The organism is Paenirhodobacter populi, from assembly GCF_004022215.1.
GTDB lineage: Bacteria > Pseudomonadota > Alphaproteobacteria > Rhodobacterales > Rhodobacteraceae > Rhodobacter > Rhodobacter populi.
The window spans coordinates 113961-166660 of sequence record NZ_SAUZ01000012.1 but is presented as its reverse complement, the minus strand read 5'-3'; the positions used below and the strand labels follow the sequence as shown (position 1 = coordinate 166660).

Here is a 52700-nt window from a genome sequence, read left to right as displayed (position 1 = left end):
ATCTGCCTCGGCGCCGCCGTCCTCAACGCCGCACAAAAACCCCTCGCCGGCATCGCCATCTCCCTCACCAGCGCGGAAGCCAGACCAGAGGTCCAAGAAACCCTCGGACAACTCATCGCAAACATCGCAAACCGCCTCGGACGCGCGGCGCCCGAAGCCTGAAACCTCAAGGCGCGACTCCTCGGGGGGTGCTCGCCATCATGGCAACCGCGAGAGGATCCCGCCCGGCCGGGATACGGCCGGACGGCCCCCGCCTCAGCCGTGCTCGGCGCTGTAGGTCTCGATCAGGCGGATGTAGTTCGCCCGCTCATAGGCGCCGGGTTCGCGCAGGCGGGCCTTGCTCATCACCCCGCGGATCCGCGATACGGAGGCCAGACCGCGCGCCGAGAGCCAGTCCGACAGCCCGTCGCGCAGCACCGTCACATGTTCGGGTCCGTGGCGCAGCAAGGCCGAGGTCGTCATGACCACATCGGCGCCGCCCAGCAGGAACTTCACCACCTCGTCCGGCCCCTCGACCCCCGACGATGCGGCGAGCGAACACTTCACCCGCCCCGCCAGAACCGCCGTCCACAGAAGCGGCAGGCGTATCTCGGCCGGGCCGGACAGTTCGAGCCGGCGCGACAGGCGCAGCCGGCCAAGCTCGATATCCGGCTGGATGTAGCGGTTGAAGATCACCAGCCCGTTCGCCCCCGCCGCGACCAGCCGCGCCGCCATATGCCCGACCGAGCTGAAGAACGGCGGGATCTTGACGATGACCGGCAGCTTGACCTGTTTCCGCACGGCCTCGAGAACGCGCAGGTAGCGCGCCTCGATTTCCTCTCCGGATTGGGTGATGTCGACCGGAACGTAATAGATGTTCAGCTCCAGCGCATCGGCCCCCGCCCGTTCCATCTCGGCCGCATATTCGACCCAGCCCGCCACGGAGGAGCCGTTGAGGCTGGCGATCACCGGGACGGACAGCGCCTCTTTCGCATTGCGGATGAGGGTCAGGTATTCCTCGGGCCCGACGCCATAGGGGCCGGTGACCGAGGGGGGCAGATAGCTTTGCGCCTCGGGGTTGTTGTCCTGCGCCTGCGCGAGGATGGCCGAGACGGCATGTTCCTGCGCCTCGACCTGTTCCTGAAACAGCGAGGGCAGGACCACCGCCCCGATGCCCGCCGCGTCCAGCCGCCTGAGCCATGACAGATGGGCGTTCTCGGGCGAGGGCGAGGCGACGATCGGGTTGCGCAGCGTCAGGCCCGCGTAATGGGTGGTCAGGTCCGGCTGGCGGGATGTTGCAAGGCGTTCCATCAGATATCCTTCCCGGCGGCCACCGTATCCTCGGGGCGCAGTTCATAGTTGAACCGCGCGCCGTCGCGGGCGGCAAGATCCTCGTATTGCATGTATTTCTCCTGGATCCAGCGCTCCGCCGCGATGGCCAGGGCCTCGGCCTCGGTCGGCCGCTCGCGGGCGAGCGACTGATAGCGGACCTCGTTGTAGGCATAGGCCTTGAACGGGATCGACGGCCGCGGACTGTCGAGCGAGAACGGGTTTTCCCCCACCTGCCGCAGCGCCGGGTTGAAGCGGAACAGCGGCCAGTAGCCCGAGGCGGTGGCCAGATCCTGCTGATGCAGCCCTTTGCGCATGTCGATCCCATGGGCGATGCAATGGCTGTAGGCAAGGATGAGCGACGGCCCCTCATAGGCCTCGGCCTCGCGGAAGGCCTGCAGGGTGTGCTGCGGATTGGCACCCATGGCGACCTGCGCCACATAGATGTTGCCGTAGGATATGGCCAGCATCGCCAGATCCTTTCTGGGCGTCCGCTTGCCGGCGGCGGCGAATTTCGCCACCGCGCCCAAAGGCGTCGCCTTCGAGGACTGGCCGCCGGTGTTGGAATAGACCTCGGTATCCAGCACGAGCACGTTGACATCGCGCCCCTGCGCCAGAACGTGGTCAAGCCCGCCATAGCCGATGTCATAGGCCCAGCCGTCGCCGCCCACGATCCAGATCGAGCGCCGCACGAGGTGATCGACCACCGACAGCAGGTGCTTGGCGTCCTCGTTGTCGCCCATCTCCAGCAGCCTGACCTTCAGCGCGCCGACCCGTTCGCGCTGCGCGCGGATCTGGCTTTCGGTCTTTTGCGGCGCATCGAGGATGGCCTTCGCCAGATCCTCGCCCACCTGCGGGGCAAGACGGCCAAGGTATTTCACCGCCAGCGCAAGCTGCTGGTCGGCGGCAAGCCGGTAGCCAAGACCGAATTCCGCATTGTCCTCGAACAGCGAATTGGACCACGCGGGCCCGCGCCCCTCGCCGTTCTTGGCCCACGGCGTCACCGGCAGGTTGCCACCGTAGATCGAGGAACAGCCCGTCGCATTCGCCACCTGCAGCCGGTCACCGAAAAGCTGCGACAGCAGGCGCAGATAGGGCGTCTCGCCGCAGCCCGCGCAGGCACCGGGGAATTCGAACAGCGGTTCAAGGAACTGCACGCCGCGGACATTGCCGAAATCGACCCGCGCCCGATCGTTGACCGGCAGCTTTTCGAAGAAGGCGATGTTCTCGCGTTCCTGCTTCAGGATCGGCAGCTTCTCGACGATGTTCAGCGCCTTGGTATCCGGCTCGATCGGCGACCATGCCGGGCAGGTCTCGACGCACAGGCCGCAGCCGGTGCAATCCTCGACATAGATCTGCAGGGTGAATTCGGTGTCCGGATAGCCGCGGGTATTGATCGGCGCATGGGCAAAGCCCTCGGGCGCGCCGGCCAGCCGGTCGGCGTTGTAGTATTTGGACCGGATCACCGCATGGGGGCAGACGAAGGAACACTGGCCGCACTGGATGCACAGATCCGAACGCCATTCCGGCACGGTGTCGGACACGTTGCGCTTTTCAAAGGCGGTGGTGCCCGAGGGGAAGGTGCCGTCGGCCGGGATGCGGGATACCGGGATCGTGTCGCCCTCGGCCGCGAACATCACCGCCGTGACCTCCTTGACGAAGGTCGGCGCATCGGCGGGCACCAGCGGCGCAAGCCCCGGGGCGGCGGCATCGACCGTGGCGGGGACCGTCACTTCGTGCAGCCGTTCCAGCGCCCCGTCCACGGCGGCGAAGTTCATCTTGACGATGCGCTCGCCCTTTTCGCCGTAGCTCTTGCGGATCGAGGCCTTGATATGGGTGATCGCCTCGTCCCGCGGCAGCACGCCCGACAGCGCGAAGAAGCAGGTCTGCAGGATCGTGTTGACCCGGAAGCCCAGCCCCAGCTCGCGCGCCGCCGAAGAGGCGTCGATCGTGTAGAACTTCAGCCCCTTGTCGATGATCGCCTGCTGCACCGGCTTCGGCAGATGGTGCCAGACCTCCTCCGCCCCGTAGGGCGCGTTCAGCAGGAAAGTGGCTCCCGGTGCCGCATATTTCAGGATGTCCTGCCGGGCGAGGAATTCGAACTTGTGGCAGGCGACGAACTGCGCCTCGCGGATCAGATAGGGGGCGCGGATCGGTTCCGGCCCGAAGCGCAGGTGGGAAATCGTCTGCGCGCCCGACTTGTGGCTGTCGTAGACGAAATAGCCCTGCGCGAAAAGCTCGGTATCCTCGCCGATGATCTTGACCGAGTTCTTGTTGGCCCCCACCGTGCCGTCGGCGCCGAGGCCGAAGAACACCGCCCGCGTCGTGCGCGGCGATTCGATCGAGAAGGCCGGATCGTAGCCGAGGCTGAGCCCCGTCAGGTCGTCCTCCACCCCGAGGGTGAAGGAATTCCGCGGCCGGTTGGCGATCAGGTTGTCGAACGCCGCCTTGACCATCGAGGGCGGGAAGTCCTTGGACGACAGCCCGTAGCGCCCGCCGACGATCAGCGGCAGCGCCGGCCAGTCGCCCCGGCTGACCGCCCCGGCAAGCGAGGCGATCACGTCCTGATACAGCGGCTCGCCCGTCGCGCCGGATTCCTTGCATTGTTCCAGAACGGCGATCTTCTGCACCGTCTTCGGCAGCACGGCAAGGAAATGCCCGGCCGAGAACGGCCGGTAGAGCCGCACCTGCACGATGCCCACCTTTTCGCCCGCGGCCGTCAGCGCCCGGACCGTTTCCTTGGCCGTCTCGGCGCCCGAACCCATGGCGATCAGCACCCGTTCGGCCTGCGGATCGCCGGTATATTCAAACAGCCCATAGCGCCGCCCGGTCAGGTCCGCGAACCGGTCGAGCAGCTTTTCCACGATCTCGGGCAGGGCGTCGTAATAGGGATTGGTCGCCTCGCGCGCCTGAAAGAAGGTGTCGGGATTATGCGCCGTGCCCCGGATCCGCGGATTTTCGGGGCTGAGCGCCCGCGCCCGGTGGGCCCGCACCAGATCGTCGTCGATCATCGTGCGCATCACCTCTTCGGGCAGCAGGTCGAGGGTGTTCAGCTCATGCGAGGTGCGGAACCCGTCGAAGAAATGCAGGAACGGCACCCGCCCCTGCAGCGTCGCGGCCTGCGCGATCAGCGCCATGTCCTGCGCCTCCTGCACGGAGGCCGAGTTCAGCAGCGCGAAGCCCGTGCCGCGCGCCGCCATCACGTCGGAATGGTCGCCAAAGATCGACAGCGCCGAGGTGGCCAGCGACCGCGCCGCCACATGGAACACCGTCGAGGTCAGCTCGCCCGCGATCTTGTACATGTTGGGCAGCATGAGCATCAGCCCCTGCGAGGCGGTGAAGGTCGTGGTCAGCGCCCCCGATTGCAGCGCGCCATGCACGGCGCCGGCGGCACCGCCCTCGGCCTGCATCTCCTGCACATGGACGATATCGCCCCACAGGTTCTGCTCCCCCGCGGCGGCCCATTCGTCGGCAAGCTCCGCCATGGTCGAGGACGGCGTGATCGGATAGATCGCGGCCACCTCGTTCACCTTGTAGGCCACCCGCGCGACGGCGGTATTGGCATCCATCGTCCGTCGGTTCATCTTGGCGCTGGTCATTGTACTGCCTCCGAAAGCGAGGGACCGGCCACCGCGACGGGCGCGCTTTCGGGCACCATGTCGATCGCGTGGCAGGGACATTGTTCGAAACAGGCCCGGCATCCGGTGCAGAGCGAGAGGTTGACCGAATAGCCCAGCCCGGGGCCGAGCTTGGTGATCGCATCCTCCGGACAGGCGGCGTAGCAATTGTCGCATTCGTAGCAATTGCCGCAGGACAGGCAGCGGCCCGCCTCGTGCAGGGCCTCGGCCTCGGTCAGGCCGCCCATGACCTCCTGAAAGCCGGTGCGCTGTTCGATCGGCGTTTCCGCCTGCTTCGCCTTCAGCGCATCGTCGAAGATCGGCAGGTGCAGGTCGTCGAAGGACACCAGCGGATGGCGCGGCGGATGTTCCCAGCGGGTGCCGTTCAGCCAGGCGTCGATATGGCGCGCGGCATGCTTGCCAAGCCCGACGGCATTGGTGACGGACCGCGTGGCGGGGGTCACGTCGCCGCCCGCGAACAGGCCGGGATGGCCGGTCTGCATGTCCTCGCCCACGATCAGCGTGCCGTCGGGGGCGAATTCCAGCCCCGGCACGCCGCGCAGGAAATCCACATCCGTCGTCTGTCCGAGCGCGAGCACGAGGCTGTCGGCCTTGAGCGTTTCATATTCGCCGGTGGGGGTGACCTTGCCCTTGTCGTCGATCGCCATCTTTTCGACGGTGATGTTCTCGCCGGTCATGTCCTTGATCGAGGACAGCCATTTGAAGGTGATGCCCTCCTCCTCTGCCTCCTGCGCCTCGAAGGCATGGGCGGGCATGTGGGCCGCGTCGCGGCGGTAGATGATCATCGCGTCGCTGGCGCCCAGCCGGCGCGCGGTGCGCGCGGCGTCCATCGCGGTGTTGCCGCCGCCGTAGATCGCCACCCGGCGGCCGAGCAGCGGTTTCTCCCCCTGACTGGCCGCCCGCAGCAGGTCGAGCGCATCCATCACCCGGGCCGCGTCGCGGGCGGGAATGTCGACATGCCGCCCGACCTGCGCCCCGATCGCCAGATAGACCGCGTCGTAGCCGCCGGCCCGCTGTTCGGCCAGAATGTCCGCCACCGGGTGGTTCAGCACGATCCGCACGCCCAGTTCCTCGACCCGCGCCACCTCGCGCGCAAGGATGTCGCGCGGCAGCCGGTAGGCGGGGATCGCGAAGCGCATCATCCCGCCCGCGATCGGCCCGGCCTCGAGGATCGTCACCCCATGCCCCCGGACCGCAAGATGCCACGCGGCGGACAGACCCGAAGGCCCGGCCCCCACGACAAGCACCTTCTTCCCCGTCGCGGGCGCCCGGGCGACTTTCCAGCCCTGCGCATTGCCGAGATCGCCGATATACCGTTCGATCGCATGGATGCTGACCGACCCGTCGAGCGACCCGCGATTGCACGCCCCTTCGCAGGGGTGATAGCAGACCCGCCCGTGGATTGCCGGAAATGGGTTGTCCGCCGTCATCACCTGCCACGCGCCGTGCCAGTCTCCGGCGCGCGCATGGTCGAGCCAGGCCTGAATGTTCTCGCCCGCGGGGCAGGCGTCGTTGCACGGCGGCATCAGGTCGACATAGACCGGATGGCTGCTTCGGACGACGCCGACCGCGTGTCTTTCGTCAAGGTTTACGGCGTGTCCGATATCTCTGATGGCTTCCGACATGGCTGAGTTCCTTTCAGGACCTTGCTGTGTTGGTGTTGCAGACGGGTGGTGTCGGCGATTCTCCTATTGGGCAGGTTCGGCATGGGCGGGAATGGCCTTGAGCGTGCCCGATTCCCGCAACGGAATTGTAAGAAGGATGGCCAGAACGATCCCCCCCAGAATCCACGCCCCCGCCGCCTGAAACGTGGCCAGCGTCATTTCCCCGCCTTCCGAGCGGCTGGCGAGGATCCGCCCGAACCCCGGATTGAGCACCGCCGTCATGGTGAAGACGATGAAGTTGATCGCCCCCGTGGCCGAGCCCTTCACCCGGTCCGGATTGAGTTCCTTGATCGACGTGTAGGGGATCATCGCCGCGCCCGACCCGATGCCAAGCGCCAGCCCCCCGACATAGGGCGGCAGCACCTCCGGCAGATACAGGATCAGCACCCCGGCCAGCAGCATCAGCACCGCGCCGCCGACGATCACCGGCTTGCGCCGCCCCATGCGGTCGGCGACATAGCCCAGAAGCGGGCAGCCGATGACCCAGCCGAGCGGCACCATCGAGGCCCGCGCCACCGCCTCGCCATAGCCCGCGCCCAGCCCCTCGCGCAGGAAGGGCACGCCCCAGATCATGGCGAAGATCGTCGTGGGCAGGAACAGAAGCCCGCCGATCAGGCCGCACAGCCAGCTTTGCGGATTGCCCAGAACCACCCGATAGGGCCGCCACCAGGCCTCGCGCGTGCGTTCCTCGACCGTCGCGGGCGGCGTCACCAGCGCCATGCCCACCGCCATGACCAGCAGGAAGAAGCCCGAGATGGCCCAGAAGGCCTGCCAGCTCATCATCCCGTGGATGACCGGCGCCACGGCGAACTGCCCGACCGCCCCGCCGAGCATGCCGAAGCACTGCGTCACGCCCACGGCCGTGGCAAGCCACGCCTTGGGGAACCCATGGGTGGCAAGGTAGACCGCACCGGTGAAGGCCATCGCCGATCCCGCGCCCTGCAACAGGCGCCCGGCCTCGGCCCCGAGGACCGAGCTGCTGCCGAACAGCAGCGCCCCCACCGCCACCGCGACGATCCCGGCGGGCACGGTGTATTTCGCCCCCGCCCGGTCCAGCGCCGCCCCGGAGACCAGCGCGAAGACCGAATAGGTGTAGTAATAAAGCCCGATCAGGGTGCCCAGTTCGACATTGCTCATCGCAAGCGCGCCGCCGAGTTCGGGCAGCATCACCCCCGGCGCCGAGCGGAGCGCGTATTGGACGAAATAGAACAGGCTGCACAGAAGCCATGCCGCGATGAAGGCGATTCTGGTCTCTTCCGCAGCGTTGAGGTCCCGTGAGGCCGGATTTGTCTCAGACATCGTCTGAACCTTCCAGATATGGGCGGGCGCGGTCGGCCCGTCACGTTCCGCCATGCCATTCGCATCACCTGCGGATAACGCCGCCATTGTCGGCGCGGTGGAACGGTCCCGCCTTGATCTGGCACAAATACCGGGCGGGGGATCCGGCTATGCGCTGCCCTCATGCCGCGCCTTTCGGATCATTCTCCGGAAGGCCCTCCCACCGCGACGGGCATCCGCTCCGCCGTCCCGGCGCCGAAGTCGTGCCCGAGGTGGAACAGCAGCCCGTCGGCAATGGCCGGCCCCAGCATCGAGGGATGGGTTTCATCGGGGAAGACGCGGTAGAAAACCTCGATCCTTCCGGTTCCGGCCAGACGTTCGGCCGCCAGCCTGCCGGAAAAGGCCGCATCGCTTCGCGGGTCCGATGCCGCGCGCCGCTCGCCGCCGGAATTTTCCATGAGCAGGCGGATCGGCGGCACCGGCGCGGCGGTCAGGTTCGCGCGGAAGCGCGCCTCCTCGGCGAGGATCGATCCCTTGTTCCACCAGATCGACGGGTCGGCAGCGATATAGCCGCTGAAAAGATGCGGCCGTTCGTAAAGCGCATGGAGCGTGAAGAGCCCGCCCAGAGAATGGCCGAACAGGCTGCGCCGCGCGGGATCGACGGGAAGGCGGCGCACGATTTCAGCCGACAATTCCCCCTCGATGAAATCAAGAAACACCTTCCGCCCGCCGGTGGCGCGGTCGCTGCGGCGGCCGCCGAAATTCCCGGGCGGGGTCAGGGGCGTCAGGTCCAGATAGCGCCGGTCCGCATCGAAACGGTAGGGCGTCGGGTAGCCGATGCCGACGATGACCACCGGGGCCTCGGGCGCCAGAGCCTCGCGCGCATGCCAGAACAGCGGGAAGGAGGCATTGCCGTCGAGCGCGAAGATCACCGAATATCCCCCGGCGGGCGCCCTCCCCCGGGGACGCCCGACGAAAATCCGCCAAGGCGCCCCGGCCGGACCAAGATCGAAGGTCTCGACCCGTGGATCCCCGATCACCTCGGCCGGGATGGTGTCGCCGCGCTGCCCCGCATCCGGTTGCGCAACCGATCTGTCCGCCCAGAGAAGCGCCGCCGAGGCGCACAGAACGGATCTGCGGGAAAACCGCTTCATATGGAAATCTCCGGTATCATGGCGTTTCACCGCGCGCCCGTTCCGGTCATGGGCAGGAACGGGCCGCCGGATCAGAACCTATGCGTCATCGCCAGCATCAGCGTGCGCGGCTCACCGCGGAAGTTGAAGACCGCGGTGGAGCCGACCCGGGTGTAATAGTCCTTGTCCAGCACGTTCGCGACACCGATCCGCAGGTCGGTGTCCTCGTTCAGATGGCGGATCGCCGTCAGGTCGAAGACCGCATAGCCCGGCGCCTTGATCGTCGTCGCCCCCGACACGCTGGAAAAGTTGGTCATCGCGCGCATCTGGCCACCGAAACTCCAGCCGGCGGCGGGGCCTTCGGTCACGTCGTACAGCAGGCCGACCTTCAGCATGTTGCGCGGGGTATAGGTCGAATAGGCCTCACCCGCATCCGCGCCCTTGGTGTATTCGGTCTCGTTGTAGGTGTAGCCCGCCGACAGGTGCAGGTTGTCATAAAGCTCGCCCGCGGCGGTCAGCTCGATGCCGCGCGAACGCACCTCGGCCGCGGTCTCGTAGACCCCTGTCGTCACCAGCTGCGCGACGTTCCGCTGACGCAGGTCGAAGATCGCGGCCGTCAGGTTCACCCCGTCATATTCCGACTTCACGCCGATCTCATATTGCCCGGAGGTCATCGGCTTCAGCGTATTGCCATCCGCATCCTGATAGGACTGCGGCTGGAAGATTTCCGAATAGCTGGCATAGAGCGTCGTCGAGGCCGTCAGATCGTAGGTCACGCCGGCGAAGGGGGTCAGCTTGCCGCTTTCCTTCAGCCGGCTGGCACTGCCGGTCAAAAGGTTGGTCGTCGTGTCGTCATACCACGACGCCCGCGCGCCGCCGATCAGCGCCAGTTCCGCCGTGGGCTTGATGCGGACCTGACCGTATATCCCCTTGGTCGTCGTCTGGGCGCGGGTGATGCTGGCCCAGTTGACCGTGGGTTTCGCCACGCCGCTGACATCCCAGTCGTCCAGATCCCAGCTGCCGGTGATCGCGCCGGTCGCGGATTTGGTGGTCGACTTGCTTCGTTCGTAGTCGGCGCCGACGATCGCGCTGCCATCCCAGCCGCCCAGCATGAAGGGAATCTCGGCATGGGCGTCCAGCGCGGTCGAGTCGTGTTTCCAGTCCCGCGCGAGCCAGCTCAGCCGGTTGACCGTATTGTCGGCATTCGCCGCGGCGCCCGCCCAGGCGTAATGGTAATCCGCCGTATGATGCGACTGCCGCAGCGCGAACTTGACCCGCGCGCCATTGCCGAAGCGGTGCTCCAGCGCGGCGACGGCATTGGTGATGCTGTTGTCGAAATGGTTCCAGTCCGCCGCCGTGGTCGCCCCGGCATCGGTCCAGATCAGGCTGCCGTCGGCATAGGTCGGCAGGCCGTTGAACGGCTTGATGTCCTTTTCCATGTGGCTGAGCGAGAAGGTGGCAAGCGTATCGGGCGTGATGTCCCAGGCGATCGTGCCATAGGCCGAGGTGACGCCGTTTTCCACCTTGTCGACGAAACCGTCGCCGTGGGTATAGGCCAGCACCGCACGGCCACGCACCGTGCCCTCGCGGTTCAGCGCGCCGCCATAGTCCAGCTCGCCCCGATAGCGGCCGTTGCCGTCCACCTGCGCCGAGACATAGCCGCCCGGATCGGTGCGGGTCGCCTGCTTCAGCCGCATGTTCATCGCGCCCGCCGGCGACCCCGCGGTGTTGAACAGCCCCGCCGGGCCCTTCAGCACCTCGATATGGTCGATCGTCGAAAGGTCGGGCTGCGTGGCGTTGATGGAGGTTTCCTCCATCGGCAGGCCGTCGTAATAGAGCCGGTCCAGCTCGAACCCGCGCAGATAGATCGAAGACCGCCCCTCGTCATTGGCCCAGACCAGAACGCCCGGCACATCGTTCAGCGCCGAATCCAGCGAGGTGTAGCTGTTGTTGCGGATCTGCGTATTGGTGACGACCGAGGTCGACTGCGGCACCTCGCGTTGCGACATCACCGACTTTTCCCCGACCGAGATCAGGTCCGACGTGTAGCTGTTGGTGCCCTCGGTTTCATAGCTGGAGCCGACGACGATCGTGTCCAGCGTGAGCGAGGGTTCGGCCGCGGCATCCGCCACCGCCGGATCGACAAGCGCCGCGGATTCAGGCGCCCCCAGACGCACCGCGACGCCGGTGCCCGCCACCAGCCCCTGCAACGCCGCCTCGGGCGCAAGGGTACCGCTGACGCCGGGCGAGGTCTTGCCGCGCAGAAGCTCCGACGAATAGCTGATCTGCCAGCCGCTCTGGCGGATGAAGGCGTCGATGGCCGAGGACAGCGGCTGCGCGGGGATCTGGAACGCCATCGTGCCGGGCGCGGCCTGCTGCGCCTGCGCCCGCGCGACGCCAAGGGGCGGGACGCCGCCCAGAACCGTCGAGGCCAGAAGAAGCGCAAGCACCCTGCCCCTTTTCGACCTCATGCCCCACGCGCGATAGGGGTCCGCCACGGTTTTCCTGACCATATTCCACTGTCCTCTCTTGTGCCTGAGGGCAGCCCGCGCGGCGCGCCTGCGTCACCCTCTGCTACCTAGACGCGGCAGGGGGACGGAGTCGGAAAAAATAGTTGAGTTCTTACCTCAGAATTATCACGCCACCCGGAAGGCGCGTCATCCTTACCCCGGCGGCATCGGCGAGCGTGCGGATCGCCCCCTCGATCCGGTCGAGGCGGTAGTTTCCCGTCACCACGATGCGGCTGATCCGGTCACCGGCGACGATGATCGTGCCGTCGTAATAGCGCGACAGTTCGGAAACCACCTCGCCCAGCCGGCTATCCCTGAACATCACCCGTCCCTCGCGCCAGGCGAGCCGCTCCGGCGAGGCCGGCACCGGCGCCTGCGGCCCGGCCGGGGGGACGGTCACGGCCTCGCCGGGGTGCAGCGCGACCGGACCGGCCCCGTCGCACAGGCAGCTGACATCGACGCGGCCTCGTTCCAGCACGACCTCGTCCCGGCCATCCTCACGGCGCAGCGAAAAGGCGGTGCCCTTCACCTCCGCCCGGCCAAAGCCCCCGGTGACGCGGAACGGATGATCGGGATCGTGGCGGACGTCGAACCACGCCTCGCCCCGCAGAAGGGAAACCTCCCGCCGGCCGTTGTCGAAATCGAGGGCGACGGCGGAATCGGTGTTCAGCACCATGGTGGACCCGTCGGGCAGCCAGACGGTGGCGCGATCGCCGGTGGCGGTCAGGTAATCGGCCCGCCAGTCCGCCATCATCCGCGGATAGTGCCAGATCCCCGCGGCCAGCGCCGCGACGGCCGCCACGGCGACGGCCCGCATCAGCCAGTCCTGCCTGCGCGGGACAGGCGCCCTGACGGTCTCGGGCGGCAGGCTTTCGACCGCCTTCAGAAAGGCGCTCGATCCCCACATCTCTTCCAGGGCGCGAAATTCGGCCGCGTGCCGGGGATCCTGCGCGAGCCACTGGCCGAACTGGTCCAGCACCGCGGGATCGGCCCCGCCGTCGCGCAGCCGGCCGAACCAGTCCAGCGCGGCATCGACGGCCGGGTCGTCATGGGTGTAACCCGCTGCGGCATCCACTGTTCGATCATGGCTTGGCGGCACGTTATGGTCCATTCCTTGGCTCGGGCTTCTTTACCTTGACGTTCGGCGGAACGGAAACCGGCAAGATCCCTTCCGCCGGGGATCCGCGCTTTCGGGGCCGGGTCACGTCTTTTCGTATCGGATCAGGGCGTCGCGGCAATGCCCCAGCGCCATACGGAGGTCGTTGAACACCGTGCGTTCGGAAATCCCCAGATGCCCGGCGATCCGCCGGTTCGGCCAGTTGTGCACGCGGGCGAGGATCATCACCGCCTGCACCCGCTCCGGCAGACCGGAAAGTGCCTGGACGAAATGGCCGAGCCGCTGTCTTTCGATGATCCCCTCCTCGATCGACACGACATCGCCGGGCACCTGTTCGACGGCGGCCGGGGCCAGCCCCTCGGCCTCGACGCGGCTCCGGGTGCCCTTGCGGCGCAGATGATCCAGCGCGAGGTTGCGCGCGATCTGGTGCAGGAACGCCTCGACATGTTCGACCGGCTCCTGCTGCATGGCGTTGCTGGCGCGGATCCAGGTTTCCTGGGTCAGATCCTCGGCGACCTGCGGATCATGGACGATGCGCATGACGGTCCAGACAAGCGAGGGGCGCGTGTTCATGAAAATGTCGGTCAGCACATGACTCATCGTGACGATCCATACCCGCACAGATGCCCGGCCGGAGTGGTCAGGCGGTTCACCATCGGTTGCAGTTGGCTACGGGGTGGGCCGGACCGGCCCGGATCTTGCTGACAGCGTCGCCGCCCCGCGAATGGGGATCGGGGCTTCCGCCCGTGGGGCCGGCAGGCGCTGCACTGCGAACCGGCTTCCCATAGCAGCCCTTGGAAAGGCGCAACAGCCCGCGGAGAGGATCACCGGCATGAAAAGGCCGGTCTGCCGGGACGGCGGGTTCCCGCCCCCCTCGTCACGGCAGGGCCGATCTGCCAGAGTGGCGCCGTGCAGACCGCAGGAGCCCCCATGCCGATCTATCTGAACGCCGCCAGCCACGGATTGCCGGACCGCGCGACACTCGAGGCCGCGAAGACGCGGATCGAGGCCGAGCTGGACCACGGGACGGTCCTGTCCGAAGATGCGGCGCAAGCGGACCTTGCCCGGGCGCGCACCGCGGCCGCGCGCCTTCTGGATGCGCCCGGGGCGCGGACCATCTTCGGCACGACGACGACGCAGTTGTGGCAGGCGGTCATCGGGCGGCTGCCCCTGACCGGCAGGCGCATTCTGCTTTCGCCGCATGAATGGGGCGCCAATATCCGGCACCTGCGGCACCTTGCCTCGATCCTCGATCTTGGCGTCGATGTCGTGCCCGAGGGCGAGGCCTTCGACCCCGCCGCCTGGCACGGCCGGATCGACGACAGGACCGCCGCGATCCTGCTGCCCGCCGTGACCAGCATCGAGGGATTGCTCTATCCGGTCGCGGCGATCGGCGCCCTGCCCCGGCCCGAGACCGCCCTTGTCATCGTCGACGCCGCGCAGGCGCTTGGCCGTGCGCCGGTTTCGATGGAGACGGGCTGCGACGTCCTTCTGGGGACGGCGCGGAAATGGCTGCGCGGGCCAAGGGGTACCGCCGTCGCCGCGCTTTCGCCCCGGGCGGAGCGGACGCTCGGGACCGATGCAATGGCGCTGGAGGCGCGGGATTTCAATGTCGCCGGCCGATGCGCCCTTGGCGTCGCCCTGAATGCCTGTCTGGACGCCGGGGTGGTGACGATCGCCGGGCGGATCGCCGAGCTGGAACGGGACCTGCGCGGGGCGCTGGAGGATTGCGACATCGCCGGAGCGCAGGTCCTCGCGGCGGCGGATGCGCACGCGCCGGGGACCGTCGTGCTGAGCGTCGCCGTGGCGGCGCGGGACCGGATCGACAACGCCCTGCGCGAACGGGACATCCTCGCCAAATGGTCGCTTCCGGCGACCGAGGAGCCGTTGTCCCGCCTCGCACAGGCCGGCGACCGGGCGTTTTTGCGGATGACGCCGCATCTATACAATAGGGGTGAAGAGATGCGTGTCGTGGCCGGAGCGCTTGCGGGATCGGGCGGCTGAGGCGGATTAGGGACCATACGCGGCCGCATTGGGAATATACTCAGCCGGTGTCGCGGGTGGATAGGACAGCAGGGGGCCAGCCCCCTCGCCCGTTCCGGGCTCACCCCCGGGATATTTATGGAAAGATGAATGGCAAGAGAGGCCGTGTGGAGGGTTTGTCATCCCGACCGAGGAGCGCCCCTTGGGGCACGCGGTCTTGACGCCGACGTGACCGGGCCAATATGGCCGGTGGCATGAAAGAGGTCGCGCGCATCCTTCTTTTGACAATATCGGCGATCGCCTTCGGTGGCGGCGTCGTTTTCGGCCTTCTGCTGATGGCCTCGTCGTCGCAGGGCGGGTTCTTTCCCGGTCTGGGTCTGGCGCTTGGCGGCCTTGCCATCGGGGCGGGGACGTTCCTGTCCTGGCTGTGCAACGGGATCGTCTGGGCGCTTGGCATGCGGTCCCGCTGGTTCGGCTGGGCGATTGTCGCGCAGAGCCTGCCCGCCCTGCTGTTCGCCGGCTGGCTCGGGTATCAGATCGGGGAGTCGTTTCTGGACCGGCGCGCCGGCGATCAGCGTGCCGAAATCCATGCGGCGATCGGGGCGGACGATCCGGCGGCCTACGACGCCGCCCGCGCCCGGTGCGGGGTGCGCTGCCAGAGTCGGGCGGGCCTGTCCTCCGACCTGCTGGCGGCGGTGGATGCGGGGGCGATCCGCGTCGCGCGCCATCTGGTCGAGGCCGGGACGCGGATGGACAGCGACGACTGGTATGGCTCGCGCGTGGATCTGTATACCTGCGAAGGATCCTATCTGCCCGCCCGTCTGGGTCTGAGCGCCGCCGTGGCGCGCGGCGACCGCGCGATGGTGGACCTGCTGCTGCCCGTCAGCGACGACAGAAGCAGGGAAGAGGCCCTGCTGACCGCCGCCAGACTTGACCGCATGGAGATGATCCGGGCGTTCCGCACCGCGGGTGTGCCTTTGCCGACAGGGGATGGCGATCCGCGGGACGGCCTTGTTGCGGCCGCCGCCTCCGGCGCCGCGATCGGGGTCGGGGAATGGCTGTTCGCCGAACGTCCGGTCCCCGTTGGCACGGCCGAACTGGAACAGGCGATGGAGGCCCTCTATCGCTTCATGGAGACGGTGACCGCGCCAAGGGCCCTGCCCTTCGCCCGGCTTCTGGTGGCGCAGGGCGCGGATGTCGATGCCCCGTTCCGGGGCGAGCCGACCTTTCTGGCCGAGGCCGTCCGCACCCGAAGGGCCCCTGCCGCCCGCGTATTGATCGCGGCCGGTGCCGATCCGGCGCGCCTTCCCGCCGAACGGAGGGCCGAACTGGAGGCCCTGCTGCAAGAACCCGACACCCCCGCCTATGATCGCAGCAGGCAAGGATGCGTCGCCCCATGAGAAACGCCACGGCCTTCCGCGTGGGCATTGCCGCCACGATCATGACGCGCGCGTCAGACCATGCGGCGGAAACCGGATGCGGCGTGCCTGCCCCGCACGGCCCTTTCGGGCAGGTCCGGCAGGTCTCTCTCCCGGGGCGATTCCCGTCTGCGCGTGAGGCCATGCGCGATATTGTCGCCGATCCCAAATGGGATACATTGCCTGCGACTGGGGAATAGCCATGCCTACGCAAAGCTCGATGCCGCATGTCCGGATGGACGACAGGATCACGACAGAGGCGCCGGCCTATGTCGGACTGCCCCCCGACATGTCGGTCTGATGGCCGGACCCGCGCGCAGCCTGTGCCTTCGGATACGGCGCGCCCATGCCCTGGCCCTGACGGAGGCACGCGATGACGGATGAAACCGGCGACAATCCCCGCGAAGCGCCGCCCCGCAAGCCCCGCACCCGCGGGCCGAGCCCGGAAAAGACTGCGCAGACGCGGTCCTGCCTGCTGCATGCCGCGCTGGATGAATTCGTCGAGAATGGCTTTGCCGGGGCGCAGATGTCGCGAATCACCGAGCGCGCGGGCATCGCGAAGGGCACCGCCTATCGCTATTTCCCGACCAAGTCGGCCCTGTTCGAGGGCGTCGTGGCGGAATTCATGGCCCCGCTGATCAGCGGCATCGGCCCGCCCGAGCCGCGCGCGGATGAGAGCGTCGGCGATTTCCTGCGCCGGAGCCTGATCCCGGTGATGACGACGATCGAGACCTCGCGCCGGGCCGACGTCGCCCGCCTCGTGCTGGCCGAGGGGCGGAATTTTCCGTTCATCGTTCAGGCCTATCGCCGCGAAGCCTATGATCGTACGATCGATTTCGTCCGCGCCGCGGCCCGCATCGCCATGGAACGCGGAGAGCTGACGGACGACCGCCTGCTGCGCCACCCGCAACTGATCTTCGCGCCGCTCTGGCTGGCGATGATCGAGACCGGCATCCTCGTGCCCGACGCGCCGGTTTCGGGTGCCGAGCTGCTGGCCGAACAGATCGACCTGATCTTTCCCCCCAGCCGTTGAATCCCCCGCCAAAGGACGTTGCGTGACGCATGTCGTCGCGCGCCAATTTGTCGCATTTTTCGCTTGTATAAAAGTGACCACAGAGTCACTTAATGCCTCCGGGTTTCAGGAGTCCGCACTGCCGGTTCACGCCGCAGCGTGGGGAAACCCGATCAAGGGGAAACGACATGACAGAAACGGTTACGCGCCCGCGGGCGGTGGTGGCGAAGGTCTTCGCCATCGTCATCGCGCTGATTGGCGCCGCATATGCCTGGGGAGGCGGCGAGCTGGCCGCCCTCGGAGGCACCTGGTATTTCCTGATCACCGGCATCGCGGTGATCGTCTCGGCCCTGCTGGTCTGGCGCGGCAGCGCCTGGGGCGGATGGCTGTATGCGCTGATGCTGGCCTGGACCTGGGTCTGGGCGGTGCATGAGGTCGGCGTCGATTTCTGGACGCTGCTGCCGCGCCTGACGGGGCCATTCCTGTTCGGCCTGTTTTTCCTGACGCCGTGGTATCGCGACAGCATCGTTTCCGGCCCGCGCCCCGCCATCGCCTGCAAGGGCATTCCGGCGGCTCTGGCGCTGTCGATCGCCGGGCTGTTCGTCTGGGGCTTTGCCACCGGCGACCTTCACGAGGTGCGCAACACCAAGGGGCTGCCCGCCGCCGTCGCGCAATATACCCCGGCCGCGGAACCGGGCGAATGGACGAATTACGGCAATGACGCCGCCGGCACCCGGTTTTCACCGCTGACGCAGATCACGCCCGACAACGTCAAGGATCTGCAGGTGGCCTGGACCTACCGCACCGGGGATTATCCGCCGCCCGAGGGGCCGAACCGCCGCTTTGAGGTGACGCCGCTGCAGGTGGGCGGCTCGGTCTATTTCTGCACGCCGCGCAACGACATCGTTTCGCTGAATGCCGAGACGGGCAAGGAGAACTGGCGCTTCAACGCGAATGTCAACCTGCGCGGTGTGACCGGCTCCGCCGCCTGTCGCGGGGTCGCCTATCACGAGGTCGCGGCCGCGCAGCAGGACATGTCCGTCCTGAACGGTGCGGGCCATGCGCTGTGCGCGCGCCGCATCATCGGGCCGACGGTCGATGCGCGGCTGCTGGCGGTCGACGCCGAGACGGGCGAACCCTGCACCGGCTTCGGCGACAACGGTCAGATCGACCTGAAACAGGGTCTGGGCACGGTCATCCCGGGATATTCCTATGTCTCCTCCGCCCCGGCCATCGCCTCGGGCAATATCGTGATCGGCGGCTGGATCTCGGACGGGCAGTCGGTGGACGAGCCTTCGGGCGTGATCCGGGCCTTCGACGCGGTGACGGGCCAGTTCGCATGGGCCTTCGACATGGGCCGCGAACATGACCACGCCATGCCCGGCCCGGGCGAGGAATTCACCCGCGGCACGCCGAACAGCTGGGGCCCGATTTCGGCCGACGATACGCTCGGCATGGTCTATCTGGGCACCGGCAACGCGACGCCCGACTATTACGCCGGTCATCGCCGCGACTTCGACAACGCCTTCGCGGGTTCTGTCCTTGCGCTCGACGCGAGGACGGGCGAACGGCGCTGGCTGTTCCAGACGGTCCACATGGACGTGTGGGACATGGATGTCGGCTCGCAGCCGAGCCTCGTGGACCTGAACGTCAATGGCGAGACGGTCCCCGCGCTCGTGCAACTGACCAAACGCGGGCAGAACTTCGTTCTCGACCGTCGCACCGGCGAACCGATCTACGACGTTCGGGAACTGCCCGCGCCGCAGGGTGGCGTGACGCCGGAACTGGTGTCCAAGACGCAGCCCTATTCGGTCGAGATGCCGGAATTTTCCGGGCTCGATCCCGCGAAGCCCACCGGCATCGACGAAACCGACATGTGGGGCGCGACGCCCTTCGATCTGATGTGGTGCCGGATCAAGTTCAAGGAAGCCCGCTGGGACGGCACGCTGACCCCGCCCGGAACCGACAGCATCGTGTTCATGCCGGGCTCGCTCGGCGGCAGCAACTGGGGCTCGGGATCCTTCGACCCGGAACGCAAGATCCTTGTCGCGAACTGGAACCGGGTGCCGATGTATCTGCGCCTGCTGCCGCGCCCCGAAGCCGACGCGATGGGCCTGAAGGCGGCCGATGGCTCGCCGGGCACCTCGGTCGGGGGCAACGTGCCGCAGATGGGCGTGCCCTATGCGGCGGGGCTTTCGCCCTTCATGTCGCCCTTGGGTGCGCCCTGCCTCGCCCCGCCCTACGGGATGGTGACGGCGGTCGATCTGACGACGAAGAAGGTCCTGTGGAGCCGCCGTTCCGGCACGGCCGAGGACAGCGGCCTGACCCTCGGCAAGACGCTGATCAAGTCGCATCTGCCGATCAAGCTGGGCGTGCCGGGTCTTGGCGGGTCGATCACGACCAAATCCGGTCTGGTGTTCGTCGCCGCCTCGGGCGAACAGTCGCTGCGCGCGATGGATCTGGCGACGGGCGACGTGCTGTGGAAGGGGCGCCTGCCGGCGGGCGGCAATGCCACGCCGATGACCTACATGGGGCCGGACGCGCGCCAGTATGTCGTCATCGCGGCGGGCGGTCACAACCTGATGCAGACGCAGCCGGGCGACTATCTGGTGGCCTTCGCCCTGCCGAAGAAGGACTGAAAAACGCTTGGGGGCGCGGATTTCCGCGCCCCTTCGCATACTCCGGGCACAGGTCATTCCTGAGCCGGTTCCCCTTCCGGTCACGCCACCCGGCGGTGACCCCATTGCGGGAAGGGATCGGGCAGGTTCGCCCAGTCCGTGGGCGTGAAGTCCCCGGCCTCGACCAGCGCCGCATCGAGCCGCGCGGTCAGCGCCGCCCTGTCCATGCCCGAGCCGATGAACACCAGTTCCTGCCGCCGGTCGCCCCAGGGATCCTCCCAGACCTTCGCCACCTCGGCCAGACTGTCGGGATGCGTGGGCCAGCGGTCGCGCGGGACCGAGGCCCACCAGCCGCCAAGCGGCGTGACGCTGGAAATCGCCCCGGCGAGGCTGAACTCCGCGGCCCAGTTCGGCCGGCTGGCGATCCAGAAATGCCCCTTGGCGCGGATCACGCCGGGCAGATCGCCGTTCAGCACGTCATGGATCCGCTTCGGATGGAACGGCCGCCGCGCGCGGTAGACGAAGGAGGAAATGCCGTATTCCTCGGTTTCGGGCACGTGCTCCTCGAACCCGTAAAGCTCCTTGGCCCACATCGGATGCATGTGGGCCTTGTCGAAATCAAAGAGGCCGGTGTCGAAGATCGCATCGGGCGCCACACGCGAAAAATCCGTCTCGATCAGCTTCGCATCGGGGTTCAGCGCCCGCACGATCTTGCGCGCGTGATCCAGCTGCACGGGGCCGGCCTCGGTCACCTTGTTCAGCACGATGACATCGGCGAATTCCATCTGATCGGTCAGCAGGTCGACCAGGGTGCGTTCGTCCTGCTCGCCAAGGCTTTCGCCGCGGTCGGCGATGAAATCGTGGCTGGCGAAATCCCGCGTCAGGTTCACCGCATCGACCACCGTCACCATCGTGTCGAGCCGCGCCACATCCGACAGGCTCCTGCCCTCCGCATCGCGGAAATCGAAGGTCGCGGCGACGGGCAGCGGCTCGGCGATGCCGGTGGATTCGATCAGCAGATAGTCAAAGCGCCCTTCGGCCGCGAGCCTGCGCACCTCGACCAGCAGATCGTCGCGCAGCGTGCAGCAGATGCAGCCGTTGGTCATCTCGACCAGCTTTTCCTCGGACCGGGACAGTTCGGCCCCGTCGCGCACGAGGTCCGCGTCGATGTTCACCTCGGACATGTCGTTGACGATGACCGCGACCCGGCGGCCGTCGCGGTTGTTCAGGATATGGTTCAGAAGCGTGGTCTTCCCCGCCCCGAGGAACCCGGACAGGACGGTGACGGGCAGGCGTTTGTCGGCTGAAGGCTGGCTGGCTGGCATGGCATCCTCGCAAAGTGCAATGTTATTACATTACATAACTAAGCGGAATCGCGCGGCGCCGCAATGCCGAATCCGGCCTTGAGGCCAGCCGTTCAGCGCCGGGTCAGGATCTCGCCGGTTTCGAGGATCGTCCAGGTTCCGTCGCCGTTCGCCCGCAGCTTGCGCCCGTCCCTGAGCGTCAGATCCGCTTCCGTGACGGTATAGGTCACGCCGCTGTCGCCTTGCGCGAGGAACGTGACGGGGCTTTTGCGTTTGTCACTCATGGCGCCCTCAACGGTCGGTGATCGGGAATGGCCCGATCGGCGCCACGTTCGGCAGGATCAGCACGGCCTCGTTCACACCGGCGGGGGGTGCGACGAACACCGCCTTCCACGATCCGACACGCGGGTTCTTGGCCGGATCATAGTTGAACTTCAGCTCCAGCGCCTGCGGCGCCATCGGCTTTCCCGCAGCATCGCGCAACAGCGGATAGCGCTGCCCGCCCGCATCGACATGCACCGCCGTCTCGTCAAGGTCCGTATAGATCTTCTCGCCGGAATAGCCGGCGAAATCGGTGAGGAAGCGCACCTCGACGGTCAGCTTGCCGTCCGCGCGCACGGCGCGGCGCAGGTCGGCATGGGCCTTGGCGCTGGCCGTCGCCGGCATTTCGCCGGGATCGAGGGCAACGGCCGGGGAAACGGCGAGCAGGCCGAGGCAGACGAGAGGAACGAGCAACAGGTTACGCATGGGCAAGGCTTTCGGAAAATGAAAGGGCCCCCGGCATCGCCGGAGGCCCATTGGCAAGGCTCAGTTGGACGCCAGCGTCAGACCGAAGGCGTTCATCGCGGCGCGGAACACATCGGTATTGTCGACGTAAAGCTGGCTGTCCTCATCCACGCCATAGGTGGCAAGGCCCGGATCCTTTTTTGCGACGCTCAGGAAATAGTCGGCCCCAGCGCCGTGGGCATAGACCGGCACCAGTTCGCGGGTATGGGTGTCGGTGTTCCAGCGCACCAGCGGCAGCGCCCCGGCCCCCTGATTGAGGACCGGCTGATAGGCCTCCTTGTCCGAACCCGGCCCCTGCAGCAGGCCGTTGCCGTGGTCAGTGGTGACGATCACCAGCGTCTCGTCCCAGGAGCTGTTTTCCTCGACCCAGGCGACGACGGCCTCGACCGTCTCGTTGAAGTCGATCTGTTCCTCGATCAGGCGCGGCAGGTTGTTGGCATGCGCCGCCCAGTCGATCGCGCCGCCCTCGATCATCAGGAAGAAGCCGTCCTCGTCCTGCGCGAGCACATTGAGCGCGCCCTTTGCCATCACCGGCAGGCTCGGCGTATTGTCGAGCAGATTGCCCGCCGCCACGCCCGGACGGTTGAATTGCAGCGTCTGGACGTTCCGCGCGGTGCCGATCACCTTGTCCTTGTCGCCAAGGGCCAGATCGCCCGCCGCCAGCGCCTCGAAATCCTCTTTCGATTCGATATGCGCATAGGCCGTCTGGCCCGAGGTCAGCTTGTCCCAGGTCTCGCGCCCGCCGACATAGCGGAAGGCCTTGTCGTCGGGATTGGCGACCGGTTTGCCGGCGCCGTCGAAATAGGGATGCCCCGTGCCCATGACGACCGTCGCCAGCCCGGCCGAGACGATCTCGGTCCCCAGCCCTTCGTAATCGTTGCGGCTGACGTTATGGCCAAGGAAGCCCGCCGGCGTCGCATGGGTCCATTCGACCGACGAGATCACACCGAGCGAGCGACCGGATTCCACCGCATATTCGCCGATATGCTTCAGCTTCTCGCCGTTGTTCGACCAGTTGATCGCGTTGTTGTAGGTCTTGTGGCCCGAGGCCAGCGCCGTCGCCGCCGCCGCGCTGTCGGTATAATCGGCGCGGGTGTAGTCATACCCGGCGAAGAAGCCCGGATAATCGCCGATGGTGCCTTCGTAGACGGTGTCGACCGGGGTATCGTTCCAAAGCTCGGCCGGATCGAAGGTCACCGCGCCCTCGTTGGTGTTGGTCGGCACGTTCGAGGTGTTCAGCGGATAGGTCGAGGCGAAGACCTTCACGTCGAAATCGTCATAGGCTTCGTGGCCAAGCGCGCCGTGACGATAGTAGCTCGCCGCACGCCAGGTCTCGATCCCGGCCCCGTCGGTGATCAGCAGGATCACGTTCTTCGCCACCGCCTCCTGCGCCATTGCCGGCGCGACCAGAGCGGTCGAGAGTCCAAGCGCGAGCACGGCATATTTCACAATCTTCATCGTCTTCTCCTTGAGCATGGATGGATCGGCCTTTCCGTCGACGATGTGGGTAACAAGATTACATAACATAATCGTGACATTGTCGCGGAAGGGGGGAGATTGTGGTGCCGGGAGATGCGGAATCTGTCTAATTTATTGTTTTTAATACAAATAATGACGCGCATGGAGAGAGAACCAGCCCCCTCGCGCGTGTCCTGCGCATTCGGCGGGGCATCCTTCCACCGGAAGGCTGCCTGATCCGCATTCGGCGGGCCAACCTTCCACTGGAAGGTTGGCTTATCCGCCTCATTCCCCGGGATATTTATGACGAGAGAAGAGATCCGAGCGTCCGGGCCTCGCCTGTTCCGGGCGGAGCGCCGCGCGCGGATCAGGAGCCGCCGCGCAGCCATGCCGCAAGGCGGAAAGGTTGCCTTCTGTCGGAAAGCGCGTCGAAATCCCGCCGGATCGCCGCCGCGTCGAGATGCGTTCCGATCACCACGAGCCTCGTGCCGGCCTGACCGCCCGGCCAGCCTTCCAGCCGCGCAACCGGATAAAGCCGATGCTGCACCGCATGAACGAGCGCCGGAGAGGCGGGATCGTCCCGGACGGCGACGAGCCCCTTGATGCGCAGCAGCCCGTTGCCCGGCGCGGCGGTCAGTTCCGCAAGAAACCGGCGAAGCGCGCCAAGATCCACCGGCTCGTCGCGGGTCAGCGGGATGGCGCGCACATCGCCGTGCCGGTTGAGGTCGTGGAAGTGCCCGCCTGTCCCGTGGTCATGCGCCGGTCCGGCGGTCAGCCAGGCCTCCGCCCCCTCCCCCTTGCCGAAGGCCGAATAGCTGCCGGGTGTCATCAGGCACGCGGGATCGAAATCCGCCGCCGCCGCATCATGGAGGCGCAGCGCCGGGTTGATGGCCCGCAGCCGGTCCGGCCAGTCGCCCGCGGGTGCCACATCGGTGCGGGTCAGCACCGCGTGATCGGCAAAGGCGATCTGGCGCAGGCTCTCGGGATGGGCGTCCAGCACGGCGCCGATCCCCTCGACATCGACCACCGCGATCACCGAGGACAGCCGGAAGGCCCGCGCCACGGCGTGATCGCGCAGCGACAGCGCCCTCATCCCGCCGGGGATCAGGCTGTTGAGGATCGGTGCCGGATCGGCCAGCCCGGTGGTTTCCACGATCACCCGCGAAAAGGGCGGCAGGCTGCCGTCCCTGCGCCCCGACAGCAGGTCACCGAGCGAGGACCGCAGATCGCTGCCCGCCGTGCAACAGATGCAGCCGGTGGTGGTGACCACGGGCCGTTCGCGTCCCTGCCGGACCAGATCGTGATCGACGGGCACCAGACCGAATTCGTTGATGATCAGCGCCGTATCGTGGAAATCGGGACTTTCGAGGATCCGGTTCAGCAAGGTGGTCTTTCCCGCGCCCAGAAAGCCGGTCAGCAGGGTCACGGGAATCGCGGTCATACCCGTCCCCGCTCGCCCGCCGGACAATCCGGGGTCTGGCAATCCGGGCAGGTGCCCTGCAATTCCACCACCCGCCGCCCGATCCGGAAGCCGAGCTTTCTTGCCCGTTCGGAAAGCTGCTCTTCCACCTCGCCCAGATCCATCTCGACGGACAGGCCGCAGTGGTCGCACAGCAGAAAGGCCCCCGCGCGGTCTTCCTCGGGATGGGCGGCGGGAACGAAGGCATTGCGGCTTTCGATCCGCAGGAGCAGCCCCTGATCCAGCAGGAAATCCAGCGTCCGGTAGACCGTGGGCGGCGCTATGGACCGTTGCAGCCGCAGTTCCAGCGCCCGGATCAGGTCATAGGCCCCCAAAGGCCCGCCGCTTTCGAGGAACAGGCCAAAGACCATGCGGCGCAACGGCGTGAACTTTGCCCCGCGCGCGGCGCACAGCGCGCCCGCGCGTTCAAGCGTCACATATCTGCCCGTCGGTTGCGCATCGGATGGCATGGCGTCTGACCCGGAATGAGGGGGCGAACCGGTCTTGTTGATGGCCCCGGCCGGAACCGTTCCGGCCGGGGCGGCGATCACTTCAGCGCCGCCGAGAACATGGCGATGTTGTTCTTCATCATGTCGATATAGGTCGCCGCCGGGCCTTCGGGTCCCGAGAGCGCATCGGAATAGACGGTGCCGCCGATCTTTGCGCCGGTCTCGCTCGCGATCTGTTCCAGCAGGCGCGGATCGGTGACGTTCTCCATGAAGACCGCCGGAATGTGCTCGGCCCGGATCTGGTCGATCAGCTTCGCCACATCCTGTGCCGAGGCCTCGGATTCCGTCGAGATCCCCTCGGGCGCGACGAAGTTCAGCCCATAGGTCTTGGCGAAATAGCCGAAGGCGTCGTGCGAGGTGACGACGGTGCGGTGATCCTCCGGGAAGGCGGCGACCGCCGACCGGATCTCGGCGTCCAGCGCCTTCAGCTTCGCCTCATAGGCTTCGGCATTGGCCTTGTAGGCGGCGGCATTGGCGGGATCGGCCTGTTCCAGCGCGGCGGCGATGTTCTTCACATAGATCTCGGCGTTGGGCACGCTTTGCCAGGCATGGGGGTCGACGCCGTGATGGTCGTGGCCTTCATCGGCATGGTCTTCATGCGCGTGGCCGTGACCCTCTTCGGCATGCTCCCCGTGCGCATGGCCGTGACCCTCTTCGGCGTGCTCCCCATGCGCATGGCCGTGGCCTTCCTCTTCCTCGTCGCCCTCGAAGGGGATCGGGTCCACCCCCTGCGACGCCACGACGACCGGCCCCTTGTAGCCCGACGCCTCGATCAGCCGGTCCATCCAGCCCTCGAAGTCGAGCCCGTTGACGAAGACGAGCTGCGCCGCCGCCACCGATTGCGCGTCATTCGGCGTCGGCTGGAACACATGCGCGTCCCCGTCCGCGGGAACCAGCGTGGTCAGCGCCACATGCTCGCCGCCGATCTGATGCACCAGATCGCCGAGAATGGAAAAGCTCGCCACGACCTTCAGCGGGTCCTGCGCCTGCGCGCCCGTGGCAAGCAGCACCGTCAGGGCCGCAGAGGCGAGGAGAGAGCGACGTGTCAACATGTCTTGTCCTTTCAGGAATGGAAATGCGGGCGCGGCCGGAAACGGGCAAGAATCCCATCCTTCGGACCGCAGATGAGCGAGAAGAGGTAGATGGCCCCCAGCGACAGCGTGATCGCCGGGCCGGACGGCAGGCTCCATTCATACGACGCGACAAGCCCCGCCAGCGAGGCGGCGATCGCCACCCCCATGGCCAGCGCCACCATCGGCCCGAGGTTGCGGCACCAGAACCGCGCGCAGAGCGCCGGCAGGATCATCATCCCCACCGACAGAAGCGTGCCGAGCGCCTGAAATCCGGCGACCAGATTCAGCACCACCAGCCCCAGAAAGATCAGATGCACCGGCCCGCTCCACCGGCTGACCGATCGCAGGAAGGTCGGATCGACGCATTCCAGCACCAGCGGCCGCCAGACCACCGCAAGCGTGACCAGCGTCAGCGTGGCGATCACGCACAGCAGCCGCAGCGCCGCGTCATTTAGCGCCAGCACCGAGCCGAACAGGATATGCATCAGATCGACGTTCGAGCCGCGCAGCGACACCAGCAGCACCCCGAGCGCGAGCGAGATCAGGTAGAAGGCGGCAAGCGAGGCATCCTCGCGCTGTCCCGTCGCGCGCGTCACCGCCCCGGTCAGCACCGCCACCGCCAGCCCCGCGACGATGCCGCCCACGGTCATCGCACCCAGCGACAGGCCGGAGACGAGGAACCCCACCGCCACGCCCGGCAGGATCGCATGGGACATGGCATCGCCCATCAGGCTCATCCGCCGCAGGGTCAGGAAACAGCCGACGGGCGTGGCGCTGAGCGCGATCGCCACCGTGCCCAGCAGGGCGCGCTGCATGAAAACGTAATCGAGGAAGGGCTGGAGCAGATGGCTCATGCCGCGGCCCTCGGGCTCAATGCGGCACGGTCGTCCGAGGCCAGCGCCAGCCGGGCGCGGGTGAGGTTCGCCTCGCTCAGCACCTCGGCCGTCGGTCCCTGCGCGATCTTTTCGCGCGCGATCAGCAGCGCCTCGGGGAAATGCCGCCGCACGAGGTCCATGTCGTGCAGCACGGCGATGACCGTCCGCCCCTCGGCCCGCCATTGATGCAGCAGCGCCATCAGGTCCTCGGTCGTGCGCGCATCGACGGCGGCGAAAGGTTCGTCGAGCAGGCACAGTTCCGCGTCCTGAAGCATCAGCCGCGCGAAAAGCACGCGCTGCATCTGCCCGCCCGACAGCGCCGAAATCGGTCGCGCGCCGAAACCGCTCAGCCCCACCGCCGCAAGGGCTTCGTCCACCCGGTCGCGCCCCTTGCGGCCAAGGTCGCAGAACGCGCCGATCCGCGCCCACAGCCCCATGGCGACGAAGGCCCGCACGTCGATGGGAAACTGCCGGTCCACATCGGCCTGCTGCGGCAGCCAGGCGATGCGCTTGGTGTTGACCTTCAGTTCGCCCTCGGCCGCGGGGAAATCCCCGGCGATGGCGCGCATCAGCGTCGTCTTGCCCGCCCCGTTCGGCCCGACCAGCGCCAGCAACGCCCCGCGCGCGATCTGCCCGGTCAGATGATGCACCGCCGGTTGCCGGTCATAGGCCAGCGTCAGATCCTTGAAAGAGATCATCCCGCGATCCCCAGATACCCGCCCCACAGCAGCCCCGCGAGCAGCAGGGCCAGCACGAGACGCGGGAAAACGCCGCTCAGCAGGGGATCACCGGATCGCAACATCGCTTCCTGTCCGTTTCATAGGTCGCATGTTGGTTATGTTATTTCATAACGCTCTTCAAGTGGATTCCGGCGCGCCATCAGGAAGTTGTGACTGCCCCAGCCGGAGCCGTCAGGCCAGACGATCCGAGTGTGGAGAACCGACAGGCCAGATAGGATCACCGCGGTTCGACCCCGCACAACAGCCTGACAGATCCCCGGACGCCTTGCTCAGCCGCGGGCTGAGAAATTCAGATGGACCTGCGGCGCCGCGCCGAACTTGGCGCGAAAGGCCTTGGAAAAGGCCGAGCGCGAGGAATATCCGCAGGCGATGGCGATATCCAGAATCGACATGTCCGTTTCCGCCAGCAGGATCCGCCCGCGCTGCAACCTCAGATCCGCCGCATATTGCTGCGGCGTCATGCCCAGATGCTGCCGGAACAGCCGCTGGATCTGTCGCCGCGTCACGCCTGCGTGGCGCGCGCAGCCTTCCAGATCGAAGCCGTTCTCGATCTCCGCCTCGATATGTTCCGCCGCGCGCACGACGGTCATGTTCCGCGTCGCCAGCCGCGAGGCGAGCGAGGTGAACTGCACCTCTCCCTCGCGCCGCGAACTGGACAGCAGGCACATCTCCATCACCGCGCGCGACAGCGTCGTGCCGAAATGCGTCGCGATCAGGTTCAGCGCGAGATCCGCCCCCGCCACACCGCCGGCGCAGGTGATGATCCGGTCGTCGAGGCAGAAGACCTGCCGCACCGGCTCAAGGTCCGGAAATGTCTCGCGGAAGCCGGGGATGTTTTCCCAGTGCAGCGTGAAGCGGCGGCCTTCGAGGATCCCGCCCCGCGCCAGCGCATAGGCCCCGGTGCAGAGCCCGCCGACCGTCCGCCCGCGCCGCCACTGCGCCCGGATCCAGCTGCCAAGCGCCGGGCGCATGGTCACATCGGGCGTGACGCCGCCGCAGATCAGCACGCAGCCCGGCTCGGCCTCGGCCGGCAGTTTCCCATCGGGCAGGACCGGGATGCCGTTCGAGCTGCTGACCGGCTGGCCGTCCAGCGAACAGACATGCCAGCGGAACAGCACCCGCCCCGCAAGCTGGTTCGCCACGCGAAAGGGCTCCAGCGCCGAGGTGAAGGCAAGCATGGTGAACCGCGGCACAAGGACAAAGGTCACCGTGACCGGCCCCTTGCCCTCGGGCACCGGCACATGGGCGGCCCCCGGGGCGACGAACCGGCTGTCGGTTTCGCCGCCTTTGGCCGGGTTTTCCCCGAAACCTGCACTGCGTTGTGTGGTCATGGCCCCCCCGCCTGCCCGGATCGTCAACGCGATACCATGCGCATACCGCCGCCGTCAGGCAATCTGGAATCCGTGGCGGAGCGGATCGCGGTCGTCGACGAAAATCGTGTTGTGCCCGGTGATCCGCGCCCAGGCCCCGAGGCTCGGCCGGATGCCCGCGAAGGGGCCGATGCGGACCGCCTCTTCGATCCGGCCTTCGAAGATCGTGCCGATCGGGCTTTCGTTGCGCCACGACACGCCGACAGCCAGCCGCCCCCTGCCGTGAAGCTGCGCCATCCGGGCGGAGGTTCCCGTGCCGCCCGGCGTGCGTCTGATGAAGGCGCGCCATGGGATGACCCCGAGCCGTTTCGGAACCTGCTAGGTGGCCCGCAGCGGTCCCGGGGGCCGTCCGAACTGCGCGGTCAGAACGGCATGAACGGCCATATGGGCCGCAAGGTGCGGTTTCCCGGCGAGAGCTTTGCACCCGGCTAGTCCTGCGCCCGACAGATCACGCTTTCATCGATCTCGTGCAGGAACCGGCGCCCGGTCAGCGCCATGGCGACTTCCAGTTCGGCGCGCAGGAGGGTGAGCATATGCGCCACCCCGGCCGCGCCCCCGACCGCCAGCGCATGGATCTGCGGGCGTCCGATCAGCACGGCGCTTGCGCCCAGAGCCAGCGCCTTGAGCGCGTCGGTGCCGCGCCGGATGCCGCCGTCGCACAGGACCGGCACACGGCCCGCGACGGCGCGGGTGATGCGGGGCAGCACCTCGGCGGTGGCGGGCAGGGTATCCAGCGCCCTGCCCCCGTGGTTCGAGACGATGATCCCGTCGATGCCCGCCTCGACCGCGCGGGTGGCATCCACGGGCGACATGATGCCCTTCAGCAGCACCGGCAGCCGCGTCACCTCCCGCAGCCAGAGGATGTCTTCCCATCCGGGCGCGGTATCGAGCATGCCCAGAAAGACCGGGCTGCGCCCCGGCGGCACGTCGATCACCGGCACATGCAGCCCTTGCAGGTTCACGGGGCCAAGCTCCGCCGGCAGACGGAAGCCCGCGCGCTGTTCCATGTTGCGCAGACCGCTCACCGGCGCATCGACGGTGACGACCAGCGCGCGATAGCCCGCCGCCTCGGCCCGCCGGATCAGGGTGAGCGTATCGTCGCGCCCTGCCTGCATGTAGAGCTGGAACCACAACGGCCCCTGCGCGCGGACGGCGATATCCTCGATCCGACGGCCCGCCTGCGTCGAGACGACCATCACCGCTTCGGCCGCCGCCGCGCCAAGCGCCGTCGCATGTTCCCCTTCGGCATGCGCCAGCCCGTGCGACGCGACAGGGGCCAGCAGGAAGGGATGCGCCATCTCCTGCCCGAACAGCGTCAGCCGCGTCGTCGCGCCGCGCATGTCGGCCAGCACCCGGCCCTCAAGCCTGATCCGCGCCCATGCCTCGAGGTTCGCCCGATGCGTCAGCCCGTCCGCCCCGGCGCCATCGACATAGGCCCGGACCGGCGCGGGCAGGATCGCGTCGGCATGGCGTTCGTAATCGCACAGCGCCACCACGTCGGGCGGGATCTGCGGCATCACATCTCGGCCCAGTGGCGGATCAGGTTGTGGTAATGCGCCGTCAGCCCCGTCGCCGCCGGATCGTCATCCGGCACGACCGAGCGCACCCGCATGATCGTGCGGTCGAGATCGTAAAGCATGTGCCGCTGCCAGTCGTCGCGCACCATCGACTGCGCCCAGAAGAACGAGGCCCACCGCGATCCGCGCGTCACCGGCGTCACCGAATGCAGCGAGGTCGCCGGATAGACCACCGCATGGCCCGCGGGCAGTTTCACCGCATGTTCGCCGTAGGTGTCATGCACGACCAGTTCGCCGCCGTCGTAATCCTCGGGCGGGGTGAGGAAGATGGTGGTCGAGACATCGGTGCGGATGCGCTGCGCGGTGCCGGGGATCACCCGGATCGAGCCATCGACATGGGCGCCGAAGGTCATCCCCTCATCATAGCGGTTGAACATCGGCGGCAGGACATGCAAGGGCAGCGCGGCCGAGGAATAGGCGGGATTGCGGCCAAGCGCGCGCAGCACGATATTGCCCAGCTCGCGCCCCTCGGGGCTGTCGACCGGCACCTGAAGGTTGCGCTTCACCAGTGCGGCCTGATCGCCCGCCGTGGTGCGCCCGTCCTGCCAGGATGTCGATTCCAGCACCTGACGGATATAGCCGACCTCTTCCGGCGTCAGCAGATCGGGAATGGTCACAAGCATTGTCGTCCCTCATATGGGTTCGGGCATGTCGGTTCAGCCTAATCCTGCCCGGTCTGAAAGTTAAGTATTTCTGTCGGAAATTGAGCGCCGTTCCGGCAGGGAAAGGGCGACGCGCGCCGCCCTTTCCCGTCGCGGTGCGGCGATCAGAAGCGATGCGCGATCGAAACCGAGACGTTGCGGCCCGGCTCGACATTGGCAAAGCCGTTGGCGCGCGTCCCGGAATAGAGCTGTTCGTCGAACACGTTGTTGATGTTCAGTTGCAGCCGGGTGTTTTCGGCCAGCTCATACGACGTCATCAGATCCACCCGCGTCTGTTCCGGCAGCACGGCGGTGCGGGCCGCATTCATCGGGCGTTCGTCCATATAGGTCAGGCCGCCGCCCACGGTCCACTGATCCGTCACCGCGTAGGTGGTCCAGATCGCCAGAGTGTTCAGCGGAATGCCGATGACCCGGGCGCCGGTGTTGGAATTCGGCGTGCATTCGCCCCCGGTGCAGGTGTAGCCCGCCTCCAGCGTCTTGGCATCGGTATAGGTATATCCCGCCGAAATGCCCCATTTGTCGGTGATCTGGCCCGCGACGCCCAGCTCGACCCCCTGCGTCCGGGTCTTGCCGATGTTCTCGTATTCGCCATAGGCGTTCAGCGCCCGGGCATTGCGCTTGTCGGTCTTGAACACCGCCGCCGTCACCAGAAGCTGATCGTCGAGGAACGTCCACTTGGTGCCGATTTCGTAGCTGTAGGCCCGTTCGGGTTCCAGATCCTTGTAATCCGCATTGGTGCCGGTCCCGACGCCGTTCGCCTCCCCCGCGGGGTTGGACGAGGTCCCGATCGAGGCGTAGATCGAGCCATTCTCGGCCGGCTTGTAGTTCAGCCCGATGTTCGAGTTCCAGAAGTTGGAATTGTTCTCGGTGATCTCGCCCGCCGCGGTCGTGGTTTTCGCGTCGTATTTGTCGTAGCGCAGCCCGAAGCTCATCTGCCATTGCGGCGCCAGATCGAAGACGTCGAAGGCATAGATGCCATAGCTTCGGTATTTGGTGCGCGAGGTGGTGGGATCGCCCGTGTAGATCGAGCCCGCCCAGTCCGTCCCGCTATCCGGGTTGGTGTAGCCCGTCGAATTGTCGAAGCCGGGCGGGGGCGTCACCTGAATGGTTTTCGCACGCACTTCGGAATCGGACAGATCGACGCCAAGGGCATAGGTATGTCTGGTCCCGAGGAACGCGGCCTCTCCGGTCAGTTGGGAGTTCAGCTGCACGTCGTTGCCGGAGCGGTTGGATTGCCGGCTGGACCGGCTGACGCCGGTGGCGGTGGCGCTTGGAACCGTGACGACATAGTGGTTCGTGGCGGCCCCGGCACGGAGCATGCTGCTCCACCGCAGGTTCGGCGAAAAGTCGTGATCGACGCGCAGGAAGACGGACTTGCTTTCCGCATCGTGCTTGTCGCGGTCCTTGATGCCGTAATAGGCGTCCGTCGGCACATCGACCGGCTGCCACGGATCGTCCGCCGTGCCCGAGCCGCGGCGGTAGGCATCCGGCGTCGTCGCATTGGACCACGGCACGCCGTAATCCATCATGTCCTTGTTCCTGAAGTAATAAAGACCGGCGGTGAGCTTGGTCGCCTCGCCCAGCTGGTAGGAGACGCTCGGCGCGATGCCATAGCGTTTCGAGGTCCGGCCGTCGCGCCCGCCAAGCGAATCCGCATCCTGATACATCAGGTTGAGACGCGCCCCGACATCGCCGAACTGACGGTTGGAATCGAGCGTGAAGCGCTTGTAGGCGCCGGTGCCCAAGGTCGCCGACACATCGTCGAACTGGCCCGGCAGCGGCATCTTCGACACCATGTTGATGGTGCCCCCGGTCGAGCCCACGCCCGCGGCCGTGCCGCCCGGCCCCTTGGTGATCTCGACGCTTTCGAGGTTGAAGGTCTCGTAATCCGTGCGCAGGTTGGACCGGAACCCATCGACCATGACGTCATTGGATGCGGAATTGCCGCGGATCGTGGGGTTGAACCCGGCGGGGTTTCCGCCCTCGCCCGAGGTCAGGGTGATGCCGGGGGTCGTGCGCACGATATCCTCAAGCGAGGTCTGCCCGCGCTCGGTCATTTCCCGCTGGGTGATGACGGTGATCGTCTTCGGCGTATCGACGAGCGGCGTCAGAACTTTTTCATTGCTGCTTTCAGCGACGGAATAGCTGTTGTCGCCCGTAACAGCTGTACCTTCGACCACAACGGTGTCGAGCGTCGTCGCCTCCTGGGCGAAGGAAGGTGCGGCCACAGCGGCCGCGGAAAGTGCGACCACGGGCAAAAGCCCGAGTGTCGGCATCAACGCGCGGGTCTCTTGCGACCGCGCGGCCTGTCGGTTGGTGTCCATGACATGCTCCCGAAACATGAAGACTGCTCCCGCGCCAAGGGCCCGGGAGGGGTGAACAGGAAATGCTGGCGTGATGCTTGCTGGTGGGGCGATCTGGATGAATCTGCAGCCGTCTCTGGATCGCTTCACCGAGCGGTGATTTGGTTGAGAATAAAAGTCAAGTATTTCGGTCAGGCTTACGCGACGGCAACCGGGGCTGTGTGACGGTTTTCCAACGCGCTCACAGGCCCGACCCCCTCCGTGTCGCGGCCCTCACGGCAACCGGGGCGCGTTTCCCCCCGACCCCTCAAGATGCGCCCGATCGGGCGACTGCGGCACAATGAGGCCCGCATCCGCATCCCGCCGACATGGCGAGGAGCGCGTTTGTCACACGCATCACGGCCCGCCGATCAACGCCATCAGGCGGGTCGGCGCGGATGGTGCCGAAAATGCCCTGCGCATCTCTCCCATACCTTGATCGGACCGGTTGCCAACGAATGTCTGGCGTTCGTCGAGCGCTAAGCGCGACACGAACCGCCCCCAAGGTCATGGCGCGGTGATTTCTTTCTGATCCGACCAGTTGCCGATGAATGCCCGGAGTGCATCGAGCGCCGAGCGCGACACGAACCGTCCCCAAGCTCATGCAGCGGGACGATTTCTTTCTGATCCTACCATTTGCCGACGAATGCCCGGAGTTCATCGAGCGCCGAGCGCAACACTAACCGCCCCCACGTTCATGGCGCGGCGATTTCTTTGCGCGGGTTCTGAACCCGCTGCTCATGTCGGTCATCTGACAAATCCGCTTTCCACCGCATCGCTGACAGACCGGGCGACCGGAATGAGGCAGCGCGGATGTCGCCGCGCCCGTTGTATCCTCACATTGTCCCGGGGTGACGGGGCCGGCGTCTTGCGCTATTCCTCCGGCGCTGACGACGGCCGTCAGATCGCCCGCCAATGCACGCTTTCGCCCGCCCGAAGAGACCGGAACCCTATCCTGACCGAGAGTTTCCCCCAATCCGCGAAACGGCCGGCGCTCGGCCCCGCCGTCCCTGTCGCAAGACCCATGTCCTGAAAGGCCGCTGATGACGACCAATGATCGCCCCGAAACGCGGCTGGCCACGCGCCTTGCCTTTGTCGCAGCGGGCGTTGCCATGGCCTGCTGGGCGCCTCTCGTTCCCTTCGCCAAGGCGAATGTCGGCGTCGATGAGGCCGGCCTCGGGCTCTTGCTGCTCTGCCTTGGCGGCGGTTCGGTCACGGCCATGCCGGTGGTCGGCTGGCTTGCGGGCCGGATCGGCAGCAAACCCCTGATCCTCTGGAGCGGGCTGGGCCTTGTCGCGCTTCTTCCGCTGCTGATGCTGGCCGATACGGTGCCGGTGCTGGCGGTGACACTGATGCTGTTCGGGGCCGCCCTCGGCACGCTCGATGTCGCAATGAATGTCCATGCGGTCGAGGTGGAACGGGATGCGCCGAAGCCGCTGATGTCGGGGTTCCATGCGATGTTCAGCATCGGCGGCTTTGCCGGGGCGGGCGGCATGACGCTGCTTCTTGGCGCAGGGCTGACGCCGGTGCTGGCTGCGGTCTTCGGCAGTCTGCTGACGCTCGTCGCCCTGCTGCTGGCCTGGCCCCGGCTGCTGATCGCGAAGGCCGGGGAGCCGATCCCCTTCGCCCTGCCCCGCGGCATCGTGCTGCTGCTGGCCGGTCTCGCGGGGATCACCTTCCTCGTCGAGGGCGCGGTTCTGGATTGGAGCGCCCTTCTGGTCACCGGCAACGGGTTGCTGGATCCCGCGCATGGCGGGGTCGGATACATGCTCTTTGCAGGCGCGATGACGGTCGGCCGGCTGACCGGCGACAGGATCGTCGCCCGGCTGGGCGCGGCCCGGGTGCTGGCGGCCGGCGGCATCACCTCGGTTCTGGGGATCGTGCTGTTGCTCACCTCGCCGGTCGCGGGCATCGCGCTTGCGGGCTTCGTCCTGATCGGGCTGGGCGCGTCCAATATCGTCCCGGTCCTGTTCAGCCTCGCGGGGCGGCAAAAGGTGATGTCGCCCGCGCTTGCGATCGCGGCGGTGACGACCGTGGGCTATGGCGGCATCCTGCTCGGCCCCGCACTGCTCGGCCTGATCGCGCATAACTTCGACCTGTCGGCGGCCTTCGCCCTGCTGGCCGTGCTTCTGACGGTCATTCCCGCGACGGCCCGCCTCGCAACGAAAAGGGCCGAATGACCGGCGCATGCGCAGCCCCATGACCTTGAGGCCGTCGCGGTTCAGATCAGCGGCGGCAGCAGGTTCATCAGCAGGACCATGATCAGCCCGATCACCGAAACGATCGACTGGATGACCGATATGGTCATCGTCGCCTCGCCCATCGACATGCCGAAGGATTCCTTGACCAGCCAGAACCCGGCATGGTTGGCGTAGTTGAAGAACAGCGAGCCGCAGCCGATCGCCAGTGCAAGCAGCGGCGCGTTCACCGGGCCGGCCCCCGCCAGCGGCGCCAGAAGCCCGGCGGCGCCGACGATGCCGACCGTCGCCGAACCCGTCGAGACCGACAGCAGCATGGCGATGAACCAGCCCAGCAACAGCGGCGAGAGCGAGAACTGCTGGCTCAGATGCACGATCGCGTCGCCCACCTTGGCATCGGTCAGGACATGCTGGAACGCCCCGCCACCGGCGATGATCAACAATACGTTGGCGATCGGCTTGACGCTTGCCGACAGGGAATTGCGCAGCTTTTCCGAATCTCCGCGCCGCGCGTAGACAAGGATCCATGCCGCGAACAGAACGCCGATCAGCATGGCGATCGCGGGCGATCCGAGAAAGCCGGTGATCTGCACCGCGGGCGATCCCTCGGGGAAGACCAGCTCCGCGATCGCGTGGAAAAGCATGAGGAAGGCGGGGAGCAAGGCCGTCAGCAGGCTCAGCCCCAGCCCCGGAGGCGTGCTGGCCCGGGCATCGTTGCCGGCGCTGGTCACCGCGAACTGGTCGATCAGCGCCTGATCTGGCTTGACGCCCATGCGCGGGGTGATGAGCGCGCCGTAGATCGGACCGCCCAGCACGATCGCCGGAACGGCCGCGATGAAGCCATACAGCATCGTCGCCCCGATGCTGGTGTTCAGCGCCGCGATGGCGGTGAGGGGACCGGGATGCGGCGGCACCATGCCATGCATCGCCGCAAGCGCCGCGATGACCGGAACGCCGATATAGACATAGGCCGAGCCGCGGATGCTCGCGGTTTCCTCGAGCTTGCGCGCCACGCTGAAGACCAGCGGCAGCAGCACGACAAGGCCCACCTCAAAGAACATCGGAATGCCGATGACGAAGGCCACGCCCGCCATCGCCCAGGGCAGCAGCCGCGTCGAGGTCTTGCGGATGATCGTGTTGGAGATCCCCTCCGTCACCCCGGTATCCGCAAGGATCTTGCCAAGCATCGCGCCAAGCGCCACGACGATGCCCACCGCGCCGAGCGTATTGCCCGCCCCCGCGGTGATCGACTTGACCAGCGCCTCTTGCGGCATTCCGGTCAGAAGCCCCACCACCACCGATGTCACCATCAGCGCAAGGAGCGGATGCAGCCTGACGCGGGACACGATCAGCGCGACAAGGAAAAGAACGCCGCCAAGGGCGATCGCGAGCAGTTGCCAATCCGAATAACTCATGCTTCCTCCCGGGGGAAATCCATGCGGCGGGGTTCGTGATGGGGTCCCCGCTGTGCCGGGATCGGATCGCAAGTCATCGCCCACGCGGCGGCCAGTCCCTCCTGACGGCCGCGCAGCATGGATAAAGCCGCTGTGCGATCCGCCCGTCAATATCCCCCGCGATCACGAATGACGGCTGACCGCCCTCGGCCTCGACGAACGGGGGCCGGCCGGGATTTTCGGCTGTTTTGCGCCACGGGATGCCGGGCATTCTGCCGCCGATGCGCCTAGCCGTGAGAACCAGATTCGATGATTCAGGAGCCATCCATACATGCTTCGAGCGGCCATGCGACGTCGGGGCAGCCAGTTCACCTCGACCAGCTTCATCAAGCTGCTGGCCACACCAGAGGTCAGGATCAGCATGGATGGCAAATGTCTTCGGCGAACGTCTCTGCAGGCCACCAAACACGAAGGAGGCTATCTGCGCGCCTGCGCCAGCATCTGTGAAGAACGTGCCGCAATCGCCCGCTATCCGCCGGCTGCATTCATCTCCTCAGGGAACCCCTCCGATCCCACTTCGGTCAGCCGATGCCAGAAACGGCGGCGTAACCAAGGCGGAAATCTGCGAACCACCTCTGCCCTGCCGCTAAGAGAGCGTCAGAGATGGCGGGTTTCGGCGGGCATCGTGATGAATTGCCGTCTGTTTTCATGTGCCAGATCCGGAATCCGATAGCGTTCCGGCAGCGGCCACGGCGCGACGGACGGGAACAAATGACATCGGCAGACCGCCATAGTAGGCTGACGCCGAAGCTCATTCCCGGTCCCCCGATGCCCCATATGCCGAATTTCCGACAGGTCACCGCCTTCCTGAGCGTTGCGCGTCATCTGCATTTCACCATCGCCGCGCAGGAATTGCGGATGTCACAGCCTGCGGTAACCTCGCAAATCCGGCTGCTGGAAAATCAGCTCGACATCAAGCTGTTCGACCGCACGAAGCGCGAAGTGGTGCTGACCGCAGCCGGGCGCGACCTCCTGCCGATCATGGAGCGGCTCGCCTTGAACATGGAGGAGCTCGTCGCCGCGAGCGGCGATCTGGCGCAGGGGCGGCGCGGCCTCGTGCGGGTCGCCGCCCTGCCCTCGGTCGCGGCGAGCCTTCTGCCGATCGCGCTTGCCGATTTCGCCGGGCGCAACCCGAATGTCGATGTCGAAATCGCCGATGTCGTCGCCGATGAGGTGGTCGACCTGATCAAGTCGGATCAGGTGGATTTCGGCATCGGCATCCGCCTGACGGCGGACCGCTCGCTCCGGACGGAGCCGCTGATGACGGACAGGCTGTGCGTATTCTGCCGTGAGGATCACCCTCTCGCCACGCGAACCGGCCCCTTGACGCTGCATGACTGCGCACCGTTCCCGATGATCGTCACCCGGCGCAACAGCAGCGTCCGCTCGATCCTGGCACGGGCAACCATGCGTCTTGAGGGGGGCGTGACCATCGCGCTCGAGACGCATTACATGTCAACCGCGCTTGGCGCGGCACGGGCAGGGCTTGGCATCACCATTCTGCCCGCCGCCGCGCGCGAGGCGGGCTCGATGGCGGGACTGGTATGCCGCGCCATGAACGAACCCGATCTGGTCCGGGAGTTCAGCCTGATCTCGCACGCGAACCGCAGCCTGCAACCGATTGCGTCAGACCTGATGTCGGCGCTGCGCAGAGCCGCCGCCTCGGAGGCCGACGACCTGTTTCAATCCGTCTGACGATCCGGAAGCTCCAGCGCGAGCAACGCGGACGCAAGGCATTTCCCATGGGCATCGAGGGCAAGGGAGCGCGTCACACCGCCGCCAAGAGCGTTGAACATCAGGAAATTCAGCGCCCCAAGGCCCGGAAGCTCGAACCGTTCGACGTGGCCCTTGACGATCCCGGCGAAATGCGCGCGCACCTTCTCGGCCGTCAGATGCGTGCGCAGAAAGTCGTAATCCGCCGGATCGTAGGCGATGACCGAGATGTTGGAGTGATCGCCCTTGTCGCCGGTGCGCGAATGCGCGATGTCGCGAAGCTGCATCACAGGTCCTCCGAGGTGAAGATGTCGACGCGGGGGGAAACCCGCGCGCGCGGGATCAGGGCCGAGAGCATGGCAACGATCTGGCGTGCCGACTGGACCGCGCCACCACCGCTCGCCGGACCGTTGGTGTAAAGCGTCTCGACTTCGGCGCCGATCCGTTTGGCTTCCGCCATCGTCGCGGTCCGCCCCGCCACACGCAGCCGCACCTCGGCCGGTGCCGCGGGGGCGCTGAACGTATCGCCCAGAATGGCATTCACCCCGATCAGGTCGAACCGCAACTCACGCGCTTTCAATCCGATGATCTCGAAGCGCTCCCGCACGATCTCGGCGGCGAGCTGTCCGCGGGCCAGCGCGGCGGGGCCGGCGTAGGAGATCTGACCCTCGCCGATATAGCCGTCGACGAACCCGACCGAGGCCTTGAGCGTCTCGGGGCGCGCGCGGCCGGTGGCACCGCAGACGGCGACCCGGTCCGGGCCGATCCCGCGCACCGTGACGCCCGAGAAATCGGCCGTCACATCGGGGGTCAGATAGGCCCGCGGATCGTGGACCTCGTAAAGGATCTGTTCCTTCAGCGTGGCCTCGCAGACGCGGCCGCCGGATCCCGGAACCTTGGTGATGACGGCCGAGCCGTCCTCGGACACCTCGCCGATCGGAAAGCCGAGACGCGCCAGCCCCGGCACGTCCTTGACCCCGGGGTCGGCGAAATATCCCCCCGTTACCTGTCCGGCGCATTCCAGAAGATGCCCGACGAGCGTGCCCTTGCCGAGCCTGTCCCAATCGTCGGGTGCCCAGCCGAATTCATGGATCTGCGGCGCAAGGAACAGCGACGGATCCGCCACCCGCCCGGTGATCACCACATCCGCCCCCCGGGCCAGCGCCTCGACGATCGGTTCCGCCCCGATATAGGCGTTGGCCGAAATCAGCACATCGCGCATCGTGCGCGCCGGCGCGCCGGTCTCCTGAATGGGATAATCGCCATCCAGAAGATCGCCCAGAACCTCGTCGCCCGAAACCGCCGCGACGCGAAGACCGGAAATGTTCAGCTCCTGCGCGATCAGCAGCACCTTGCGCGCCGCGGCCTGCGGATTCGCCGCCCCCATGTTGGAGATGATGCGTATACCCTTTTCATGACACAGCCCCAGAACCGCGCGCATCCGTGCCTCGAGCAGCGGGTCATGGCCTGCCTCCGGATCCGCAAGCCGGGCGCGCTGCGCTATGGCGATCGTGCGCTCCGCCAGACACTCGAAGACGAGGTAGTCGATCCCGCCCTTCTGCGCGAGTTCCACCGCCGGTTCGATGCGATCGCCGGAATAGCCGGCGCCCGATCCGATACGAATGGTTTTCATGATACTCCCTTTCTCGTCAGAGCGTGATGGCGCCGGTCAGGACGGCGACGACGGTCATCACGATGGACGTCGCCCAGAGGAAGCCGAACGTGAACCTCTGGTGATCGCCCAGCTCGATCCGGCACAGCCCGACGAGCAGGAAGGTCGCAGGGGTCAGCGGACTGATCGGGAAGCCCGTCGTCATCTGTCCGACGATGGCCGCGCGGCCCATGTTGATCGGGTCGACGCCAAGTGCGCCTCCCGCCTCGGACAGGACCGGAAGAATGCCGAAATAGAACGAATCCGGATCGAACAGCAGGCTCAGCGGCATCGACAGCAGCGACAGCACGATCGGCATATGCTTGGCGTTTTCCGAGGGGATATGCGCCGCCGCGTAATCCGCCATGGCCGAAAGCATGTTGGTCCCGCTCATGATCCCGGTAAAGACGCCCGCCGCCAGAAGGATTGTCGCCATCATCAGGGCCGCCTTGGCATGGCTGTCGATGCGGCGGCGCTGTTCGGCAACGGACGGATAGTTCAGCAGCAGGGCCGCAATGGTGCCGATCATGAAGCACAGCACCGGCTGGGCCAGTTCGGCGATCATCGCCGCCAGAACGGCAACGACCAGAGCGCAGTTCACCCAGAACATCCCGGGCCGCATCAGCGCGCGCTCCTCCTCCGGCAGATCGCGCCGATGGGTCTCGTTCGCGCCCCCGGGCGCCGCGGCACCCCCGCCCAGCCCCAGCCTGCGTTCCTCGCGCAGCCCCAGATACCAGGCGCAGAGCAGAACGAACGCCAGCCCGGCGGCCTGCGCCGGGATCATCGGCAGATAAAGGTCGCCGACAGGAATCTGCAGCGCGCTGGCCGCACGCAACGTCGGCCCACCCCAGGGCAGCATGTTCGCCGTGCCCGCCGCCATCGCAATGACGCAGGCGAGGATCCGGCGATCCATCCCGAGGCGATCGAACAGCGGCAGCATCGCCGGAACGGTGACCAAAAAGGTCACCGCGCCGGACCCATCAAGATGCACGATCATCGCCAGAACCGCCGTGCCAAGCACGATCCGCGATGGCCGCAACCCGACAAGCCGCAAGGTGCCACCGATAATCGGCTCAAGCGTTCCCGCATCCTTGATGATGCCAAAGAACAGGATCGCGAAAATGAACATGCCGACGACGGGGGCAAGCTTCTGGATGCCGGAAATGGCGAATTTCGACGTGTCCTCAAAGCTGAAACCGGCGAACAGCGCGGTGATGATCGGAATCACCACCAGTGCCGCCATCGGCGACAGCTTCTTCGAGATGATCCCAGCCAGAACCAAGACAACAGTCAACAAGCCTGCAAGTGCAAGCATGGCGTTCCTCCTCCACTGATCGGGAAATACCGCGCGCCTCCGGCAGCGGCACTCCGTCGGCTGACGACTCCTCCCGTCAACCGTCCTCTGGACCGCAAGATGGATCGCGAAGAAAAATAAGTAAAATATATTAGTGTTATTTCAGTAATAGATATTTCCTGCGGAAGGTATCCCCGAAGCCGGACAGTTGGAGCGCGAAGATCGCCCCCCAGCCCGGCCTGTTTCAATGACTGAACACCAAGGGTGTTGCGCGAATGCTGGCGGATGCCGAATTTGCCGGCATCCGGATCGACCGCGACCTGCGGGTCATCCGGATCGCGCAGGCCCGCGAGATGGGATTCCCGACGGGGGATGGATCGTCTGCGCGCTCACGACGCAAAATCCGCATCGAAACTACGCCTCGGAAATACGCGCAACAAAGCAGGCAGGCGTAGCGCCCCGTCGCAGGAAATCGCAGCTTCAGGCTATCGTTGGAGACCGTGGCGTCGGGGCTGGTTGCGGGGGCATGATCCACACATTGTTTCGCGATGTCCAAAGCAATCATCCCGCCCTGCCCCACGATAGCAGCCTGCGGGAGAGCACCCAACGCGCGCCCAGTTGCGCGGCTTGCTCCGGGCGGACGAGACCGCGCGGAGGTGCAATCCATGCCCGGGATAGGGCCGATCACGGCCAACGCCCCGGCGACGACCGATAGTCTGACCGGGAATTGACCTGCGCGAAACCTTCGGTCCCGGCACCGGTCTGCCCGTCATGCCGGGATGTGGATCTGCGTCGGATAGCGTGGCTTCAGGCAGGATCGTCCTTCGGGACATATTCAAAGACCTCGGCATGCGACGCGACATGGAACCGCCCGTCCGCCGTCACCCAGCCGCGGAACATTCCGTCGGTGTTGTAGGGCGCGGCGATGTCGCCGTTGGCGGCCACGGCCACCAGCCCCGCGCCGATATTGTGGGGCTTCAGATCCTCCATCACCACGCGCCCGGCCGCCGTCGACAGATCCTCGCCCAGGTAGGCCATGCGGGCGGCGATCTCGTGGCCGACGACATGGCGGATGAAATATTCACCCTTGCCGGTGCCCGAGACCGCGCAGACGCCGTCGCGCGCATAGGTGCCCGCGCCGATGACGGGGCTGTCGCCGACCCGGCCGTCCGGCTTGTTGTTGTAGCCGCCGGTCGAGGTCGCCGCCGCCAGATGCCCGTGCAGATCCAGCGCCACCGCGCCAACGGTGCCGTGCTTTTCCGCCTCTTTCGCCCCGGCCTCGGTGCCTGCGGCGACATGCGCCTTCATCGCGGCCAGCGCCTGTTTGCGGCGTTCCGTGGTGAAATACTCCTGCGGCTCGGTCGGCAGGCCCATGCGCGCGGCAAAGCGGTCGGCGGCGGCTCCGGCCAGCAGGACCGCATCGCCATGATCCAGAACCGCCCGCGCCGCGGCGACCGGATTGCGGATATGCTGCGCCGCGCAGACCGCCCCCGCCGCCAGCGTCTCGCCATCCATGATCGAGGCGTCAAGCTCGTGGATGCCGTTCTCGTTCAGCGCGGCGCCGTGGCCCGCGTTGAAATGCGGGCTGTCCTCCATCACCATCACCGCCGCCTGCACCGCGTCGAGCGACCGTCCCCCCGCCGCCAGCACCGCATGGCCCGCCACGAGCGCACGCCCCAGATCGTTGCGGGCAGCCTGCCATTCGGCCTCGCTCAGATCGAGCTTCGCCATCACTCCACAGCCGCCATGAATGGCAAGCGCAAATCCGGTCATGATCGTCTCCGTCGTCGAAACGGGGGCGCCATCGCCGGGCGCCCCCTTTCGCATCATTGTTTCGGATGGATGTCCGTGGCCAGCGTATCCTCGTCCGAGCGCGGATCGTAGGTCAACTTGTCCTTCTTCGCGCCCCAGGCCGACAGATTGACCGCCAGCGGCAGGTCGGGCCGGTCCGTCGCGACCAGCATGTTGGCCTGTTCCAGCAGGTCGCGGCGCTTCGCCTCGTCCATCTCGACGGCGGCAGCCTCGATCAGTTCATCCATCTTCGGGTTGGAATAGCCGCGCACGTTGAACGCGCCAAGCGACTTTTCCTTGTCGTTCGTGTGCATCAGCGACGACAGCATATAGTTCGACTCGCCGGTCAGCGTGCCCCAGGAGGCCATGTACAGCGAATACTCACCGCGCGTCTTGGCCGGATTGAACACCGCGGCAGGCACGCCCTGCACGTTGACCGTCACGTCGATCGCCGCCAGAAGCTGCGCGACCGTCGGCCCAAGCTCCGTCGGCATCCGGTCGTTCGCATAGGCGAGCGTGACCTTGAACCCTTCGGGATATCCCGCCTCGGCCATCAGGGCATGGGCCTTTTCGACATCGAAGACCGGCGCCGGAATGTCCTTGTTGTAACCGAAGATATTGGGCGAAACGAGCTGTGTGGAAACCTCGCCCATCCCCTCAAGCGCGAATTCCACGATCGTCTCGCGGTCGAGCGCGAGGTCGAACGCCTCCCGCACGCGCGGGTCGAGGAAGGGGTTTTTGTCGAGCTTCTTGCCCGCATTGTCCCACACCTGCGGCGAATCCTCGCGGAAGTCGAATTCCAGATAGGGGATGTAGACCGAGGGCGACTTGATCACCTCAAGGTCCTTGTCGGATTCGATGCTGTCGATGTCGGTCGCCGGCACCTTCGAGATGATATCCACCTGCCCGGCCCTGAGCTGCGCGACGCGGGCGGCATCGTTCGGGATTTCCTTGCGGACAACCTTGTCCCAGGGCTGCGCGCCGTCCCAGTAGCCGTCGAATTTCTCCAGCACCAGATCCTGCGTCGGCGCCCAGGAGACGAATTTATAGGGGCCGGTGCCGATCGTGGCCTTGCCCGAGTTGAACCCTTCGGCCGAGGTCTCCTGCGTCGAATACTCCGCCGCCGCCTGATGGGAAACAATGAACAGGCGCACGAAATCGTTGGGCAGGGTCGGCGCCGGCCCGTTCGTCTTCACCCGGATGGTATAGTCGTCCACGATCTCGACCTCCGCGACACGGCGCACATAGATCGTCGTCGGGTTCGGGCCGGTGACGTTCGGGATCCGCTCGATCGAGAATTTCACATCCTCGGCGGTGAAATCGGACCCGTCGTGGAACTTCACCCCTTTGCGCAGGGTGAATTCCCAGGTCGTGTCGTCCAGCGCCTTCCATTCGGTGGCCAGCGATGGTTCGATCTGCAGATCGTTGCCCGATTTCAGCAGCGTATCGAAGATCTGCTTCGTCGCCTCGGCATTGGCCGCCGTGGCGGTGAAATGCGGGTCCATCGAAGCGGGGCCGGTTTTCGTCGCGATCACCAGATCCGCGGCCAGCGCCGGGATCGGGGATGCCAGCGCGGTCGCAAGGAATGCCGCGCGCAGAATGGGTGTCAGTTTCATTCATTCCCTCTCAGACAATAGCCCTTGGGCCAAGGATTGCATGCCGGCTTCGCGCCGGTCTGTTCTGGTTGCGCGCCGGTCACGGCCCCTCATCGGCCTGACCGTCGCCAAGCGACTGCGGCCATTGTCCCGAAGCCGTGACAAGCTTGGTCAGAATTTCGGACAGGCTCAGCCTTTCGGCGGGGCTGAGGCATTCGAGCATCCGGCGTTCCTGTTCGATCATCTCGGCCTTCACCTCCTCCACCGCCTGCCGCCCCCTGTCGGTCAGGAACAGGGTGACCCGGCGCTGATCGGCCGCGTCCACCTCCCGGTCGATCATGCCGCGCTGATGCACCTTGGAGGCGGCGCGGCTGAGCGTGTTCTTCGGAAATCCCGAAGACCGCACCACGTCCGTCAGCGTCGACGGCCCGCCCAGATAGAGCGACCACAGCACCACGAAATCCGGACGCAGCAGGCCCAGACGGTCCTGCACGAACCCGTAGACCGGATTGTTGAAATGCAGCGCCAGATAGTTCAGCCGGAATGAGAACCAGCACGGATTGCCCCACAACTTGACGTGCAAAAGGCTGTCGTCGGCGATATCGGGCGCGACGAGAGGTTCGTCCCGCCCTGCCCGCCCCTCGAAAAGAGCCTGCCGCATCGCGTCATCCATAAGGTGCCTCTGTTTTCATCAGTGGTTCCATTTGGGACGGTATCTCTGAAAAATATCTTGCGTCAATCCCTGTTTTTTGTTCCCTATGGAACCGAATAAAGGCGAACGGCCCCTTTGGCCGGTCGGCGGGGGGCGCATGCCGCATCCCGCCGATAAGATTCTGCGGAAGGACTGGGAAATGCGGATTCAGGACATGAACTGGAGCCAGGTCGAGGCGCGCGTGAAAGAGGACGACCGCTGCGTCCTGCCGATCGGATCGGTCGAACAGCACGCCTATCTGAGCCTCGCCACCGACACGATCCTGGCGGAGCGGGTCTCGGTCGAGGCGGCGGAGCCGCTTGGCGTGCCGGTCTATCCCTGCCTGCCGTTCGGCATGGCCTCGACCTTCGCGGCCTTCCCGGGCACCATGTCGCTGCGGCTGCGGACCTATCTCGCGGTGATCGAGGATCTGCTCGACAGCGTCTACCGCTCCGGCTTCCGGCGCATTCTCATTGTCAACGGCCATGGCGGCAACACGCCGGTCAACCCGCTGCTGAGCGAATGGATGAACGCGCACCGCGACGCCTCGGTCAAACTGCATGACTGGTGGCGCGCACCGAAGACCATGGCCAAGGTGCAGGAGATCGACCCGGCCGCCTCGCATGCGAGCTGGATGGAGAACTTTCCCTGGACCCGCATCGAGGGCGCGCCGATTCCGAACGACCGCAAGGAGCGCATCGACTTCGCCGCCACCGCCCGCGTCGACGCCTGGCGCAAGCGCGAACGGATCGCCGAGGGCAACTACCACGGCCTGTTCCAGCGCCCGGACGAGGACATGCTGGCGATCTGGCAGGTCGGCGTCGAGGAAACCCGGCACGAGATCGAGCACGGCTGGCACTGACAACGGCTTTCCCTTCCGGAGACTGGCATGGCATCCTTCATCATCCGCAGACTCGGGCAGGCGCTGGTCGTGCTGCTGGTCATGTCGATGCTCGTCTTCGCGGGTGTCTTTGTGATCGGCAATCCGGTTGACGTGCTGATCTCGCCCGATGCGACGCAGGAAATCCGGCGGCAGGTGATCGCGCAATACGGGCTCGACCTGCCGCTGTGGGACCAATACCTGCATTTCCTGCGACGCCTGCTGAGCGGTGATCTGGGCACGTCCTTCGTATTCAACATGCAGGTGGGCACGCTGATCGCGCAAAAACTGCCCGCGACGCTGGAACTGACGCTGATCGCGGTGCTGTTCGCCTCGGCCGTGGGGGTGCCGCTCGGCATTTACGCGGGCTATCGACCTGATAGCATCGCCGCACGCGTGATCATGGCGGTCTCGGTGCTGGGCTTTTCCGTGCCGACCTTCTGGATCGGGCTGATGCTTATCATGGTCTTTGCGGTGCAGCTTGGCATCCTGCCCGCCGGCGGCCGGGGCGAGACGCGGACCCTGTTCGGCGTGCCGTTTTCCTTCCTGACCGCCGACGGCTGGGCGCATCTGATCCTGCCCGCGCTGAACCTGTCGCTGTTCAAGATGTCGATGATGTGCCGTCTTGCCGCCTCGGGCACGCGCGAGGTGATGCTGACCGACACGATCAAATTCGCCCGCGCCGCCGGGATTTCCGAGGCGACGATCCTGCGCCGGCATGTGCTGAAGCTGATCTCGATCCCGCTGGTGACGGTGTTCGGACTGGAACTGGGGTCCACCCTCGCCTTCGCGCTGGTGACGGAGACGATCTTCAGCTGGCCCGGCCTCGGCAAGCTGATCGTGGATTCGATCACCTCGCTCGACCGGCCGGTGATGGTCGCCTATCTGATGCTGGTCTCGGCGCTGTTCGTGGTCATCAACCTGTGCGTGGATCTGGCCTATGTGGTTCTGGATCCCCGCCTGCGTCACGGGAGGCGCTGAGATGTCCGAGGCCCGGCCCCTGCAATCCGTTTCGCCGCTGGCGGCCTTCTGGCGTGACTTCCGCCGCAACAGGGTGGCGGTCGTCGCGCTGGCCGTGGTGGTGGCGATCATCCTGCTGGCGGTGTTTGCGCCGTTCGTCGTGCCGCAGGATCCCTATGACCTCAAGTCGCTGGTGCTGCGCGATGCCCGCCGCCCGCCGGGATATGTCGGGCGCGACGGGATGCTGCATCTGCTGGGCACCGACAGCCAGGGGCGCGACCTGCTTTCGGCGATCGTCTACGGCCTGAGGATTTCGCTCGAGATGGGGCTGATGGCCGGCGCCATCGCCTTTGCCATCGGCGCGGTGGTGGGGTGCAGCGCCGCCTATCTCGGCGGCCGGATCGAGGCGCTGATCATGCGCATCGTGGATGTGCAGCTCTCGTTCCCGGCGATCCTTCTGGCCTTCGTGGTGGCGGCGATCCTCGGGCAGGGCAAGGGGCAGTTGATCCTCGCGCTGGTCTTTGCGCAATACGCCTATTTCGTGCGCACGGCGCATGGCGCGGCGGCGGCCGAGCGGCAGAAGGATTACGTGCAGGCCGCGCTTTCCGTGCCGATGGGCGGCTGGTTCGTCATCACCCGCCACATCCTGCCGAATTCCCTGCCGCCGCTGATCGTGGTGGCGACGGTGCAGGTCGCCTCGGCCATCTCGCTCGAAGCGACGCTGTCCTTCCTCGGTGTCGGCCTGCCCGCCACGGAGCCCTCGCTCGGCATGCTGATCGCGAATGGCTTTCAATACCTGATGTCCGGCCGCTACTGGATCGCGATCTATCCCGGGGTGGCGCTGATCGTCCTGATCATGGCGATCAACCTCACCGGCGACCAGATCCGCGACCAGTTGAACCCGAGGCTGCGCAAATGACCCATCTTCTGAACGTCCGCGACCTGCGCACCTGGTTCCATACCGACCGCGGCATCGTCAGATCGGTCGACGGCATTTCCTTCACGCTGGAGCGCGGCGAGGTCATGGGCCTTGTGGGCGAATCCGGCTCGGGCAAGTCGATCACCGGCTTTTCCCTGATCGGGCTGATCGACCGGCCCGGCCGGATCGAGGACGGCAGCTCGATCCGCTTCGACGGGCGCGAACTCGTCGGCATGGAGGAACGCCAGCTGCGCCGCATCCGCGGCAAGGACATATCGATGGTCTTTCAGGACCCGATGATGACGCTGAACCCGGTGGTGAAGATCATCGACCAGATCGGCATGGCGATCCGCGCGCATGAACCCGCCTCGGACGCCGAGGTGCGCCGCCGCGCGGTCGAGGCGCTGGCCCGCGTCCGCATCGTCGATCCGGCCCACAAGGTCGATCAGTATCCGCATGAATTTTCCGGCGGCATGCGCCAGCGGGTGGCGATCGCCATCGCGCTGCTGCACCGCCCGCGGCTGGTCATCGCGGATGAGCCGACGACCGCGCTCGACGTCTCCGTGCAGGCCGAAATCCTGAAGGAGGTGAAGAGCCTCGTGGCCGAAATGGGCACCTCGCTGATCTGGATCAGCCACGATCTGGCGACGGTTTCCTCGATCGCCGACAGCATCGCCGTGATGCGGCGCGGCAAGATCGTCGAGGCCGGCCCCGTGCGCAGGGTGCTGGAAACGCCCGAGCATCCCTATACGCAGGGGCTGCTGGACGCCCTGCCCTCGCGCTCGCGGCCGGGGGAGTTGCTGGCCTCGAACGCGACCGAGGCGGCGGGGAAGATGGATTTCTCCGGTCTCGGCGGCGCGGCCATCGGCGCGCCGCCCGACCCCGCCTTCGTCGAGGCGCGCGGCGTGGACAAGATCTTCCTGGCCCAAGCGGGCGCGCTCCGACGTTTCGCGATCCGCTGCGGGCTGGCCAGACCGCCGGTGCCGGTGCGGGCGGTCAGCTCCGCCTCGCTGACCATCGCGCGGGGCGAGATCCTTGGTCTCGTCGGCGAATCCGGTTCGGGGAAATCGACGCTCGGGCGCATCCTGTGCGGCATCACCCCGCCCACCGACGGGCGCGTCACCGTCGGCGGCGCGCCGGTGATGGACGGCAACCGCAAGCACGGCACGAAGGTCCAGATGATCTTTCAGGATCCCTTCGCCTCGCTCGATCCGCGCCGGACGATCTTTCAATCCGTCGCCGAAGGCCCCGTCGTGCATGGCTTCTGCACACGCGGCGAGGCGCGCGCCTATGTCGATCGCTGGCTGCGCGCCGTGGCCTTCGATCCGGCGCTGGCGGACCGCTACCCGCATCAGTTCTCGGGCGGGCAGCGGCAGCGCATCGCCATCGCGCGGGCGCTGGCGATGCAGCCCGAGGTGATCATCTGCGACGAGCCTGTCGCCTCGCTCGACGTGTCGATCCAGGCGCAGGTGATCAACCTGCTGATGGAGCTGCGCCGCCACCTCAACCTGACACTGCTGTTCATCAGCCATGACCTGTCGGTGGTGCATCATCTCTGCGACCGGGTCATCGTCATGCGCCACGGCGAGATCATCGAAGAGGGCAGCGCCGCGCAGATCTTCGGCGCGCCGAAAGAGGCCTATACCCGGATGCTGCTGGAGGCGATCCCGCGTCCGGGCTTCGATATCGCCCGGGTTCCCGGCATCTGATGAGCTGGACGGTGGCGCCAAGGGCCGCTTCCCCGGACCGCGCCCGGAACCCGGCTTTTCGCCCGTGAGCCGCGATGATGTCTGCGTGGTTTCACGGGCCTGTCTTGCCGTCCCCGAGATCCCGTTTGGGGTTCCATCGCCACCGGAGACAATGACCGCGAGTCCGCCTGCTGCGGTGTCTCGATCCAGTCCATGGCTTCACCAATGGTGCGGATCACAATATAGTCCCCCCACTATAATCCATAGTCCCCCCACTATAATCCGTTGAGGACAGCCATCGCCATGTTGTATCGACCCAGCGGAATCTGCCCCGGTTAAGCGGCCAATCTGAATGCCTCGGCAGGCGTGCGCATTGCAAGCGCCTGGTGAGGGCGGCGGTTGTTTTAGAAGCTGATCCAGTCACCGATAGCGCGGGTCGCATGCCGGATGCTGTCGATGCGTTGGCGATGGACGCATTACTCTTTCAGCGTCCGGATCACGCGCTCGACCATGTCATTCTGCTGCGGGATGAGCCATGGTGCCGCCACGGGTTCAAGGCCCATGGCGAATGTGGGGACATCACAGGCCTGGCTTCAGCCCTGCGATCTCGGGGTTGGACTTTGATGGGTTACGCCGGCATTTCTCTTCCCCATTCAAACGAGGTGCCGTCGACCCAGATGCAGTGGGGGATGACCGCCAGTTTTCGCGCCACCGCGACCTGGGCTTTCTTCATGCCGTTTCGTCTGGCCAACCGCAGACCCCAGGCTTTGCCCGCACCATTGCCTTGTCCGGTGAAGCAGAACGCTCGCCGCCTCGAACAGATAGGTGCGCAGCAACCGATCTCCGCAGCGTGAGACATGGCCCTTTGTATCCGTTTGCCCCAGTTGCTTTCGCCGCGGGGTGAGGCCGAGATAGGCGCCGACGGTCGTGGCACTCCGAAAGCGGGCGGGATCATCAATGGTGTGCCGGAATGTCAGGGCAGTCACCATTCCGATGCCGGGAACGCTCATCAATCGGCGAGTCGTCTCGTCCCCTCTGGCCAAGTGACGGACCTGCTGATCGCCCCCCCCCCGAGTTCACCACAGACGTGGGCATGGACGGAAAGCAGCGGTTGTAAAACGCACCACAACACGTGACCTTCATCCGTCAATTCGATGACGCGACGCTGGAACTACCCGGCGACCGAGCGTGGAAAGATCAGGCCGTATTCCTTGAGCATCGACCGCACCTGGTTTTCCAGATCGCATCGGACGGCAACCAGCCGTGACCGGGCCACAAGAAGGGAACGCACCTGTTGACTGGCCGCGCTCTTCACCGCCACCTCGCGACACCAGCCGATCCGTACCAGCTCGGCCAGGCCGCGCGCGTCGTTTTCATCGCTTTTGTTCATTCGAACCGAAAGCCTGCTCGCATTGGACGTTTCAGGAAATGACCGAAGCAATTACGTCATCGGCACGGAACCCCCTATAGGCGTCCAAAAATGACCCCCTGCTTGTCGCACAGGTAGCTGACCCGATGCGGTGTAGCCTCCCCACAGCGCAGCCGTATCGGGCCAGCGGGGTTTCGGTTATTCCCTGATCTTGAAGCGCCAGCTCTCGTTGCCGGTCTCGACACTGTCGCAGTGATGGGTGAGGCGATCGAGGAGAGCGGTGGTCATCTTGGCGTCGCCGAAGACCGACGGCCATTCGCCGAAGTCGAGGTTTGTCGTCACGATGATGGAAATGCGCTCGTAGAGGCGGCTGATGAGGAGGAACAGCAGTTGCCCGCCGGTCTGGGCGAAGGGCAGATAGCCGAGTTCGTCGAGGATCAGGAAGTCGAGCCGGCACCGCAGATCCGCGGTGCGTCCCTGGCGGTCGGCGCGGGCTTCAGCATCGAGCTTGTTCACCAGGTCCACGACGTTGAAGAAGCGGCCTCGTTTTCCACGCCGGATACACGACCGGGCGATGCTGACGGCAAGGTGGGACTTCCCGGTGCCGGTCCCGCCGATCAGCACGATGTTGCGCTGCTGGTCGAGGAACTCCCCGCTGGCCAG

43 protein-coding genes (1 of these 43 only partly in view) are annotated in these 52700 nt (G+C 66.3%); 11 read left to right on the top strand and 32 right to left on the bottom strand.

The window, feature by feature from the left end:
- Positions 1-255: 255 nt before the first annotated feature.
- The 8 genes from D2T30_RS11670 to D2T30_RS11635 form a co-directional block, all read right to left on the bottom strand.
- Positions 256-1290, bottom strand: coding sequence for a dihydroorotate dehydrogenase-like protein (locus D2T30_RS11670; RefSeq protein WP_128209002.1), 1035 nt, complete (start codon positions 1288-1290; stop codon positions 256-258).
- The gene (gene nifJ / locus D2T30_RS11665) at positions 1290-4907 is read right to left on the bottom strand and encodes a pyruvate:ferredoxin (flavodoxin) oxidoreductase (RefSeq protein WP_206612937.1); all 3618 of its coding nucleotides are present in this window, start codon (positions 4905-4907) and stop codon (positions 1290-1292) included. Before nifJ ends, D2T30_RS11670 begins: the two co-directional genes overlap by 1 nt.
- Positions 4904-6571 carry an NAD(P)-binding protein gene (locus tag D2T30_RS11660; RefSeq protein WP_128209001.1) on the bottom strand — a complete coding sequence of 556 codons (1668 nt, stop codon included), beginning with the start codon at positions 6569-6571 and terminating at the stop codon, positions 4904-4906. The genes nifJ and D2T30_RS11660 overlap by 4 nt, the downstream gene beginning before the upstream one ends.
- A gap of 63 nt (positions 6572-6634) precedes the next feature.
- Positions 6635-7909: an MFS transporter gene (locus D2T30_RS11655; RefSeq protein WP_128209000.1), complete on the bottom strand. Its 1275-nt coding sequence runs from the start codon at positions 7907-7909 to the stop codon at positions 6635-6637.
- A gap of 179 nt (positions 7910-8088) precedes the next feature.
- Complete coding sequence (locus D2T30_RS11650) at positions 8089-9042, bottom strand: alpha/beta hydrolase (RefSeq protein ID WP_128208999.1); 954 nt, start codon at positions 9040-9042, stop codon at positions 8089-8091.
- A gap of 71 nt (positions 9043-9113) precedes the next feature.
- Positions 9114-11534 (bottom strand): TonB-dependent siderophore receptor, encoded by a 2421-nt coding sequence (locus D2T30_RS11645; RefSeq protein WP_241651251.1) that lies wholly within the window; start codon positions 11532-11534, stop codon positions 9114-9116.
- A 109-nt stretch (positions 11535-11643) separates the two neighbouring features.
- Positions 11644-12642 (bottom strand): FecR family protein, encoded by a 999-nt coding sequence (locus D2T30_RS11640; protein ID WP_128208998.1) that lies wholly within the window; start codon positions 12640-12642, stop codon positions 11644-11646.
- Between the two features lie 90 nt (positions 12643-12732).
- A complete protein-coding gene (locus tag D2T30_RS11635) occupies positions 12733-13248 on the bottom strand; it encodes an RNA polymerase sigma factor (RefSeq protein WP_128208997.1) in 516 nt (171 codons plus the stop codon).
- Positions 13249-13578: 330 nt separating this feature from the next.
- On the opposite strand from D2T30_RS11635, the gene D2T30_RS11630 reads away from it, so the two are divergent.
- From D2T30_RS11630 to D2T30_RS11615, 4 genes are all read left to right on the top strand, one after another.
- Positions 13579-14652, top strand: a complete 1074-nt coding sequence (locus D2T30_RS11630; protein WP_128208996.1) for an aminotransferase class V-fold PLP-dependent enzyme — start codon at positions 13579-13581, stop codon at positions 14650-14652.
- A gap of 233 nt (positions 14653-14885) precedes the next feature.
- Positions 14886-16031: a hypothetical protein gene (locus D2T30_RS11625; RefSeq protein ID WP_128208995.1), complete on the top strand. Its 1146-nt coding sequence runs from the start codon at positions 14886-14888 to the stop codon at positions 16029-16031.
- Positions 16032-16422: 391 nt separating this feature from the next.
- Positions 16423-17082: a TetR/AcrR family transcriptional regulator gene (locus D2T30_RS11620; protein ID WP_128208994.1), complete on the top strand. Its 660-nt coding sequence runs from the start codon at positions 16423-16425 to the stop codon at positions 17080-17082.
- A 167-nt stretch (positions 17083-17249) separates the two neighbouring features.
- Positions 17250-19700 carry a membrane-bound PQQ-dependent dehydrogenase, glucose/quinate/shikimate family gene (locus D2T30_RS11615; RefSeq protein WP_128208993.1) on the top strand — a complete coding sequence of 817 codons (2451 nt, stop codon included), beginning with the start codon at positions 17250-17252 and terminating at the stop codon, positions 19698-19700.
- An 80-nt stretch (positions 19701-19780) separates the two neighbouring features.
- Here D2T30_RS11615 and zigA read toward each other — a convergent pair whose 3' ends face one another.
- The 14 genes from zigA to D2T30_RS11550 all read right to left on the bottom strand — a co-directional run bounded on the left by zigA (position 19781) and on the right by D2T30_RS11550 (position 33816).
- Complete coding sequence (zigA, locus tag D2T30_RS11610) at positions 19781-21004, bottom strand: zinc metallochaperone GTPase ZigA (RefSeq protein WP_128208992.1); 1224 nt, start codon at positions 21002-21004, stop codon at positions 19781-19783.
- Between the two features lie 92 nt (positions 21005-21096).
- On the bottom strand, positions 21097-21267 hold the full coding sequence (locus D2T30_RS23095) for a hypothetical protein (RefSeq protein ID WP_164882491.1): 171 nt from the start codon (positions 21265-21267) through the stop codon (positions 21097-21099).
- A 7-nt stretch (positions 21268-21274) separates the two neighbouring features.
- On the bottom strand, positions 21275-21730 hold the full coding sequence (locus D2T30_RS11605) for a hypothetical protein (RefSeq protein WP_128208991.1): 456 nt from the start codon (positions 21728-21730) through the stop codon (positions 21275-21277).
- Between the two features lie 60 nt (positions 21731-21790).
- Positions 21791-23227: an alkaline phosphatase gene (locus D2T30_RS11600; RefSeq protein WP_128208990.1), complete on the bottom strand. Its 1437-nt coding sequence runs from the start codon at positions 23225-23227 to the stop codon at positions 21791-21793.
- A 367-nt stretch (positions 23228-23594) separates the two neighbouring features.
- The gene (locus D2T30_RS11595; RefSeq protein WP_206612936.1) at positions 23595-24668 is read right to left on the bottom strand and encodes a CobW family GTP-binding protein; all 1074 of its coding nucleotides are present in this window, start codon (positions 24666-24668) and stop codon (positions 23595-23597) included.
- Positions 24665-25123, bottom strand: a complete 459-nt coding sequence (locus D2T30_RS11590; RefSeq protein ID WP_164882493.1) for a Fur family transcriptional regulator — start codon at positions 25121-25123, stop codon at positions 24665-24667. Before D2T30_RS11590 ends, D2T30_RS11595 begins: the two co-directional genes overlap by 4 nt.
- Before the next feature lie 110 nt (positions 25124-25233).
- The gene (locus D2T30_RS11585; RefSeq protein ID WP_128208988.1) at positions 25234-26247 is read right to left on the bottom strand and encodes a metal ABC transporter substrate-binding protein; all 1014 of its coding nucleotides are present in this window, start codon (positions 26245-26247) and stop codon (positions 25234-25236) included.
- Positions 26248-26258: 11 nt separating this feature from the next.
- Positions 26259-27122 (bottom strand): metal ABC transporter permease, encoded by an 864-nt coding sequence (locus D2T30_RS11580; protein ID WP_128208987.1) that lies wholly within the window; start codon positions 27120-27122, stop codon positions 26259-26261.
- Entirely contained in the window at positions 27119-27841 is a 723-nt protein-coding gene (locus D2T30_RS11575; protein WP_128208986.1) for a metal ABC transporter ATP-binding protein, read from the bottom strand. The genes D2T30_RS11580 and D2T30_RS11575 overlap by 4 nt, the downstream gene beginning before the upstream one ends.
- A 311-nt stretch (positions 27842-28152) precedes the next feature.
- On the bottom strand, positions 28153-29214 hold the full coding sequence (locus D2T30_RS11570; protein WP_128208985.1) for a GlxA family transcriptional regulator: 1062 nt from the start codon (positions 29212-29214) through the stop codon (positions 28153-28155).
- Between the two features lie 54 nt (positions 29215-29268).
- Positions 29269-29529, bottom strand: coding sequence for a proline racemase family protein (locus D2T30_RS11565; RefSeq protein ID WP_277749559.1), 261 nt, complete (start codon positions 29527-29529; stop codon positions 29269-29271).
- 152 nt (positions 29530-29681) lie between these two features.
- Complete coding sequence (locus tag D2T30_RS11560) at positions 29682-30770, bottom strand: alpha-hydroxy acid oxidase (protein ID WP_128208983.1); 1089 nt, start codon at positions 30768-30770, stop codon at positions 29682-29684.
- A complete protein-coding gene (locus tag D2T30_RS11555; protein WP_128208982.1) occupies positions 30770-31453 on the bottom strand; it encodes a Fe2+-dependent dioxygenase in 684 nt (227 codons plus the stop codon). Before D2T30_RS11555 ends, D2T30_RS11560 begins: the two co-directional genes overlap by 1 nt.
- 143 nt (positions 31454-31596) lie before the next feature.
- A complete protein-coding gene (locus D2T30_RS11550) occupies positions 31597-33816 on the bottom strand; it encodes a TonB-dependent receptor (RefSeq protein WP_164884289.1) in 2220 nt (739 codons plus the stop codon).
- A gap of 1061 nt (positions 33817-34877) precedes the next feature.
- Between D2T30_RS11550 and D2T30_RS11545 the strand changes: the two genes are divergently transcribed.
- Complete coding sequence (locus D2T30_RS11545) at positions 34878-36014, top strand: MFS transporter (protein ID WP_241651249.1); 1137 nt, start codon at positions 34878-34880, stop codon at positions 36012-36014.
- Positions 36015-36055: 41 nt separating this feature from the next.
- Here the strand turns inward: D2T30_RS11545 and D2T30_RS11540 are convergent, their stop codons facing one another.
- Positions 36056-37447: a GntP family permease gene (locus D2T30_RS11540; RefSeq protein WP_128208979.1), complete on the bottom strand. Its 1392-nt coding sequence runs from the start codon at positions 37445-37447 to the stop codon at positions 36056-36058.
- A 750-nt stretch (positions 37448-38197) separates the two neighbouring features.
- Here D2T30_RS11540 and D2T30_RS11535 point away from each other — a divergent pair.
- Positions 38198-39181, top strand: coding sequence for a LysR family transcriptional regulator (locus D2T30_RS11535; RefSeq protein ID WP_164884288.1), 984 nt, complete (start codon positions 38198-38200; stop codon positions 39179-39181).
- Here the strand turns inward: D2T30_RS11535 and D2T30_RS11530 are convergent.
- From D2T30_RS11530 to D2T30_RS11520, 3 genes are read right to left on the bottom strand one after another with little or no spacing between them, the layout of a single operon-like run.
- A complete protein-coding gene (locus tag D2T30_RS11530) occupies positions 39169-39486 on the bottom strand; it encodes an AtuA-related protein (RefSeq protein ID WP_128208977.1) in 318 nt (105 codons plus the stop codon). The two genes, D2T30_RS11535 and D2T30_RS11530, sit on opposite strands and share 13 nt — an antisense overlap.
- Positions 39486-40832 (bottom strand): acyclic terpene utilization AtuA family protein, encoded by a 1347-nt coding sequence (locus D2T30_RS11525; protein WP_128208976.1) that lies wholly within the window; start codon positions 40830-40832, stop codon positions 39486-39488. Before D2T30_RS11525 ends, D2T30_RS11530 begins: the two co-directional genes overlap by 1 nt.
- A gap of 16 nt (positions 40833-40848) precedes the next feature.
- Positions 40849-42165, bottom strand: coding sequence for a CitMHS family transporter (locus D2T30_RS11520; RefSeq protein ID WP_128208975.1), 1317 nt, complete (start codon positions 42163-42165; stop codon positions 40849-40851).
- Positions 42166-42419: 254 nt separating this feature from the next.
- Between D2T30_RS11520 and D2T30_RS11515 the strand changes: the two genes are divergently transcribed.
- Positions 42420-42599 (top strand): hypothetical protein, encoded by a 180-nt coding sequence (locus tag D2T30_RS11515; protein WP_128208974.1) that lies wholly within the window; start codon positions 42420-42422, stop codon positions 42597-42599.
- Between the two features lie 352 nt (positions 42600-42951).
- On the opposite strand, the gene D2T30_RS11510 is transcribed toward D2T30_RS11515, so the two are convergent.
- From D2T30_RS11510 to D2T30_RS11500, 3 genes are all read right to left on the bottom strand, one after another.
- Complete coding sequence (locus tag D2T30_RS11510) at positions 42952-43917, bottom strand: isoaspartyl peptidase/L-asparaginase family protein (RefSeq protein WP_128208973.1); 966 nt, start codon at positions 43915-43917, stop codon at positions 42952-42954.
- A 53-nt stretch (positions 43918-43970) separates the two neighbouring features.
- Positions 43971-45551 (bottom strand): ABC transporter substrate-binding protein, encoded by a 1581-nt coding sequence (locus D2T30_RS11505; RefSeq protein ID WP_128208972.1) that lies wholly within the window; start codon positions 45549-45551, stop codon positions 43971-43973.
- Positions 45552-45630: 79 nt separating this feature from the next.
- Positions 45631-46191 (bottom strand): MarR family winged helix-turn-helix transcriptional regulator, encoded by a 561-nt coding sequence (locus D2T30_RS11500; protein WP_164884287.1) that lies wholly within the window; start codon positions 46189-46191, stop codon positions 45631-45633.
- Between the two features lie 205 nt (positions 46192-46396).
- Here D2T30_RS11500 and D2T30_RS11495 point away from each other — a divergent pair, with 205 nt between their 5' ends.
- Genes D2T30_RS11495 through D2T30_RS11480 form a run of 4 tightly spaced genes read left to right on the top strand, consistent with a single transcriptional unit; the run spans position 46397 to position 50689 of the window.
- The gene (locus D2T30_RS11495; RefSeq protein WP_241565136.1) at positions 46397-47083 is read left to right on the top strand and encodes a creatininase family protein; all 687 of its coding nucleotides are present in this window, start codon (positions 46397-46399) and stop codon (positions 47081-47083) included.
- 27 nt (positions 47084-47110) lie between these two features.
- Positions 47111-48082, top strand: a complete 972-nt coding sequence (locus D2T30_RS11490; RefSeq protein ID WP_128208970.1) for an ABC transporter permease — start codon at positions 47111-47113, stop codon at positions 48080-48082.
- A gap of 1 nt (position 48083) precedes the next feature.
- The gene (locus tag D2T30_RS11485; protein ID WP_128208969.1) at positions 48084-48980 is read left to right on the top strand and encodes an ABC transporter permease; all 897 of its coding nucleotides are present in this window, start codon (positions 48084-48086) and stop codon (positions 48978-48980) included.
- Positions 48977-50689: a dipeptide ABC transporter ATP-binding protein gene (locus D2T30_RS11480; protein WP_128208968.1), complete on the top strand. Its 1713-nt coding sequence runs from the start codon at positions 48977-48979 to the stop codon at positions 50687-50689. Before D2T30_RS11485 ends, D2T30_RS11480 begins: the two co-directional genes overlap by 4 nt.
- A gap of 632 nt (positions 50690-51321) precedes the next feature.
- On the opposite strand, the gene D2T30_RS24120 is transcribed toward D2T30_RS11480, so the two are convergent.
- From D2T30_RS24120 to istB, 3 genes are all read right to left on the bottom strand, one after another.
- Entirely contained in the window at positions 51322-51657 is a 336-nt protein-coding gene (locus D2T30_RS24120; protein ID WP_380728415.1) for a transposase, read from the bottom strand.
- Between the two features lie 182 nt (positions 51658-51839).
- Positions 51840-52109 (bottom strand): IS110 family transposase, encoded by a 270-nt coding sequence (locus D2T30_RS23380; protein WP_277749558.1) that lies wholly within the window; start codon positions 52107-52109, stop codon positions 51840-51842.
- A gap of 126 nt (positions 52110-52235) precedes the next feature.
- Positions 52236-52700 carry the 3' portion of an IS21-like element helper ATPase IstB gene (gene istB / locus D2T30_RS24115; protein ID WP_128209012.1) on the bottom strand. It continues 237 nt past the right edge of the window, so the window shows 465 of its 702 coding nt (coding positions 238-702); its start codon lies off the right edge, out of view; it ends in the stop codon at positions 52236-52238.

What these genes read in the sequence shown, in the direction of transcription:
- D2T30_RS11635 (WP_128208997.1), bottom strand. Translation starts at nt 13,248, where the DNA reads ATGAGTCATGTGCTGACCGACATTTTCATGAACACGCGCCCCTCGCTT.
- nifJ (WP_206612937.1), bottom strand. Translation starts at nt 4,907, where the DNA reads ATGACCAGCGCCAAGATGAACCGACGGACGATGGATGCCAATACCGCC.
- D2T30_RS11600 (WP_128208990.1), bottom strand. Translation starts at nt 23,227, where the DNA reads ATGAAGATTGTGAAATATGCCGTGCTCGCGCTTGGACTCTCGACCGCT.
- D2T30_RS11615 (WP_128208993.1), top strand. Translation starts at nt 17,250, where the DNA reads ATGACAGAAACGGTTACGCGCCCGCGGGCGGTGGTGGCGAAGGTCTTC.
- D2T30_RS23095 (WP_164882491.1), bottom strand. Translation starts at nt 21,267, where the DNA reads ATGAGTGACAAACGCAAAAGCCCCGTCACGTTCCTCGCGCAAGGCGAC.
- D2T30_RS11485 (WP_128208969.1), top strand. Translation starts at nt 48,084, where the DNA reads ATGTCCGAGGCCCGGCCCCTGCAATCCGTTTCGCCGCTGGCGGCCTTC.
- D2T30_RS11570 (WP_128208985.1), bottom strand. Translation starts at nt 29,214, where the DNA reads ATGACCACACAACGCAGTGCAGGTTTCGGGGAAAACCCGGCCAAAGGC.
- D2T30_RS11545 (WP_241651249.1), top strand. Translation starts at nt 34,878, where the DNA reads ATGACGACCAATGATCGCCCCGAAACGCGGCTGGCCACGCGCCTTGCC.
- zigA (WP_128208992.1), bottom strand. Translation starts at nt 21,004, where the DNA reads ATGCCAGCCAGCCAGCCTTCAGCCGACAAACGCCTGCCCGTCACCGTC.
- D2T30_RS11655 (WP_128209000.1), bottom strand. Translation starts at nt 7,909, where the DNA reads ATGTCTGAGACAAATCCGGCCTCACGGGACCTCAACGCTGCGGAAGAG.
- D2T30_RS11555 (WP_128208982.1), bottom strand. Translation starts at nt 31,453, where the DNA reads ATGCTTGTGACCATTCCCGATCTGCTGACGCCGGAAGAGGTCGGCTAT.
- D2T30_RS11500 (WP_164884287.1), bottom strand. Translation starts at nt 46,191, where the DNA reads ATGCGGCAGGCTCTTTTCGAGGGGCGGGCAGGGCGGGACGAACCTCTC.
- D2T30_RS11650 (WP_128208999.1), bottom strand. Translation starts at nt 9,042, where the DNA reads ATGAAGCGGTTTTCCCGCAGATCCGTTCTGTGCGCCTCGGCGGCGCTT.
- D2T30_RS11480 (WP_128208968.1), top strand. Translation starts at nt 48,977, where the DNA reads ATGACCCATCTTCTGAACGTCCGCGACCTGCGCACCTGGTTCCATACC.
- D2T30_RS11625 (WP_128208995.1), top strand. Translation starts at nt 14,886, where the DNA reads ATGAAAGAGGTCGCGCGCATCCTTCTTTTGACAATATCGGCGATCGCC.
- D2T30_RS11490 (WP_128208970.1), top strand. Translation starts at nt 47,111, where the DNA reads ATGGCATCCTTCATCATCCGCAGACTCGGGCAGGCGCTGGTCGTGCTG.
- D2T30_RS11595 (WP_206612936.1), bottom strand. Translation starts at nt 24,668, where the DNA reads ATGACCGCGATTCCCGTGACCCTGCTGACCGGCTTTCTGGGCGCGGGA.
- D2T30_RS11540 (WP_128208979.1), bottom strand. Translation starts at nt 37,447, where the DNA reads ATGAGTTATTCGGATTGGCAACTGCTCGCGATCGCCCTTGGCGGCGTT.
- D2T30_RS11510 (WP_128208973.1), bottom strand. Translation starts at nt 43,917, where the DNA reads ATGACCGGATTTGCGCTTGCCATTCATGGCGGCTGTGGAGTGATGGCG.
- D2T30_RS11645 (WP_241651251.1), bottom strand. Translation starts at nt 11,534, where the DNA reads ATGGTCAGGAAAACCGTGGCGGACCCCTATCGCGCGTGGGGCATGAGG.
- D2T30_RS24120 (WP_380728415.1), bottom strand. Translation starts at nt 51,657, where the DNA reads ATGGTGACTGCCCTGACATTCCGGCACACCATTGATGATCCCGCCCGC.
- D2T30_RS11640 (WP_128208998.1), bottom strand. Translation starts at nt 12,642, where the DNA reads ATGGACCATAACGTGCCGCCAAGCCATGATCGAACAGTGGATGCCGCA.
- D2T30_RS11670 (WP_128209002.1), bottom strand. Translation starts at nt 1,290, where the DNA reads ATGGAACGCCTTGCAACATCCCGCCAGCCGGACCTGACCACCCATTAC.
- D2T30_RS11530 (WP_128208977.1), bottom strand. Translation starts at nt 39,486, where the DNA reads ATGCAGCTTCGCGACATCGCGCATTCGCGCACCGGCGACAAGGGCGAT.
- D2T30_RS11505 (WP_128208972.1), bottom strand. Translation starts at nt 45,551, where the DNA reads ATGAAACTGACACCCATTCTGCGCGCGGCATTCCTTGCGACCGCGCTG.
- D2T30_RS11605 (WP_128208991.1), bottom strand. Translation starts at nt 21,730, where the DNA reads ATGCGTAACCTGTTGCTCGTTCCTCTCGTCTGCCTCGGCCTGCTCGCC.
- D2T30_RS11660 (WP_128209001.1), bottom strand. Translation starts at nt 6,571, where the DNA reads ATGTCGGAAGCCATCAGAGATATCGGACACGCCGTAAACCTTGACGAA.
- D2T30_RS11515 (WP_128208974.1), top strand. Translation starts at nt 42,420, where the DNA reads ATGCTGGCGGATGCCGAATTTGCCGGCATCCGGATCGACCGCGACCTG.
- D2T30_RS11630 (WP_128208996.1), top strand. Translation starts at nt 13,579, where the DNA reads ATGCCGATCTATCTGAACGCCGCCAGCCACGGATTGCCGGACCGCGCG.
- D2T30_RS11535 (WP_164884288.1), top strand. Translation starts at nt 38,198, where the DNA reads ATGACATCGGCAGACCGCCATAGTAGGCTGACGCCGAAGCTCATTCCC.
- D2T30_RS11525 (WP_128208976.1), bottom strand. Translation starts at nt 40,832, where the DNA reads ATGAAAACCATTCGTATCGGATCGGGCGCCGGCTATTCCGGCGATCGC.
- D2T30_RS11520 (WP_128208975.1), bottom strand. Translation starts at nt 42,165, where the DNA reads ATGCTTGCACTTGCAGGCTTGTTGACTGTTGTCTTGGTTCTGGCTGGG.
- D2T30_RS11550 (WP_164884289.1), bottom strand. Translation starts at nt 33,816, where the DNA reads ATGGACACCAACCGACAGGCCGCGCGGTCGCAAGAGACCCGCGCGTTG.
- D2T30_RS11580 (WP_128208987.1), bottom strand. Translation starts at nt 27,122, where the DNA reads ATGAGCCATCTGCTCCAGCCCTTCCTCGATTACGTTTTCATGCAGCGC.
- D2T30_RS11620 (WP_128208994.1), top strand. Translation starts at nt 16,423, where the DNA reads ATGACGGATGAAACCGGCGACAATCCCCGCGAAGCGCCGCCCCGCAAG.
- D2T30_RS11575 (WP_128208986.1), bottom strand. Translation starts at nt 27,841, where the DNA reads ATGATCTCTTTCAAGGATCTGACGCTGGCCTATGACCGGCAACCGGCG.
- D2T30_RS11560 (WP_128208983.1), bottom strand. Translation starts at nt 30,770, where the DNA reads ATGCCGCAGATCCCGCCCGACGTGGTGGCGCTGTGCGATTACGAACGC.
- D2T30_RS11495 (WP_241565136.1), top strand. Translation starts at nt 46,397, where the DNA reads ATGAACTGGAGCCAGGTCGAGGCGCGCGTGAAAGAGGACGACCGCTGC.
- D2T30_RS11585 (WP_128208988.1), bottom strand. Translation starts at nt 26,247, where the DNA reads ATGTTGACACGTCGCTCTCTCCTCGCCTCTGCGGCCCTGACGGTGCTG.